51 protein-coding genes (1 of these 51 running past the window's edge) are annotated in these 56,376 nt (G+C 65.2%); 28 read left to right on the forward strand and 23 right to left on the reverse strand.

What is annotated here, in order from left to right; genetic code table 11:
• Nucleotides 1-1,069: 1,069 nt before the first annotated feature.
• Both AC4D2E_RS06230 and AC4D2E_RS06235 read left to right on the forward strand, forming a co-directional pair.
• Nucleotides 1,070-1,513 carry a GreA/GreB family elongation factor gene (locus tag AC4D2E_RS06230; RefSeq protein WP_490951976.1) on the forward strand — a complete coding sequence of 148 codons (444 nt, stop codon included), beginning with the start codon at nt 1,070-1,072 and terminating at the stop codon, nt 1,511-1,513.
• A 57-nt stretch (nt 1,514-1,570) separates the two neighbouring features.
• The gene (locus tag AC4D2E_RS06235; RefSeq protein WP_490951977.1) at nt 1,571-2,029 is read left to right on the forward strand and encodes a DUF488 family protein; all 459 of its coding nucleotides are present in this window, start codon (nt 1,571-1,573) and stop codon (nt 2,027-2,029) included.
• A gap of 138 nt (nt 2,030-2,167) precedes the next feature.
• On the opposite strand, the gene AC4D2E_RS06240 is transcribed toward AC4D2E_RS06235, so the two are convergent.
• Nucleotides 2,168-2,680 (reverse strand): MarR family winged helix-turn-helix transcriptional regulator, encoded by a 513-nt coding sequence (locus AC4D2E_RS06240; protein WP_490951978.1) that lies wholly within the window; start codon nt 2,678-2,680, stop codon nt 2,168-2,170.
• An 89-nt stretch (nt 2,681-2,769) separates the two neighbouring features.
• Here AC4D2E_RS06240 and AC4D2E_RS06245 point away from each other — a divergent pair, with 89 nt between their 5' ends.
• The 3 genes from AC4D2E_RS06245 to AC4D2E_RS06255 all read left to right on the forward strand — a co-directional run bounded on the left by AC4D2E_RS06245 (nt 2,770) and on the right by AC4D2E_RS06255 (nt 5,940).
• Nucleotides 2,770-3,345, forward strand: a complete 576-nt coding sequence (locus AC4D2E_RS06245) for an NADPH-dependent F420 reductase (protein ID WP_490951979.1) — start codon at nt 2,770-2,772, stop codon at nt 3,343-3,345.
• 2 nt (nt 3,346-3,347) lie between these two features.
• A complete protein-coding gene (locus tag AC4D2E_RS06250) occupies nt 3,348-4,238 on the forward strand; it encodes a VOC family protein (protein ID WP_490951980.1) in 891 nt (296 codons plus the stop codon).
• A gap of 448 nt (nt 4,239-4,686) precedes the next feature.
• Nucleotides 4,687-5,940, forward strand: coding sequence for a phospholipase D-like domain-containing protein (locus AC4D2E_RS06255; RefSeq protein ID WP_490951981.1), 1,254 nt, complete (start codon nt 4,687-4,689; stop codon nt 5,938-5,940).
• A 323-nt stretch (nt 5,941-6,263) separates the two neighbouring features.
• On the opposite strand, the gene AC4D2E_RS06260 is transcribed toward AC4D2E_RS06255, so the two are convergent.
• Nucleotides 6,264-8,048 carry a SulP family inorganic anion transporter gene (locus AC4D2E_RS06260; RefSeq protein ID WP_490951982.1) on the reverse strand — a complete coding sequence of 595 codons (1,785 nt, stop codon included), beginning with the start codon at nt 8,046-8,048 and terminating at the stop codon, nt 6,264-6,266.
• A 109-nt stretch (nt 8,049-8,157) separates the two neighbouring features.
• On the opposite strand from AC4D2E_RS06260, the gene AC4D2E_RS06265 reads away from it, so the two are divergent.
• The 5 genes from AC4D2E_RS06265 (at nt 8,158) to AC4D2E_RS06285 (ending at nt 14,238) form a co-directional block, all read left to right on the forward strand.
• The gene (locus AC4D2E_RS06265; RefSeq protein WP_490951983.1) at nt 8,158-9,054 is read left to right on the forward strand and encodes a bile acid:sodium symporter family protein; all 897 of its coding nucleotides are present in this window, start codon (nt 8,158-8,160) and stop codon (nt 9,052-9,054) included.
• A 13-nt stretch (nt 9,055-9,067) separates the two neighbouring features.
• Nucleotides 9,068-10,789: a sulfatase-like hydrolase/transferase gene (locus AC4D2E_RS06270; protein ID WP_490951984.1), complete on the forward strand. Its 1,722-nt coding sequence runs from the start codon at nt 9,068-9,070 to the stop codon at nt 10,787-10,789.
• A gap of 35 nt (nt 10,790-10,824) precedes the next feature.
• A complete protein-coding gene (locus tag AC4D2E_RS06275) occupies nt 10,825-11,730 on the forward strand; it encodes a formylglycine-generating enzyme family protein (protein WP_490951985.1) in 906 nt (301 codons plus the stop codon).
• Between the two features lie 373 nt (nt 11,731-12,103).
• Nucleotides 12,104-13,300: an AI-2E family transporter gene (locus tag AC4D2E_RS06280; RefSeq protein WP_490951986.1), complete on the forward strand. Its 1,197-nt coding sequence runs from the start codon at nt 12,104-12,106 to the stop codon at nt 13,298-13,300.
• 284 nt (nt 13,301-13,584) lie between these two features.
• Entirely contained in the window at nt 13,585-14,238 is a 654-nt protein-coding gene (locus AC4D2E_RS06285) for a trimeric intracellular cation channel family protein (RefSeq protein ID WP_490951987.1), read from the forward strand.
• Between the two features lie 42 nt (nt 14,239-14,280).
• Here the strand turns inward: AC4D2E_RS06285 and AC4D2E_RS06290 are convergent, their stop codons facing one another.
• From AC4D2E_RS06290 to AC4D2E_RS06300, 3 genes are all read right to left on the reverse strand, one after another.
• The gene (locus tag AC4D2E_RS06290; protein ID WP_490951988.1) at nt 14,281-15,531 is read right to left on the reverse strand and encodes an amidohydrolase; all 1,251 of its coding nucleotides are present in this window, start codon (nt 15,529-15,531) and stop codon (nt 14,281-14,283) included.
• 425 nt (nt 15,532-15,956) lie between these two features.
• Nucleotides 15,957-16,934: an alpha/beta fold hydrolase gene (locus tag AC4D2E_RS06295; protein WP_490951989.1), complete on the reverse strand. Its 978-nt coding sequence runs from the start codon at nt 16,932-16,934 to the stop codon at nt 15,957-15,959.
• Between the two features lie 547 nt (nt 16,935-17,481).
• Nucleotides 17,482-18,084 carry an NADPH-dependent FMN reductase gene (locus tag AC4D2E_RS06300; RefSeq protein WP_490951990.1) on the reverse strand — a complete coding sequence of 201 codons (603 nt, stop codon included), beginning with the start codon at nt 18,082-18,084 and terminating at the stop codon, nt 17,482-17,484.
• Nucleotides 18,085-18,480: 396 nt separating this feature from the next.
• Here AC4D2E_RS06300 and AC4D2E_RS06305 point away from each other — a divergent pair, with 396 nt between their 5' ends.
• The 3 genes from AC4D2E_RS06305 to AC4D2E_RS06315 all read left to right on the forward strand — a co-directional run bounded on the left by AC4D2E_RS06305 (nt 18,481) and on the right by AC4D2E_RS06315 (nt 21,939).
• Entirely contained in the window at nt 18,481-18,930 is a 450-nt protein-coding gene (locus tag AC4D2E_RS06305; RefSeq protein WP_490951991.1) for a hypothetical protein, read from the forward strand.
• A 1,009-nt stretch (nt 18,931-19,939) separates the two neighbouring features.
• The gene (locus AC4D2E_RS06310; protein WP_490951992.1) at nt 19,940-20,407 is read left to right on the forward strand and encodes a PH domain-containing protein; all 468 of its coding nucleotides are present in this window, start codon (nt 19,940-19,942) and stop codon (nt 20,405-20,407) included.
• Nucleotides 20,408-20,421: 14 nt separating this feature from the next.
• Nucleotides 20,422-21,939, forward strand: a complete 1,518-nt coding sequence (locus AC4D2E_RS06315) for a PH domain-containing protein (RefSeq protein WP_490951993.1) — start codon at nt 20,422-20,424, stop codon at nt 21,937-21,939.
• Between the two features lie 110 nt (nt 21,940-22,049).
• Here the strand turns inward: AC4D2E_RS06315 and AC4D2E_RS06320 are convergent, their stop codons facing one another.
• Genes AC4D2E_RS06320 through AC4D2E_RS06330 form a run of 3 tightly spaced genes read right to left on the reverse strand, consistent with a single transcriptional unit; the run spans nt 22,050 to nt 22,785 of the window.
• Nucleotides 22,050-22,292 (reverse strand): hypothetical protein, encoded by a 243-nt coding sequence (locus tag AC4D2E_RS06320; RefSeq protein WP_490951994.1) that lies wholly within the window; start codon nt 22,290-22,292, stop codon nt 22,050-22,052.
• 23 nt (nt 22,293-22,315) lie between these two features.
• Nucleotides 22,316-22,582: an isocitrate lyase/phosphoenolpyruvate mutase family protein gene (locus AC4D2E_RS06325; protein ID WP_490951995.1), complete on the reverse strand. Its 267-nt coding sequence runs from the start codon at nt 22,580-22,582 to the stop codon at nt 22,316-22,318.
• Nucleotides 22,549-22,785 carry an isocitrate lyase/phosphoenolpyruvate mutase family protein gene (locus AC4D2E_RS06330; protein ID WP_490952332.1) on the reverse strand — a complete coding sequence of 79 codons (237 nt, stop codon included), beginning with the start codon at nt 22,783-22,785 and terminating at the stop codon, nt 22,549-22,551. Before AC4D2E_RS06330 ends, AC4D2E_RS06325 begins: the two co-directional genes overlap by 34 nt.
• A 171-nt stretch (nt 22,786-22,956) precedes the next feature.
• Here AC4D2E_RS06330 and AC4D2E_RS06335 point away from each other — a divergent pair, with 171 nt between their 5' ends.
• The 4 genes from AC4D2E_RS06335 to AC4D2E_RS06350 all read left to right on the forward strand — a co-directional run bounded on the left by AC4D2E_RS06335 (nt 22,957) and on the right by AC4D2E_RS06350 (nt 26,095).
• Entirely contained in the window at nt 22,957-23,772 is an 816-nt protein-coding gene (locus tag AC4D2E_RS06335) for a GAF domain-containing protein (protein ID WP_490951996.1), read from the forward strand.
• Nucleotides 23,773-24,165: 393 nt separating this feature from the next.
• Entirely contained in the window at nt 24,166-24,534 is a 369-nt protein-coding gene (locus AC4D2E_RS06340) for a hypothetical protein (protein WP_490951997.1), read from the forward strand.
• A 198-nt stretch (nt 24,535-24,732) separates the two neighbouring features.
• Nucleotides 24,733-25,086 carry an iron chaperone gene (locus tag AC4D2E_RS06345; RefSeq protein ID WP_490951998.1) on the forward strand — a complete coding sequence of 118 codons (354 nt, stop codon included), beginning with the start codon at nt 24,733-24,735 and terminating at the stop codon, nt 25,084-25,086.
• Between the two features lie 175 nt (nt 25,087-25,261).
• Nucleotides 25,262-26,095, forward strand: a complete 834-nt coding sequence (locus tag AC4D2E_RS06350) for an SDR family NAD(P)-dependent oxidoreductase (protein WP_490951999.1) — start codon at nt 25,262-25,264, stop codon at nt 26,093-26,095.
• A 26-nt stretch (nt 26,096-26,121) separates the two neighbouring features.
• On the opposite strand, the gene AC4D2E_RS06355 is transcribed toward AC4D2E_RS06350, so the two are convergent.
• Nucleotides 26,122-26,583, reverse strand: a complete 462-nt coding sequence (locus tag AC4D2E_RS06355; RefSeq protein WP_490952000.1) for a recombinase family protein — start codon at nt 26,581-26,583, stop codon at nt 26,122-26,124.
• Between the two features lie 834 nt (nt 26,584-27,417).
• Between AC4D2E_RS06355 and AC4D2E_RS06360 the strand changes: the two genes are divergently transcribed.
• Nucleotides 27,418-27,687 (forward strand): helix-turn-helix domain-containing protein, encoded by a 270-nt coding sequence (locus AC4D2E_RS06360; protein WP_490952001.1) that lies wholly within the window; start codon nt 27,418-27,420, stop codon nt 27,685-27,687.
• A 524-nt stretch (nt 27,688-28,211) separates the two neighbouring features.
• On the opposite strand, the gene AC4D2E_RS06365 is transcribed toward AC4D2E_RS06360, so the two are convergent.
• The 4 genes from AC4D2E_RS06365 to AC4D2E_RS06380 all read right to left on the reverse strand — a co-directional run bounded on the left by AC4D2E_RS06365 (nt 28,212) and on the right by AC4D2E_RS06380 (nt 32,827).
• On the reverse strand, nt 28,212-28,673 hold the full coding sequence (locus AC4D2E_RS06365; protein ID WP_490952002.1) for a hypothetical protein: 462 nt from the start codon (nt 28,671-28,673) through the stop codon (nt 28,212-28,214).
• A 406-nt stretch (nt 28,674-29,079) separates the two neighbouring features.
• The gene (locus AC4D2E_RS06370; protein WP_490952003.1) at nt 29,080-30,033 is read right to left on the reverse strand and encodes a TniB family NTP-binding protein; all 954 of its coding nucleotides are present in this window, start codon (nt 30,031-30,033) and stop codon (nt 29,080-29,082) included.
• A 41-nt stretch (nt 30,034-30,074) separates the two neighbouring features.
• Nucleotides 30,075-32,084 (reverse strand): TnsB C-terminal domain-containing protein, encoded by a 2,010-nt coding sequence (locus tag AC4D2E_RS06375; protein ID WP_490952004.1) that lies wholly within the window; start codon nt 32,082-32,084, stop codon nt 30,075-30,077.
• Complete coding sequence (locus AC4D2E_RS06380; RefSeq protein WP_490952005.1) at nt 32,081-32,827, reverse strand: TnsA-like heteromeric transposase endonuclease subunit; 747 nt, start codon at nt 32,825-32,827, stop codon at nt 32,081-32,083. The genes AC4D2E_RS06375 and AC4D2E_RS06380 overlap by 4 nt, the downstream gene beginning before the upstream one ends.
• A gap of 651 nt (nt 32,828-33,478) precedes the next feature.
• On the opposite strand from AC4D2E_RS06380, the gene AC4D2E_RS06385 reads away from it, so the two are divergent.
• Nucleotides 33,479-33,694 carry a transcriptional regulator gene (locus AC4D2E_RS06385; RefSeq protein ID WP_104165028.1) on the forward strand — a complete coding sequence of 72 codons (216 nt, stop codon included), beginning with the start codon at nt 33,479-33,481 and terminating at the stop codon, nt 33,692-33,694.
• Between the two features lie 49 nt (nt 33,695-33,743).
• Here AC4D2E_RS06385 and AC4D2E_RS06390 read toward each other — a convergent pair whose 3' ends face one another.
• Entirely contained in the window at nt 33,744-34,655 is a 912-nt protein-coding gene (locus tag AC4D2E_RS06390) for an alpha/beta fold hydrolase (RefSeq protein ID WP_104165026.1), read from the reverse strand.
• A gap of 272 nt (nt 34,656-34,927) precedes the next feature.
• On the opposite strand from AC4D2E_RS06390, the gene cls reads away from it, so the two are divergent.
• From cls to AC4D2E_RS06410, 4 genes are all read left to right on the forward strand, one after another.
• Entirely contained in the window at nt 34,928-36,412 is a 1,485-nt protein-coding gene (cls, locus tag AC4D2E_RS06395) for a cardiolipin synthase (protein ID WP_490952006.1), read from the forward strand.
• Between the two features lie 111 nt (nt 36,413-36,523).
• Nucleotides 36,524-36,742, forward strand: a complete 219-nt coding sequence (locus tag AC4D2E_RS06400) for a hypothetical protein (protein WP_104165022.1) — start codon at nt 36,524-36,526, stop codon at nt 36,740-36,742.
• A gap of 11 nt (nt 36,743-36,753) precedes the next feature.
• Nucleotides 36,754-37,218: a hypothetical protein gene (locus tag AC4D2E_RS06405; protein ID WP_490952007.1), complete on the forward strand. Its 465-nt coding sequence runs from the start codon at nt 36,754-36,756 to the stop codon at nt 37,216-37,218.
• Nucleotides 37,219-37,299: 81 nt separating this feature from the next.
• The gene (locus tag AC4D2E_RS06410; RefSeq protein ID WP_490952008.1) at nt 37,300-38,601 is read left to right on the forward strand and encodes an alpha/beta fold hydrolase; all 1,302 of its coding nucleotides are present in this window, start codon (nt 37,300-37,302) and stop codon (nt 38,599-38,601) included.
• Here the strand turns inward: AC4D2E_RS06410 and AC4D2E_RS06415 are convergent.
• The gene (locus AC4D2E_RS06415; RefSeq protein ID WP_490952009.1) at nt 38,591-40,978 is read right to left on the reverse strand and encodes an ATP-binding cassette domain-containing protein; all 2,388 of its coding nucleotides are present in this window, start codon (nt 40,976-40,978) and stop codon (nt 38,591-38,593) included. The two genes, AC4D2E_RS06410 and AC4D2E_RS06415, sit on opposite strands and share 11 nt — an antisense overlap.
• A 156-nt stretch (nt 40,979-41,134) precedes the next feature.
• On the opposite strand from AC4D2E_RS06415, the gene AC4D2E_RS06420 reads away from it, so the two are divergent.
• Entirely contained in the window at nt 41,135-41,791 is a 657-nt protein-coding gene (locus tag AC4D2E_RS06420; protein WP_104165015.1) for a peptide deformylase, read from the forward strand.
• Between the two features lie 18 nt (nt 41,792-41,809).
• On the opposite strand, the gene AC4D2E_RS06425 is transcribed toward AC4D2E_RS06420, so the two are convergent.
• Nucleotides 41,810-43,855 (reverse strand): S9 family peptidase, encoded by a 2,046-nt coding sequence (locus AC4D2E_RS06425; protein ID WP_490952010.1) that lies wholly within the window; start codon nt 43,853-43,855, stop codon nt 41,810-41,812.
• 71 nt (nt 43,856-43,926) lie between these two features.
• Between AC4D2E_RS06425 and AC4D2E_RS06430 the strand changes: the two genes are divergently transcribed.
• From AC4D2E_RS06430 to AC4D2E_RS06445, 4 genes are all read left to right on the forward strand, one after another.
• Nucleotides 43,927-44,817: a putative RNA methyltransferase gene (locus AC4D2E_RS06430; protein ID WP_490952011.1), complete on the forward strand. Its 891-nt coding sequence runs from the start codon at nt 43,927-43,929 to the stop codon at nt 44,815-44,817.
• Between the two features lie 102 nt (nt 44,818-44,919).
• Nucleotides 44,920-45,396, forward strand: coding sequence for an NfeD family protein (locus tag AC4D2E_RS06435; RefSeq protein WP_104165010.1), 477 nt, complete (start codon nt 44,920-44,922; stop codon nt 45,394-45,396).
• Nucleotides 45,397-45,470: 74 nt separating this feature from the next.
• Nucleotides 45,471-46,403, forward strand: a complete 933-nt coding sequence (locus tag AC4D2E_RS06440; RefSeq protein ID WP_104165008.1) for an SPFH domain-containing protein — start codon at nt 45,471-45,473, stop codon at nt 46,401-46,403.
• 206 nt (nt 46,404-46,609) lie between these two features.
• Nucleotides 46,610-46,957, forward strand: coding sequence for an RNA polymerase-binding protein RbpA (locus tag AC4D2E_RS06445; protein ID WP_043445375.1), 348 nt, complete (start codon nt 46,610-46,612; stop codon nt 46,955-46,957).
• Nucleotides 46,958-47,025: 68 nt separating this feature from the next.
• Here AC4D2E_RS06445 and AC4D2E_RS06450 read toward each other — a convergent pair whose 3' ends face one another.
• The 7 genes from AC4D2E_RS06450 to AC4D2E_RS06480 form a co-directional block, all read right to left on the reverse strand.
• The gene (locus AC4D2E_RS06450) at nt 47,026-47,751 is read right to left on the reverse strand and encodes a polyprenol monophosphomannose synthase (protein WP_490952012.1); all 726 of its coding nucleotides are present in this window, start codon (nt 47,749-47,751) and stop codon (nt 47,026-47,028) included.
• 417 nt (nt 47,752-48,168) lie between these two features.
• Nucleotides 48,169-49,809, reverse strand: coding sequence for an amidohydrolase (locus tag AC4D2E_RS06455; RefSeq protein WP_490952013.1), 1,641 nt, complete (start codon nt 49,807-49,809; stop codon nt 48,169-48,171).
• A 48-nt stretch (nt 49,810-49,857) separates the two neighbouring features.
• Nucleotides 49,858-52,680, reverse strand: a complete 2,823-nt coding sequence (locus AC4D2E_RS06460; RefSeq protein WP_490909351.1) for a DEAD/DEAH box helicase — start codon at nt 52,678-52,680, stop codon at nt 49,858-49,860.
• Nucleotides 52,681-52,781: 101 nt separating this feature from the next.
• Complete coding sequence (tatC, locus tag AC4D2E_RS06465) at nt 52,782-53,567, reverse strand: twin-arginine translocase subunit TatC (RefSeq protein ID WP_104165002.1); 786 nt, start codon at nt 53,565-53,567, stop codon at nt 52,782-52,784.
• Nucleotides 53,568-53,636: 69 nt separating this feature from the next.
• On the reverse strand, nt 53,637-54,029 hold the full coding sequence (gene tatA / locus AC4D2E_RS06470; RefSeq protein WP_490952014.1) for a Sec-independent protein translocase subunit TatA: 393 nt from the start codon (nt 54,027-54,029) through the stop codon (nt 53,637-53,639).
• A gap of 37 nt (nt 54,030-54,066) precedes the next feature.
• Nucleotides 54,067-54,453, reverse strand: coding sequence for a hypothetical protein (locus tag AC4D2E_RS06475; protein WP_490952015.1), 387 nt, complete (start codon nt 54,451-54,453; stop codon nt 54,067-54,069).
• Nucleotides 54,454-54,462: 9 nt separating this feature from the next.
• Nucleotides 54,463-56,376, reverse strand: the 3' portion of a protein-coding gene (locus AC4D2E_RS06480) for a helix-turn-helix transcriptional regulator (protein WP_490952016.1). It continues 75 nt past the right edge of the window; only the last 1,914 of its 1,989 coding nucleotides appear in the window; its start codon lies off the right edge, out of view; its stop codon occupies nt 54,463-54,465.

The raw sequence follows: 56,376 nt of genomic DNA on the forward strand, positions 1-56,376 counted from the left end.
TGCGCCGAACGATCTAGGGACGGCCCAACTGCTGCACGAGCACGCCTCCCTGCGGCTGGGAGTTACGCAGGAACAAGGAGGCCTTGGCGCATGAAGACCGCTTCGAAGGTCTTGCTGGATAGCGCGGTCCCTCGATTTTTCTCTTCAGCAGAAGAATTGAGCGACACGCTTCGCGGGGCCGAACCGCTAGCCCTGAAGCAACGGGCAGATCTACGGAACCGTCGAACAGTAGTCAATGCCAAGTTGCTGGCAGTACCACTTTACTTATCGGTTGATTTCCTTCCGACGCCGCCATCGTGACACCAAAATTCAGGTGATAAAAGGATCCCCTGAAGATAAACTCAGCGCGCAGGAACATGTAGCCCATCCACAACGCGGTGATTATCCAAGAGACCATAAATCGCACGAAGGCCCGATTCTTTTGCTCCGAATTCGTACAATCAGTCGCGCGATTATCCCGTCGGCTTTCCTGGGGGCTTATTACTGATCGCATATCAACCTCCTGACGGACGCGCCAGTCTGGATTTTCCACCTTTATCAGCGAACGAATGCCAACTCTGCGAAGTGAGCATCCGCCCATGGGCGGATGCTGCCATGCGAGTGGCACGCAACATCCGACCACGGGTACCAGGCCTCCTTAGGCCACGGCGGCAACAATCACGGACGGCCCGTTGAGGGCCCTTAGGCCTGTCGCTTTGGGGCAACGACCAGTGTGACGACGCTACCTCTGGTTCTTGCGGGGCTTCACGAACAACATTTCGCTGGACTCGGCCTTCGTCTTCTTGTCGGCACGCTTTTGCAGGATTGACTTTCCCTGCTTTTTCGCGCCGGCGCTCCTGGGAGACTTCCCTGACAATGGGATCACCACCTTTCCACTCCGATACCCAACACCATACCCAATTAAAATATTTAAGCCAGTCCAGCGCCATGCGACAGAGCCGCCCAGCACGACCGCCCTCGGAATTGCTTTAAAAGCGATACGGGCTAGGCTTGGAACTCATACCTTTTTTATGAAATTTTCCCGATCGCTTCTTTTCTGAAGCGGTGATCTCTAGTTGAGGAGTAGAAAATGCTGGATCCAATGACGCCTGTTACGTGGCTCACGCCCGAAGCCCATTCCCGCCTGGAGAAGGAACTGGGCGAGCTACTGGAGACCCACGGCACCCAGCAGGAGATCGCTGATCGGCTGGCCGTCGAAACCCGTATCCGGCAGCTGATGGCGACACTGAAGGACGTGCACCTGCAATCACCGGCCGATGACGGGGTCGTGGAGCCGGGGATGCTCATTGACGCGCGCATCGACGGTCGCGTGGAGACTTTCCTGATGGGTAGCAGGGAGATCTTCGGTGATGGGGACCTGAACGTTTTCAGCGAACGAAGCCCTCTGGGGATAGCTATCCGGGGCCTGGGGCCCGGCGACGAGGCCTCGTACACCGCCCCCGGCGGCAACACCATCCGAGTGGTTATTACCTCGGCCAGGCCCTACCGAGGGCCGGGCACCTCCACGCCATAGGGCGGCCGGAGGAGTTGATGGAACAAGCATCATCTAGGCAGGAGGAGGGAGGGCAGGGTGGGTCAGGTTGTCGGAGTCGGCCATGGTCGTCAGAGTCCGGACAGTTTCCTCCGCCTACTGACATCGATGGACGTCTCTGTCGTGGTCGATGTCCGCACGTTCATCGAATTACCAGATCGACCGCATTTCGCCCCGCAGGCATTGGCCGTCCGGCTTGCTGGTCGCGGCATCCGCTACCGCCGGATTGAAACCCTTAGCGGATCCCGGGAACGCGAAGGGCTGGGCAGCAACCCCCTTTCCAGCTCCGGGCGTTTGCACGGCTATGAGGCTCACATGCGGTCCAGTTCCTTCCACGCCGGCCTGACCGGCGTGATCAGGGAATCCCTATCAGCTCCGGTCGCGATTATGTGCGCAGAGCAGAGCTGCCGCTGCCATCGGCTCCTGATCGAGCAGGAGTTGGTGAGACGCGGCGTTGCAGTGACTGCTTCCCCCGTGGGCGGCACAACTATCGGCTGAGGCCGCATGAAGAGCATTGGTTTCGTGGACGTTTTGCGCTCTTAGTGATTCGGTGACCTAGCTGGACGAGGAAGCAGCCGGCGTTCATGTCATCAGGTGCGCTCAACTAGCTTTCGTTGAAGGGCGGCGAACGCCGCACTAGGCCATCAGACGGCCATCACCGGCCGGTTCAAGGTTGGACGCCATGGTGCGCGCCTCGGGATCGAGCCGTTGAAGCAGCGCGCGGCAGATCCCGTCCAGCGCTTCGACTTGATCCGCCGAAAGCCCATCCAGGACGAACGCGCGTACCGTCTCGACATGAGCTGGAGAGGCAGCTACAACTTTCTTCCAGCCGACCTCGGTAAGCGTCGCGTTCGTAGCTCGTCCATCCTCGGGACAAGGAGTACGCCGAATGAAACCGGCTCTCTCAAGCCGTGCGACGACGTGGGAGAGTCGTGCAAGTTTCGCGTTGGTGCGCTGTGCCAGCGCAGACATCCGCTGCGTTCGGTCCGGCGCCTCCGAGAGCATCGCCAATGTGAAGTAGTCAAAGTGAGTCAGCTGTTCATCTGATGCAAGCTGCGCGTCAAGCACTGCAGGTAATAGCTCCAGTACGGAGGCAAATCGGATCCATGTTGCCCGCTCACCGGGAGTCAACCACCGCGTTTCGGTCATACCTTCACCATAACAGTTGTATCTACAAGTAAAACAGCGTACATTAGTTGAAGGTACAACCAACACGGCAAGCACGGAGGAGCAGAACGATGGCAAGCGTGACGATTTTCGGTTCGGGAACCATGGGTACAGCAATCGCTGACCTGCTTACAGCGGGTGGTGCCTCGATTCAGCACATCGGCCGAGCCTCCAACGGCTCGGTCATCTCGGGGAACATCGTCATTCTCGCCGTTCCCCATACTGCGATAGCCGAGATCGTGGGCGCCTACGCCGATCAGCTCGAGGGCCGCATCGTCGTGGACATCTCGAATCCATTGAACTTCGAGACGTTCGATTCACTGGTTGTTCCCGCCGACAGCTCGGCGACAGTGGAACTGGCCAGGGCACTGCCTTCCTCTATGGTGCTCAAAGCATTCAACACCACGTTCGCAGGGACCCTCGGCACGAAAAAGGTTGGACCCAACGACACAACTGTCCTCATCGCCGGCGACGATTCGGCGGCGAAGAACGCGCTGTCGGATCTCATTACTGCGGGAGGCATCCGCGCCATGGATGTAGGGCCCTCCGCCCGGGCCCATGAACTGGAAGCCATCGGTTTCCTCCAACTCACCCTTGCCGCCTCGGAAAAGATCAGCTGGACCGGCGGATTCGGGATGGTTCACTGATCATGAGGAACAACAACGCATCGGCACCCCGTGGCACTGATCTCCTTGCCGCCGACACAACCATGGGGGCGGTCACTCTGCGGGTGGCCGACCTCGATCGAATGACCGCCTACTACCGGGACGCCGTCACATTATCGGTCCTGAAGCACGACGCGGGGCACAGTGTTCTGGGGCGGGGTGCGACACCGCTTGTCATCCTGGAGCACGCGCCCGAGCTCAGACACGCAGGGAGCCGGGAAGCGGGACTGTTCCACACGGCAATCCTCTTCGACACAGAACAGGACCTGGCTGCAGCCGTGTACTCGGTCGCGAGCCGCCACCCGACTACGTTCACCGGCAGCTCAGACCACCTCGTCAGCAAAGCCTTCTACTTTTCGGATCCCGAGGGTAACGGGATCGAGCTGTACTGGGACCGCGACCGGACCCAGTGGAGCTGGACACACGACCGCGTCGAGATGGCGACACTATTTCTGGATCCCAACGACTTCCTTCGGGATCACCTTGTCGAAGATGCCGTGGCAACCGCGTTCACGAGACCGGCCTCGATCGGCCACGTACACCTCAGCGTTGGTGACGTCACCAGTGCACGGCAGTTTTATGTCAACCGCCTCGGCTTCGAAACCACCGCCGAGTTCGGCTCCCAGGCCTTGTTCGTCAGCGCCGGCAAATATCACCACCACATGGCCATGAATACCTGGAACAGCGCCGGGGCTGGCCGCCGTCAACTAGCGCTCGGCCTCGGGCTGGTGCGGATCCAACTTCCGTCCGCTGACGACCTCGGATCACTCGGTGAGCGGCTACGGCATTACCGTGTTGCCACCGAGGACGACGGACAGACGCTCAGCTTTGATGATCCGTGGCTAAACCGCCTTGAAGTCACCGTCCACCACTGATGCAGCCCAGGAGATGCTCCGCGTCACCGGCTCCAACCCGGTCGCTGCGAGAAGTGAGCAGCAACCAAGAATCTCATCAGCACCTTCGACCAGAACGGTTCGACGCGCAACCAATGAGGCCATGGCCGCCGTCGGTCGTCCGGCAGGCACCGACCCAGGATCTCTGCTCCTTTCATACGAGGCCTCCGAACTGTTAGGTCACAAGCTCGCTACTACGCGGTGGCTAGGGGAGTGGGGCCCTTGATGCCCACAAAATCAGGTTGCTGCGCATCGCTGAGGGCGAGGATCGACGGTCATTCACCGGCTTGGATCGTGTGTACCCGGTACACAAGATTTATGGCGAGGTCACACTGATGCTGATGTGGAAAGCGTCGCGGCGCGGAGCTCGTTCAAGTCGTGACGGGTATTGGGCAGGCGTGTAAGGGGTGAGCGAGGCTACGCTCGAGCAATGACCCGTCTCGGCAGCCGCTTCAGTGTTCCCTCCCTCCGGCGCCTGATAGTGAACTCCATAGGGGGGGTGCTTGCCGCTCAGGGGGCTGTCATTGCGGTGCTCATCACGGCCGACGCACTCAAGAAGAAGAGTCGCTCGCAGCGCTCAGGTTTTCCCCGTCCTGGGACGTTCCGGTCGAACGTCGACGAGACGGCCACGACGACCTACACCTATGGTGAGGACCTTTTCAAAGACATGCTCGATGCCATCCGAAACGCTCAGAATCGGATTTTCCTCGAGACCTACCTATGGAAAGACGACGAGGTCGGCCGTGAGTTCCGCGACGCCCTCAACCATGCGGCCGCGCGCGGAGTGGACGTCTACGTCATCTACGATCACTTCGGGAATCTCGTCATACCCTCTTCCTTCTACACGTTCCATCCCGATGTCCACGTGTTCCGGTTCCCGGCCCTAGGGCCCTCCCTGCAGTTCGGTCCTATCGCCGCGACCGGGCTGACACACCGGAAGATCCTTCTCGTTGACAATGAAATCGGTTTCATCGGCGGCTACAACATCGGCTCGCTGTACGCGACGCAGTGGCGGGATACACACGTACGCCTCGTGGGACCGGCCGCCTTCGAGCTAGGGCACGCCTTCGCGCAGGTTTGGAACCACCTCGCCGTACGGCGGCCCGAGCTGTCGCCGGAGAACCCGGTGCACTGGAACTCTCGGTTGCTGGCCATCAACAACATCCCGGCCGACTTGGTGTACCCGATCCGCGCCGTTTACCTAGATGCAATCAGTCGCGCCCAGCGTCACATCTACCTCACCACCGCGTACTTCATCCCGGATCAGAGGATCCTCGCCGCATTGATCGAGGCCGCGCGGCGCGGGGTAGACGTGCAGATTATCGTCCCGGAGAACTCGAACCATATCCTCGCAGACTGGCTCTCACGAGGCTTCTACTCCTCCCTCCTTCGCGAGAACATCACTGTCTTGCGCTACCGCAACGCCATGATCCATGCAAAGACGGCGACCATTGATGGCCAATGGTCCATTATAGGAACCGCAAACATCGACCGACTGAGCCTGAGATTCAACTACGAGACCAACCTCGAGATTCAGGACGAGGGCTTCGCATCTAACATGGAGAAAATTTTCGCCATCGACAGGGACAACTCTTTGGAAGTGGACGAGCGGGAGTGGAGCGAACGCCACCCTGCGGCACGCTTCGCCGAAACCGTCCTGATACCACTCCGGCCACTCCTCTAGCCCTCGCAGATCACCGGGGAAGCAGTAGCAAGGACTGAGATTACGTTCTTACAGAGATGACCTTGCGCCCATCTGGGTCGAGCGTCTCAATGATCTAGCTGGTGATGCCTAGGCGCGCTAACATCTGTTTAGTCGTCAGGTGATTGAAACCCATCGTATGAACCTACTCCACGTGGCCGGGCGTCCTCCATGAACTGGGACTGCTGCATGATGAGGTGATTACCTACCGCACGAATCCGCCACGCAACCCGGCCAGCCATTGCCTCGCCGACGTCGCGGGCCCATCTCCCGATATTACAAAGGTCTTGAAGCATTGCATGCAGCTAGGCTGGAGGGTCCTCGTCTCCGGAACGGCTCTGGGCCCACGCACGGGCCTGACGTATTGCCTCCCGCAGGGAGGAACCAAGGATCTCCTCGCCGGGGATAAGGACGACGTGGTCATCAAGCGGGAGTCGGTCAGCGCGCTGGATCTTCTCGGCGAGGTCGGGCGTCATGCCGCACAGGTAGAGCCGCCCATCGTGGCGGCCGAGCTCACGGGCGTAGTCATCGATCTCTTCGATGAAGGTGGCGCCGATCTGGGTGTTCCCGCGAATGCGCAGTACGACCGCGGCACCCTCGGCGGAGTCCGGTTTTGGGAGCCGTTCCCGCAGGGTGCGGGCCGCAGCGAAGTAAAGCGGTCCATAGACGTCAAGGACCATCACCTCACCGGAGCGCAGCGCCGCCGGGCCATCCTTGACGTGGATTTCCCCATCGTCTTCTCGAACCAGCTCATGCACCTCGGTCAGCTGCCCCGCCTGGTAGATAAACAGAACCAGGGTCAGCAGCACGCCCAGGCCCACAGCCACCGGAATTGAGGTCAGAAGCGTCGCGAGGAAGGTGATGACCATGGCCCAGCGAGCGCTTCCTCCCACCCGCCAGATCGAGAGCAGGGCGCCGAACCTAATGACCTGGAAACCGGCGACCATTGCGATCGCGGCTAGGACGGTCATCGGGACCTGGCCCACCAGCTGCGAGGCGACCAGGATGATGGCCAGCATGATCAGCCCGTGGAACACCATGGCGAAGCGGCTGCGCGCCCCGACCTGAACGTTTAGTGCGCTCTGGCTTACCGATGCGCCCGTGGGCATGCCGTTGAAGAAGCTGGCGGCTACGTTCCCCAGGCCCTGAGCAAGCATGTCCCGGGAGGTGCTGGCGCGCGAGCCGTCCGGATTTTGAATGTTCTGGCTCACACCGGCACCTTGAAGGGCGATCACGGCGGCGACGGCGAAGGCCGAGGCAACGATGCCCGGCGTGATCAGGGTGAGGTCGGGGAGTGCGAAAGGTGGAAGGCCCGACGGGATGTCACTGACGTCCTCGACCACGTCCACGCCGGCAGGCTGCCACCAGAAGACAACGAGGCTGGGTACGACAAGGGCGAACAGAGAGGCCGTGTTCACGAAACGCGTGCGGCCCAGGATGATCATGATCGCTAAGGCGATGCCCCCGATCAGCACCGCGGTCCAGCTGAACTGTCCGATGTGCAGGACCAAATCGACGAAGGCACCCAGACTGGTGTTCGCCTCGGAGCTGTATCCGGCGAACTGGGCCGCCTGATCCATTACCAGAACCGCTCCGACACCCGAGAGGAACGCGGTCATCACCGGATAGGAGATGTACCGGACCAGCTTGCCGGCGCCGAGCAGTCCGAAGGCCACCAAAAACGCGCCCGAAATTGCTACTAACACGAACAGGGCCGACCCGCGCTGTTCTTCGGGAACGGCGGCAACGGCCTGCCCGGCGGCGAGGGCGGAAGCGCTCGTGGTGGCGATCTGCATCAGCTGGGAGCTGGCGAACAGTCCACCTACGGTGGGGGAGACAACTGTGGCGTAGAGGCCGTAGACGGGGTTAACGCCGGCCAGGGCCGCCGTGGCCATTCCGGAAGGCACGCTCATCACTGCGTTGACTGTCCCGGCCAGCGCATCCCCGGGGAGGTCTTTCAGCCGGGGCAGGAACCGCCGTGACTTCTTGTCATCCGACACGTATCCCTCCCGATCACTGCAAATTTTCTTGCGAAATATTGAGTGGTTCTGCGTCCGGCACGCCGCCCCGAGCGGCAGCGGGTGCGGCATTCCGCGGGCGAATCCTACCTGACGGCGGGATATGGCCGCCTGTAGTATAAGCCGAGCGACACCGGTTCCGGGTGGAGGCGGTGATCTTCCCGACGACCATGGACGCGCGGTGTACGACTTCTTTCAAGCCCTGGGATCGTGGGGCGTAACCGTCTTTGTGATCACCTCCATGCTCAACGTGGGTCTGACCCAGAAACCAGCGCGGCTGCTTGCGCACCTGACCAACCGGGCGTTCCTGCTACGCATGCTTCTGCTCAACCTCGTCGTAGTACCGGCCCTGATGATCGCCGCCGTGGAGCTGGTGGACCTGGAACCGGTCTACGCGGCCGGTCTGGTGCTGTTCTCCCTGGCAGCAGGCGCCCCGTTCCTCATCAAGCTCACCAACATCTCCGAGTCGGACGTCGCATTGGGCGCCACAGTGCTGCTGGTCCTGATGGTCGCCACGGTGATCGTCCTGCCGATCGTGCTGCCCCTCGCACTGGAGGGACTTGCGGTGGACACCTGGGCGGTCGTGAGGGGACTGCTGACCCAGATGTTCCTGCCGTTGGTGGTCGGAATGCTCGCGGTGCAGTTCGTGGAAGGACTCGTCGCCGTTGTACAGCCCTGGGTTGCGAGGATCTCCAGCATCGCCCTGTACGTCATGATCATCGCAATCATCATCGGATACCTGCCCAGCATGACCGACCCCGGGCTGTGGAAGGCCCTCGGCGTGGGCATGGTTGTGCTGGTGCTGGCCCTGTTCCTCGGGTGGACCATGGGTGACGGCCACGACCATCTTCAGGACGTCGGCGGACTGGCCACGGCCCAGCGCGGCACCGCCGCGGCGCTGATCGTCGCCCAGGACAGCTTCGACGACCCCCGCGTCCTAGTGGTCATCACCTTGCTCAATACCTTCTGCGTGGTGATGCTGATCATTGCGGCAAAGCTGCTGAGTAGAGACAACAGCTTCAATTTCCTGATTCCCGTGGCCGCCGACAGCCCGCGCAAGCCCCGGGACAACCCATAAGGAGAATACAACCATGAGCACTGGCCGCGACAAACAACCGAACATCCTGGTGCTGTGTATGGACCAATGGGACGTGCACATGGACTTGCCGCCGGGCGTGGAACTGCCGGCCATCCAGCGGCTCGTTGGGGCCGGGGTGAGCCTGGGCAGCCAATACTGCACCGTGCCCCAGTGCACCCCATCCCGGGCCACCATGTGGACGGGCCAGCACGCCAAGAACGTCGGTTTGTGGGACAACACGAACTTCGCGTGGACCGACCTGTTGAACCCGGAAATCCCCACCGTAGGCACAATGATGCGGGAGCAGGGCTACTACACCGCATTCAAAGGCAAATGGCACCTGTCCCACCCGGAGCGTTCCGCGGACGCACTGGAGAACTACGGTTTTTCGGATTACCAATCCTGGGGAGATAACTGGGGCGCCCCGCTCCACGGCGAGACGCTGGACGGCGCGGTGGCCTTCGAAACCGTGGACTGGCTGCGCCACAAGCGCCCGCAGGACCGGCCCTGGTTCCTGATCTCTTCAATGGTGAACCCGCACGACATCATGTTCCTACGTGCGGGCCCCGACGAACACGCCCACACCAACGGCACGATCGCTCCACTGACCCACGCCCCGCAGGATCTGGGCTTCATGCGCGAGTACGACGTGCAGCTTCCCACCAACTTCCACGATGACCTCGACGCCCAGCCTTTCGGGGTGCGCTCCTACAAGCGCAACACCGAGTGGAACTACGGCCAGGTACCCCAGGACCGGGAAGACCTGTGGAAGGTCAGGCGGAACTACCTCATCAACTGCCTGCGCATGGTCGACCATGAATTCCAAAAGATCCTGGCGGAGCTCGACCGCCAAAACCTGTGGCGGGACACCGTGGTGGTGCTCACCTCCGACCACGGAGAAATGAATGGTGCGCACGGCATGGCGCAAAAGGGTGCCATCCCATTCCAGGAAGCCTCCATCGTCAACATGACGGTGGTCTCCCCGCGCGGACCCAGCGGCGCCCACTCCGACGCCGTCGGATCCCATCTGGACCTTGCCACCACCTTCCTGTCATGGGCCGGACTGGAGGAAACCGAAATCCGGGAACAGTATCCGACGCTGAAGGGCCGGAACCTTCGGCACCTGTTCGAGGCCCCCGAGCGGGCCCAGCCGCCCCGCGGTTCCGCATCAGAGCCCGGTGTCGGGGCGCTGACCAGCTGGGACGGACTCAACATGCTGGACCCGGAATGGGCCATCCAGGGCGCCCTGCGCGATTTGTCCCAATTAGGAGAAGGCCCGGCGAAGACACTTGAGGACTGCCAGGTGGCGGGCGGGAAGTACGGTGCCCCGGACATGGATAAACGCACTTTCTTCAGATCAATCTCCGACGGGCGGCATAAGCTCGTGCGGTGGTTTTCCCCCACCGGCTACAGCACCCCGCGCACGGTTGAACGGCTGCTCGCCACCTCCGACGTGGCCCTCTACGACCTCCTCAACGACCCCGGCGAGATGCAGAACATCGGGGACCCCTCCCACCCCGACTACGACGAGCAACTGGTCGGATCGATGCTTGAGAAGCTCGTCCACCTCATCGACACCGAGCTGGGCGATGACGAGCGGCCCTTCGACCTTGACCTGTTCGGTACCCGGGAAGTCCGCTACCGGCTGCAGGACATCGAATCCGGCGCGCCGGAAGGAGGCCAGCCGGCCGAAGCCGGCCCGGCAACTGCACCACGCCAAGGAGACACGCCCTGAACCGGCCACCGTCCACGGACCCCATCCCGCCGGAAATGGTCCTGATACTCGGCGGGACCTTTTCGATGGGCTCAAAGGATTTCTATCCGGAGGAACGACCCGTCCACCAGGTACGCGTACCCACCTTCCTGCTGGACCGGGCGCCCGTCACCGTGGCGCAGTTCGCGCGCTTCGTCGAAGAGACCGGTTATCTCACCGTTGCCGAGCGGGCCCCCAACCCACAGGCGTACCCCGGGGTGGACCCGCGGATGCTTGTTCCCGGCGCGCTCGTGTTCACCGGGACAGGGGGACCGGTGAGCCTGCGTGATCCTTCGAGGTGGTGGTCCTGGGTGCCCGGGACCTCCTGGCGGTGTCCGCAGGGCCCAGCATCGGACGTGTTGGAGGACCGGGCCGACCACCCGGTCACCCAGGTGTCCTTAGATGACGCCGCCGCCTATGCGGCCTGGGCGGGGAAGCGCCTGCCAACCGAAGCCGAGCACGAGTTCGCCTCCCGCGGGGGCACCGGAAACACCCCGTACGCCTGGGGTAGCCAACGGTACCCGGACGGAAGACACCTGGCCAACACCTGGCAGGGTCCGTTTCCCTACGGAAACACCGGCGAGGACGGCTGGACCACCACCTCCCCGGTGGGCACCTACCCGCCCAATCCCTATGGGGCCGTGGATCTGATCGGTAATGCCTGGGAGTGGACAGCCGACCGGTGGACCACCCGCCACCAGGCGGCCTCGCCCTGCTGCGTGCCGTCCCGTCCTCGCACCCCACACACCGGCCCCGAACATCCCCGCGACAGCTTCGTGGTCAAGGGCGGATCCCACCTCTGCGCCCCTGAATACTGCCTGCGCTACCGCCCGGCGGCCCGCCAGCCGCAGGACCGCGACACCGCCACGACGCACATCGGCTTCCGGTGCGCCCAGGACAGCCCGGACGAGGACCCCCGGTGAGACGCACCGGCCTGCGCGCTGCACGATAGAGGAGCGCTGCTTTCGCCCCCTCGCTGAAAAATTTCCTGTGAGTCCAGCCAGTGCGCGGCAGAAGGTGCGCACGCTCGGATTGCCTCAGCAAAGCCGGCATGGGCCCTGCCCGAGAACGGGCACCAGCCAGCAGCGGTAACGCGTCCGCGTGGCAGGCATCAGCCTGAAGAAGCCCGCGGCTACCCGGCTGCCCGGCTGCCCGTGGTCCGCAGCAGGCGGAGATGGTGGCCGGCGGCCGTGCCAAAATAAGGTTATGCCTTCGACATTCCACGGCGGGGATCCTTCCTCCGGTCCGGGGGTAGACCGAAAACCCGTCCCCCGGCCCGAGGGTCCCTCAGGGAGCGTGACGTTGCCCGTGCGGGTCGCCGCCGCATGGTCATGGCGGCTGATCATCATCCTGAGCGCCGCAGGGCTGCTGGGTTACCTCCTCTCGACGCTCACCGTAGTCATCATTCCGGTGCTCATCGCGGGCCTGATCGCAGGCCTGCTCTTCCCCCTGGTCAGGTGGCTGCGCAGCAAACACCTGCCCAACGGCTTCGCTGCAGCGGCTGTCCTGCTGGGCCTGATCGGCTTCGTGGTGGGTCTGCTGGTGGTGGCGGGACGGCAGATCGTGATCGGCTTTGCGCAGCTTTCCGACAGCGTCTTGGCCGGCACCCAGCAGCTGATCGGCTGGCTCGAAGACGGGCCCCTGAATCTCACCGCCGACAGCATCGATGACTGGATCAACGACTTCGGTGCCACGATCAGGGATAACAGCGAGGCCATCCTGTCCGGAGCTGTTTCTTTTGGCTCCACGGCCGGCACTGTCGTCACGGGCATCGTGATCCTGGTCTTTACGCTCTTGTTCTTCCTGCTGGACGGGGAGCGGATCTGGCTCTTCCTGGTCCAGCTGTTCCCGCAGAACGTCCAACCAGCAGTCAACGGAGCAGGTCGGCACGGCTGGACCGCACTGGTGCAGTATGCCCGCGCACAGAGCCTGGTGGCAGTAATTGACGCCGTCGGGATCGGGGTCGGGGCGGCCCTGCTGGGGGTGCCGCTGGCCCTGCCGATCGGCATCCTCGTGTTCCTGGGGTCCTTCATTCCCATCGTCGGGGCGGTCGCCACCGGAGCTGTGGCGGTGCTGGTGGCACTGGTGGCCAACGGTCCGACGAATGCGCTGTTGATGCTCGCGGTGGTGCTAGTGGTCCAGCAACTCGAGAGCAACGTCCTGCAGCCGATCCTGCTGGGCAAGGCGGTCTCTTTGCATCCGCTGGCGGTGTTCCTGTCGGTAGCCTGCGGCTCCATCCTCTTCGGCATAGCCGGGGCGCTATTCGCGGTGCCGATCGTGGCGTTCTTCAACAGCCTCGTGCGCTATCTCGGGGGCCGGCAGTGGGAGGACGACGACGAGATCGCCTGGCGGCCGTACTACTACCCGTGGGAAATCAAGAAGTACGCCCGCCGCAAGGAGCTGACCCGGGAGCAGGTCATCGCCCGGTTCCAGCGCTTCCGCCGGACCCGTGCCGCAGAACGACCGGGAGCCGGGACCAAAGGCGGCGAGTAGTGACAATAGCCTCCACGGCCCGCGCTGGACCGTCAGCGGCGAAGCCTCGCGAATCAAGGTTGCCGGTCAGGCGGGCTGCTGCCCCGTGATGGACGCAATCATGTCAACTGCTCATCCAATAGTTCACCAACCGGTGTATCTGGGCCTCATAGTTCCTCAGCCCAGACAGGCCCGCTGGCCGGTCCACCCCCGGACTTCCGGTGTGGAGCCGCTTCGCTGCCGGTACTGTCAACATCATGACGGACCGACGGCACCTCTCCCGTCACGACCGCTGAAGGACCGAGATGAGCGCTGAATCGTCCTTGCTACTCGTGCTGGATCTGACCGGGACGTTCGCCTTCGGCCTGAACGGGGCGTTGACCGCGGTCCATGCTGTCCGGCTGGACATCGTCGGGGTCATCACCCTGGGCATGATCACTGCCTTGGGCGGCGGAACCATTCGGGACATCCTTCTGAACGACCTCCCACCTGCGACCTTCCAGGACGGGCTATACCTGCTGGTGGCCGCTGGCGGGGCGCTCATCGCCTTCACCCTCAGCCGGTATCTTGGCCATTTTGCGGGACTGATCATGGTGCTCGACGCCGTCGGCTTGAGCGTCTTCGCTGTCACCGGGGCCACCAAGGCTCTGGATTTTGAGATGGGCGTTGCACAGGCGGTGATTCTGGGAACCATCACCGCCGTGGGCGGCGGGACGCTGCGCGATACCCTGATCGGCCAGATTCCCTCCGTGCTTAGCACGGGTCTCTACGCTGTTCCCGCCTCCACCGGGGCCGCCATCGCGGTCCTCGCCAGCGAGGTCGGAATCCCGAATCTGCCAGCCGCGCTGGTCGCGGCCGGTGCATGCCTGCTCCTCCGGCTGTTCGGTGTCCGCTTCAACCTCAACGCACCCCGCCCACCCGGGACCCGCCGACAGTCAGAGTCTCCGGAACAGTCCTGACGCGCCTGCCGGCACTTCCGGTACGGTCGCTCAGCAACTCACTCAGTCAGCAAGCCAAGCCAGGGCGGCGACCACCAGTGCCTGGGTTCCGGTGTCAAGGGTCGGCTGGATCACCGGAGCGAAGTCCCCCGAGTGGTTCACCGGAATGTCCTCGGCGATGCGTCCGGCGTCCGCGGCCCGGTGGTAGAGTTCCGGGTCGGTGCCGCCGATGCCCCAGTATGTGTAGGGCACGCCCAGGGCGTTGGGTATGTCGCTGAAGTCCTCGCTGGCGGTCTGCTGGTCCATCGGGGCGGCCCGGTCGCCGAAGAAACCGGCGAAGGCTTCGGCCACGCGCTCGGTGGCTGCCGCATCATTGTCTGTGAGCGGGAAGCGGTCAAAAAGTTCGATCTCGGGGCTGCGCGGTGAACCCGATGCGTCACATTCAGCGCGCACAATGCGCCGTATCGATTCCAGCATGGCTTGGCGGGTGTGATCGCTGTAGGTGCGGAGATTGAGCTGAAGCACGGCTCGGTCGGGGATGACGTTACTCTTCGTACCGGCCTGAACGCTGCCGACGGTGAGCACCGCGGTTTCTCCCGGAGGCGTCTCGCGGGACACGATGGTCTGCAAACGGACCACGATCATCGCCGCGAGCACCACCGGATCGACAGTGGCCTGCGGCATGGACCCGTGTCCGCCGCGCCCGTAGACGGTGATCCGCAGGCTGTCCGCAGCCGAGAGCACCGGTCCGGCATGGGTACCGATCGTCCCTGCCGGTGCCGGCAGGACGTGCTGTGCCAGTGCCACATCGGGGGCGGGAATGATTGAGACGAGCTGGTCTTCGACCATGCCGCGGGCCCCGTCGCCGGTCTCCTCCGCAGGCTGGAACAGCGCCACCACGGTTCCCGTCCAGTGGCCGGCAACCTCCGCCAGCAGGTGCGCGGCGCCCAGCAGACAGGCCACGTGCACGTCATGACCACACGCATGGGCGACCGGGGTCTCGCTGTCGCCGTCGGTGGCCGTAACGGTGCTGGCGTAGGGAAGGGCGGTCGTCTCCTTCACCGGTAGCGCGTCCATATCGGCCCGCAGCAGCACCGTGGGGCCGTCTCCGCTGCGCAGTACCCCCACCACGCCGGTGCCACCCACCTCCGTGTACACCTCGAAGCCGGACTGCTCGAGCCGCTCGGCGACCTTCCGCGCCGTGGCGTGCTCCTGATGGGAGAGCTCCGGATGCTGGTGCAGGTCCCGGTAGAGGTCCTCCTGCCAGGACCGGACCTCCTCCAGCCCGGCCAGCACGGACGATGCAGCAGTCATGACGCCTCCTCATGGAGTCCACACTCGTTCCGGAAAGCCTACTTCCGCGAAGTGGCGGCACGGAACATCACCTCAGGAAAGCGATCACCTCGACCGGTACCGGTGGTCGGTTCACGACAGCACTTCGGTCCCGGGAGCAGATCAGGGGAAAATTGCCGGCACCCTGACAGATGCACCCATGGGCCGAACCGCACACAACGCAATGTGAGCTATCCCGCCGTCCATGAAGCGGCTTGCGGGAGCGGGCGCACTGCACCGTTTGACCCGTATCGCCTTCCTCCAGATCCGACCCGACGGGTTACCTCGAACTGGCCGGGTGCCGCGGCCTCACGCGCCGGTTCGACGATCCTTGCCGCCGGCCGCCGGCCGCCGGATGAGTGGATTGCAGACTGTAGCGGAGTTTTGCTCGTTGCTCGATGCGGCCGCTATGTAGGCGGGGCCGGTTTTGGCTGCAGTCTCGCACGGGCGGTTGCTTGGGCGGTGCGTCCCATCGCGACTTTCGTGTCGTCGTCCTGGACGTTTCCGGCGATTTCGAGGACCACCCCCTTGATTTCCTGGAGGACGGCGGATGCTTTTTCTGGGGCGGAGACGCCCTGCTCCCGGTCGTTCCCGGAGCGCTGTGAGTCCATCTCCGGCGGGTGGTCAGTGTGCAGGTTGGCGTGCCGGACGCTGAGCTGCCCTACTTCCCGGGCATAGGCGTGCATGACCGAGTGGGCTGCTCCGCTGATCTCCTGTGAACGGGCCGAGGGCATGAGGTCGGTGAGCCGATCGATCCAGTCCCGGGGACAGACGGCGTCGTGTTCACCGTGAATGATCAGCGTGTCGGCGCGGACCTTCCGGGCGCTCTGGTCGATGCGGTAATTCATCATCTTGGGGAGGACGCGGAAGAACCAGGAGAAGCCGCAGGAGAGGTACGCGGTGACGGCCAAGAACTTCACCCTCGCCGATTCGTGCCAGCTGGCGCGGGCGAACCGTATCGCCTGAGTGATGGTCCTGTTCGCCTCAGGGTCGACGACAGGACTGATCAACACCAAAGTGCTCAGGTCCGGGCGGCGGGCGGCGAGATCCACGACAATCTGCGTGCCCATCGAATGCCCGAGGACCACAGGATCCCGGAGGTCTTTCTCGATGAGGACTCGTTCGACAAGGTCTGCGTAGTTCCGAATGGATAGGGCTTTCCTGCCGTGGGGGACACCGCCGAATCCCGGGAGATCCAAGGCGTACACGGGTCCATGCGCCTTCAGGTGCGGGGCGAGCTGCTCAAAGTAATGGGATGACACTCCGATGCCCCCGATCAGAAGGAACGCACGCGCTCCGGGGGTGCGCACGAAAGTCACCCTCGTCCACACCGGGCCCATATACACCCGGTCAACGTGGATTGTGTCGTGCTCGTAAGAGTCCATCACATGTTCCCCCGTCGCATCAGCAGGGCCGTGGTCGAGTTGAAGAAGGATTTCTCATTCTAAAGGGCCCGGTCGGAGGCCCGGCCGTGGATCTGGTCGAAGCAAGGGACGCACGAGCGCCAGGAGCTATCCGCTGCTGCGGCGGGGACGCACCGACTGTCCCAAGGGAAGGGGTCCCGGAATTGCTGATTCCTGCTCCGGATCTCGCCCGGACAGGCGTGTACGTCTTCCCCCGGCTGTCCTCTCGGCGGAACAAGGGCCATCATCGGATGAGACTCTCGACTCCCGCCGGCGGCAATCTGTGGATCGGGAGGTGACCGTCCCGCCGCCAACAAATGGCAACCTGCTAGCTCTCGCTGCAAGCGCCGGGTCCGGCCCCACCGCCCCCGAAACATGAAACTGCAGACGAAATGGCCCGCTATCCCGTTGCCCAACCCTCCCTTACGACAGAGTCGACGAGGGAAACGGGTAGGAGGAACACTGCGGCCAGTGAAACACCGCCAAATTCATGCCGGTACAGGTCGCTCCGGGGTCCGGCCACACGGTGCTATTTCCTTGAGTCGGGATGATCGTCGCCGATGTGACCAGGGGAGGCCGCGTCCAGAACACGGGCGACGAAGGCGGCGTATTCATCCATGTAATGGCGCAGGAACTCTCTTGTCCCCTCGTTTGTGACCTCACCGTCGGCGCCGTAGGCCTCTGGGTCGAAACTGATATAGGCCTCGGGGGAGTTCAGTTGGGGGGCATCGAGGAAGCTCAGGATACTGCGCATGGAGGACTGCATCACAGCCGTGCCGATGCCGCCCGGGGAGGCGCCGATGATGCCGGTCGGTTTACGGGCGAAGGAGTTGGTGCCCCAGGGCCGGGAGCCCCAGTCGATGGCGTTCTTCAAGGCACCGGGGACGGACCGGTTGTACTCCGGGGAAACGAACAGGATCCCGTCGGAAGCCTCGATAGCCTGCTTCAAAGCCCGTCCCTCGGGCGGATAGTCCGCATCGTAATCCTGGCTGTACAAGGGGAGGTCCCGGATGGAGATCTCGGTGAATTCCAGCTCCTCAGGTGCGAGCCCGACCAGCGCCTGAGACAAAGTGCGGTTGATGGAGCTGCTTGAAAGGCTGCCAACAAAGTAGCCGATTTTATAGGTAACCATGATTATGTGCCTTCCGCCGCCGGCGCAGGATCAGCTCGAGGGATCTGCGGTTCCCGCACTCTGTTTGGATGATTGGTCAAGCTTCATCCGGTTTAGCACGCCCGCCCGCCCACCGCCAGAGCCGGGATGTCCTGGCGGAGAATAAGCCGGTTCCACCGGCAAGTATTGCCCAAAGCTGCTTTTTCGGGGGACGCTAGCATCGGCGGCGAGAATCCCTTCCGGATCCACTGTCGGCGCTTCAGGAAACGGGTGACACCATCCTTGGACCTTCGCAGCGGCAGCAAGCGTGCACTTACGGCATGGCCATCGTTATCGCGGCAGAGCTGGTCACCAAGAGCATTCCAATGAAATGATGAGTGACATGGTGTTGGCGGGCACGGTTCTGACAGACTGCTCATGAAAAGCAGGCATGCCCTTGCCAGCGTCGCAGCCCTAACGAGTGGCATGATGCTTTGCGGATGTGCCTTCACCAACCCAGTCGGCACCGCGATGAACGACTCGGTGACCGACGGGACGAACGCATCGAGTCAAAATATCGTGCTACGAAACATGGTGATCGTCGCCGGTTCCGGGCAAGAGCGAGGTCGGGTCCTCGGCACCCTCATCAACGAAAGCCCAGAAGATGTGATGCTCGATGTCGACGTTGCAGGAGCGGGCGCCAGCATCCTCGTTCCTGGGCAGGGTTCAGTTGAGCTTGAGGATGCAAAGCCACTGGTACTTGAGCGCGCGGGAACCGACCCAGGATCAATGGCACCCATGATGCTGAGCTTCCCAGGTCACTCCATGACAATCCTGGTGCCAGTCATGGACGACACACTGCCCTACTACGCGCCGTACGCGCCGTAACACATGTAGGCGTAGAGCTAAGTTTTCATCAGCCAACGTCGCATACTCGTTACCTCCGACCCCTAGTGAGTGCTGTCCGCGGATGAACGTCCAACCGCGACGGTGCCGCCTGCACATCATGAATGGGCTTGGATGAAGCCCGCCAGCCGCAATATCCGGAATCCATCCGTACGCCGTTGACGCGTGGGGAGGGCGTCCAAGTGCCAGACGCTGGCGTTGGAAGTAACGCAGGTTCTATGTGCGCTCATGTGCTCCCGGGTAAGGGCGTGCAATGTTTGCTCTGTGCAACCGGGTCGTCCTTCGCGCCAAATCACCAGTCCCGGTGCACCTCAGCACGCCCCCGGAAGACGACACCCCCGTAATCCGGTCCGTGGCTGGTACTTCCTCATCACGGACATGACCAACCTGCCCAGTCATCAGGGCCACGGTGTGGGCCGTGTTCTGCTCGACAGCCTGCTCGATGAGATATGGACGCACATCGCAGGGAGCGCATGTCACTCTGGCTGCCGATCCGCCAGGCCGCAGACTCTCTGAATTGCAAGGCTTTTTCGGACATCGCGCCCGGTCGCACCGGAATGGACTAGTCCTCTAGCCTCACCGGTCAAAGCACGACCCCGTCACTTTCCTTGGCGCTGACTACAGGGTTCAAGCAGATTTCCGCCGGCGTTCCGGCCCAGGGACGCGGCGGAGTTCTTGCCTGACCTGCGCACAGCAGATACCGGCCCATGGAATGTCGCGGTGATCAGTGGTGTCTTCATCCCTCGGAGGGAACTTCCCACCGCGATCACATCGAGGTCCGGTGGATCACATTCACTGGTTAGCGTCGGCAGGTCGCCGATAATGTTCTGGTGCCTGGTCCGGCCGAATACAGGCTGTTGCGGTGACGGTGCACCTGCTGCTGGGCCGGTTCTTGAGATGTGGAGGGGACGGTATGTCACCTGCGAGTGGATCTTTAGGCCTGCGGGTCCCGGAGCGCCGCGTCGACCCCCGGGCGCTCCTGTACTGGAGTTTGAGCGCCTTGTTGCGCTGGGGCGGGGCTTGGTTGGCAGTGCGCTGGGTCCAGGACGCAGTGCCCGGCTGGTTTGCCGGTATTCCCCGGCTTCTGCCTCGGGTTCCGGATGTCCTGGTGTGGTTGGACAGGCTGGGTCTGGTCCTGCTGGTGATCGGTGCGGTGATGGTGTTTCTGGCCCCACCTATCCGGTACCAGATCCACCGGTGGGAGATTGGGACGGAGGCGATGTATGTGCGCGACGGGTTACTGCGCATTTCCTGGCAGCTCGCGCCGACTGCCCGGATTCAGTCCGTTCACCTCCGCCGCAACCTGCTGGAGCTGATATTGGGCCTGTCCTCGGTCCTTGTATCCAGCGCCTCCTCCTACGGCCCGCTGGTGATCGTAGGCCTGGACCGGGAGCTTGCCGCCGGGGTCGCGGACGATCTGGAGCGCGCGGCGGAGCAGGCGCTGGGGGAGGCGACGTGACCGGAGCAGGACCCATGTGGCGGCGCATCGACCCACGGTCGATCGTGGCCGGGTCCGTGCCGCAGGTGGTGTGGACATGGTTGAGTGTGATGCTGCTTCGTTCCTCCGTGCCCTTCGAGGAGTGGTTCGTCGGCGAGTATCTTTACCCGGCGGGCGCTGTGATTAGCGTTGCCGTGGTGCTGCACCAGGTAATTCGGTGGGTCACCACTTTCTACGCCGTCGAGGAGCGGACACTGCGCTTGAGGACCGGCTGGTTGTTTCGGCGCCGCACTTCCGTTGACCGGCGGCGGGTCCGCAGCGTAATGCTGCATAGCGGGGTGCTGGCCCGCCCGCTGGGACTGACCCAGGTTCACCTCGGAACGGGGGAGACGGGCCGGGACACCTCGATGGTGTTCGCCTGGCTGCCCACGGCGGTGGCCCACGGGCTGCGCACCGAGCTGCTCGAGCACGTCCGGCCCGTGACGGCCAGGTCGGGAGTACTGGCCCGCGGACGTGCCCGCTGGGCATTATGGGCTCCCTTCACGGCATTGTCGTTGAGTATCTGGGCCGGGACCTACGCACTGCTCTATCAGTTGTTCGTGGGGTGGTTCGGGTGGGTGCGTACCCTGCGGTGGGCGCTCACCGAGCAGGTCGACCTGCTGGCAGCTGCGCGCGTTCTGGTGTTGGTGCCGGTTGTGGTGGCCGTCCTGGGTGCGGTGCTGGTGTACTTCGAGTATTGGTGGGGGTTCAGGTTGGAGCGCACCCCCCGCGGCAGCTTGGAGATCCGCCACGGGCTGATCGTGAGCCGGTCGCTGAGCCTGCAGGAGTCGCGGCTGCGGGGGGTCGAGTTCGTGCAGCCGCTAGTGCCACGGTTACTGCACCGGGCTCGGCTGCTAGCTGTCAGTACGGGCACCGGCGCACAGGAAACCCTTGCACGGCGCTTGCCGGCGGCACGCCGCCGAACCCTGCTGCCACTGGCCCCGGCGGATCACGCGGCCCGGGCGGCCTCCGCCGTTCTAGGCCGGAAGGTCGATCTCGCGGACCTGACCGGGCACCCCGTGCAGGCCCGGTATAAGCGCTACCGATGGGCGGGCTTCTACACAAGCCTGTTACTGCTCACCATCTGGGTTTTCTTTCCGGATACGGTGCAGGCGCAGTTGGGAGCGTTCGCGGTGGCGGGCCTGCTGGTCCTGGCCCTCACGCTGGTTTTCGCGGACGATAATTACCGCGCGCTCGGTCACCGGCTGGAGCCGAATCTGTTGCTGCTGCGTTACGGCACTGTACGGCGGGCCACCTCGGTGATCCAGCGGCGGACAGTTATTGGCTGGGTGTTCCGGCAGTCGTGGTTCCAGTACCGCCTGGGACTTGTCACTACGGTCGCCACGACCGGTGCAGGCACCGGAGCCTACTGGCTATACGATGCGGGGTGCACCGGTGCAGTTTCGCTGGCTCGGGACATCACACCGAAACTGATCGAAGCCCACCTCGCCGTGGAGAAGCACCCAGACCGTGCCGCGAAGCACGCTTCGGACCGGCCTGAGCACGGTAATTGAGCGCGGTTATCCCCTGATGAAGACAGCCGCGCCTGTAACGATGGCAACGCGACCACCGAAATTGAGCTGCTCAGCCATTAGTACTTCTCTGCTACGGGGGCGTTGTTGTCTTAGTCGCGCTGGGCCGTTTGCGGGGAGTACTTCTTCTCGGTCTCGCGCACGTGGTCCGTGGTCGGGCGGCCGAATGAGGCGCCCCAGCCGAGACTGTCGGGATCTGCGTTCATCTGGTTGATGTACTCCGCGAGGGGCGTCGCCTCGCCTGACGTCTTCACCCGCATGAGCAGACGCCACACCTCGTTGATATTTGGAAGCACAAATGGCACCAGTTGGATCGCTTGGCCGACGGCTGTCATCCCGGGCACTGTCCTGCGTCCGATTATCGGAACGTCGATAGCGTAGGCGGGGCATGGTCGTTCCTAAGCGCGAGTTCGGCTTGCCCCCAGGTGTCGAAGCCCTCATAAAAGATGACATCAGCACCGGTTTCCGCTTTGTAAAGCAGGGCGCGGCGAACTGCCTCGTCGACGCCACCGCCGGCGGCACTGTATCCGTCGGCGCGGGCCACGATCACGAAGTCCTTGTCGAGGCGGTCTCGCGCGTCGACTACGGCAGTCAACCGTCCAATAGCCTCCGTGTCGGAGACCAACTCAATCCGAGCCGCACCACCGGATTTTTTCGGTTCCCGCTGGTCTCGATATGGATGCCGCCGACGCCGTAATTGACGAATTCAGACACCGTGCCCTGCACATTGATCAGCGCGCCGAAGCCCGCGTCGGCGTCGCAGTAGATGGGAACGTCGACGGAGCGGGCCGTGCGCTCGGCATGATCGACGACTTCGGTCAGGGTCAGCCACCCTGTGTCCGAGACGCCCTACCACCATGCGGACCAACATGCAGCTGCCTAGGGGCGGAGGACACATGGGCGCGCCGGTTCGCTGCGGAGGTGAATCTAGCGGGGTCCCCTATACGGTTGGACTGTACCAACGAGGGTGCGGCTGAGGGGCTTGGGGTAAGAGTAATTATGAGCGACGGCGACGTGCAACAGGGCGTTACTGGGGATCTCGTATCACGGCACGGACTGAACCTGGAACGGATTTACCGAGCGTACTGGGACATGGGCGGCATGAATTCAATGCCGCAGGTGCGCAACTACCTTGCCGGGTCGGCCGTTCTTCCGCAACTGCAGCGCGACCTTCTTGCGCACGCCGTCAACGAGATACTGCACGACCCGTACTTTGGGCACCGGGGGCGGCGTGCGCCCTACAGCAGCTCCAGCATTGCGGCCGCGGCAGGATACGCATTCAGCGAATTGGACGGAGACGTGCTGACAAGCCACTGGAGAGGGCCACGTCCACCCAGCGCGTTCCGACGCGATTACGAGGAGGCAGAGCGCTTGGAATCCCTGGAAGCCTCCAGCCTTTTGCACAGGCCGGTTACGGAATGTGCTGCACGGGTGCCGGAAATCGCGCAGCACCATTTCGAGGCGCTAGGAGCCGCAATCACATTGATTAGCATGGAATACTTCCTCACCAAGGTAATTGTTGGTGCGCCCGCTCAGATAAGGCCTCGCCACCTCGCATTCTGCAACGAGACGATCAGACATGACCGAACTCTCGTCATACCCGACCTATTGGAAGACCCGCAATATCGAAACAACCCGTTCGTCGTTGGACCAATGGGTATCAGGTTCTACGCCGGGCACCCCATCATCGGACCTGGAGGGTCGAGAATAGGTGCGCTGTGCATCGTCGATGACAAGCCGCGGAACCTTAGTAGGGGGGACGAGCGGAAGTTAAAGACTCTCGCAGCACTCGTGCAGCAGGAGATTTGGACGTGACGGGCGTATGCACTACGACATCGCTGCGGTATGCAACCCTGTACGATGCCGCGTAATTATGGGATGTTTTTTCGTCAGCACGCGATGTTGATCTTGGAGTTATAAGAAACTTTGCTCTTCTGCTGGTACAGGTTTCTGGAAACGAGAAGAGTGAGCAGGTGTCGTCGCGGCGCCCACGATGCAATGTACAAAGAATCGCCGATAACCTTGCGTTCTGTCCGCCTCCGTTGACGAACTTCTAATCGGTTAGTGCACTGGCAAGTTATCGCGCGAGGGTGGGCTCAAGTCCGACTTCGAACGTGGTCTCCACTCAGAGTCCGATAGTCAGGCATTGACTCAGACTCGTCAGAGGACACCGACTGCGTCCTCACCGACAGTGGCAGGGTAGTGACCGTGTCCCCGGCGGACGGGTTTGAAGCGGTGGCAGACCGGCATGGTCTGGCCTTGGAGACGGGCGATGAGGAGCCGCAAAACCTGGATGGACTGGACCAGCTGCTCGAACTACCGGCCTCGGAGGCAGTCTGCGCGCAGATCCTCAACGCGTGGAACCTGTTCAACGACATAGCCCGTAGTGTCGGAGCGTCCCTGGACGACCGGGGGCCGGAAGCCTCTGCCTGCTATGACAAGCTTTTCTACGGCAACAACCTCGAAAGCATCACCCCGGCCGGGGAACACTACAGCCCAGAGTTCACCCACCGGGAACGGCTGACCATCACGAAAATCCTCCATCGCGGGCACACCATACTCACTGCCCACCTCTAAACCAACACACCACCGCCGCACGAGACCCGCCCACTGGAGGATCGACCTACGGGTGCGCGATAGCGGATCGGGATGCGCGAAAAGGCGGAGGCGAATCGACCGTCGACCCGTACCCGAGCGCGGCCATCACCGAACCGACAGTCACACGGCGAGGCCCCGCTGTTGAGAGACGAGGCCTCAGTGTCGAAAAATGGTGGGATGACAGTCTCCAACCACGACGCGTACATCGCTGCTGCTCCGGAACGGTTCCGCCCACTGCTGGCCACGTTGCGCGCACGGCTCGCGCGCACACTGCCGGACGCGGAGGAGGTCATCGAATACAACATGCCCGGATTCCGGATCGGACGATCAATCGTCGCCAGTTACGCTGCCTTCAGTAAGCAATGCGGCCTGTATCTCTCCCCAGGCGCCATCACCGCCCATGCCGAAGACATCGCTGCCGTCGGGCTGAAGGCGACCAAGACCGGCATCACATTTCCTGCGAACAATCCGATCCCTGATGACCTCGTCGAACGGCTCGCGCTCACTTCGCGGAAGGACGTCGGGCTGTAACCGAGGACAGCGTTGCCACAAACACTGCGCCGCTCGACATCGCCCCTTGGACGATGCCTTCGAGGGCGGATCGGTTCGCCGGGGATCGGGTCCATAAGGAGCGGCCGTCGGTGGTGATCGTCGACGTGCCAGCGGGCCGGCGCACGTCATCGTCGACCGTGGTTATTCTGCGACCATGACAACTTCGCAGACCTGGATGATCACGGGAGCCGGACGCGGGCTCGGGCGCGCCCTTGCGCTTGCCGCGTTGGAAGAAGGACACGCGGTGATTGCCACCGTCAGGGGCGAGCACTCCCTGCCCGCGCACGACCGACTGCGCGTCCACCGGCTCGACGTCCGCGACCGCTCCGCCGCGGCGGCCTCCGTCGACGTCGCTGTTGCGGAGTTCGGGCGCCTGGACGTTCTGGTGAACAACGCCGGCTACGGTCTTGTCGGAGCGATTGAGGAAGCGTCCGAAGAGGAGGTTCGGGAGCTCCTCGACACGGATCTCCTCGGTCCCCTGTGGCTCTGCCAGGCTGCGCTTCCCGTGATGCGGAAGCAGGGGGTAGGCCATATCGTCCAGATCTCGACGGTCGGCGCCGTGGGGACGATGCCGACTCTCGGTCTTTACAACGCGGCGAAGTGGGGCCTCGAGGGATGGACCGAGGCGATGGCCGCCGAGATCGCCGCCTTCGGGGTCCGGGTGACCATCGTCCAGCCCGGCTCGATCGACACCGACTGGGCCGGCGGCAGTATGCGGTTCGCGAAACCGATGCGCCCCTACGACGACCTCCGCCAGACTCTCTTCGGGGCACCCGAGGTCCCGTGGCCAGTCGACGGTACCGCCGGGGGAACAGCACCTGCAGACATCGCCGCGGCGGTCCTCGCCTACGTTGCCAATAACGACGCCGGCAGGCTCCGACTCCTTGCCGGTGACGACGCGCCCGGTCAGGTGCAGGCAGCGTTGGAGAAGCGCCGACAGGACTACGCGCTCGACCCGCGCTGGGAACCGATCGAGCAGGGCGATTAACCGTCTCCTCGGCCCGTCAGTCTTGATCACAGGCGTGATGGCAAGGACACCTCGCGCCGCATGGCGCGCCCGCCAGCTCGGCCTCGGGCCCGGGCCGCGGCAAGACCGGCGTTGGTGCGCTCCTTGATAAGGTCGCGTTCGAACTCGGCCAAAGCTGCAAAGACGTGGAAGACCAGTCGACCGCCGGGTGAGGTCGTGTCGATGGTCTCCTGCAGGGACTTGAACCCGATGCCCTTGTCCTGAAGGGCAGTGAGCTGGTCGATGAGGTGTCGGATGGAACGCCCAAGCCGGTCAAGCCGCCAGACGACGAGCGTGTCACCCGGACGCAACTGATCCAGCAACTTGGTGAGTTCGGGACGCTGATCGAGGGATCCGGAGATGGCGTCCACGAACACCCGATAGCAGCCGGCGGCTTTGAGCGCGTCTACCTGCAGCGCGGCGTCCTGATCGGTCGTCGACACTCGTACGTAGCCCAAAAGGTGCCCCATGCAACCCAACGTAGCGGAACTCGTCTCTGACGAGTAGAAGTGGAGCATAGATTGTGGCACGGGGTATCGCTACAGAAAACCGGCCTTCCAGAGCCGCCGATGAGCATCGACCGCACGTGTAGCGCATACGTTTCGTTTTCGGTCCGGGGGAGTACCGGGGGAACACCAGGATGCGCACTCGCTCAATGGAGCGCATGCTGCTGCCCATACAGCCACTCGTTCGGTGAGCCCGATTAGTGCTAAGCCCGCGGGAGCGGAGCTGTTGGGCCTTGACGATTCCAGTTGGGTGGCCGGATCCACTTGCTGCAATCCATCAACCTGCTACGGTATCCGCACTTTCCGATCAGAAATGTTTTGCAGCAAGATAGGTCCTGCGCAGAAAGCCCAAGTCGGCACTGGACAAGGCAGGTCGCGAGGGGGACGATGAATTTACCCCGTCTGGTGTTGTCGAGATCGGCGGCGGGGTCACAGGAAAACCCACGCAGGAGGCGTCAACGGTGGCCGCCACCGTTCGTTAGGAGCTCGCATGACCCATGCGCGAAAGCGGAGCGAATCCCACGGGATCACCAATGGGGAAGCGCAAACCACCAGATCCCACTTTATTTCTGGCGGCACGACTGCGAACTCATTCATATCAGAATAAGATTCGCTCCCGCAGCCGTTGGGTGCCCACGATTCACGCTTCCCAGGGGTTATCGCTGGCGCCCCAATCGAAGAGAGTTTCATCGCTTCGGCAACGGAGGACCGGCAGCAAGACCATGCGGTGCGATCTCGTGGCCACTACGTACGGTGCTACTAGGCGAAGTACTGTTCGCTATCTGGAATGTTGGGCCAATGACAGACCACCACTTGGGCGATAAGCAGCTAAAGCTGCCGCGATTCCTCACCGTGCAGCAGGTAGCTGACGAGCTAAACACCAAGCGCAGCACGATTCGGGCACTTATCGCCTCAGGAGACCTGCCGGCGATGCAGATCGGCGGCCGCGGCTATTGGCGTATTGAACGCGCCAAGCTCGAGGAGTACATCGCCCGTGCTTATGTGCGAACTCGAACGAACCCTTTACGCGGGGATGTCAAAGCAGCATCTGAGGAGACAGAGGATTGATAGTGGTCGCAAAGCGCCATTTCACGGAGTCGCCTCACTACCTGAGGAGATACCTTCTTCGACAGATTCCTCGGCCCAGGCGTCCTACCGGCGGGTGAAAGCGGGCGTGTTAGTAAAGGCGTCGGGGCGACAAAAAAGGTGCGAGTACAGCCGGGCCTAGGACATTGCCTCTGCGTCCGACAAATTCAGCGTAATCCGAACGGTGAACGCGATGGTCGTTAGGGAGGGCCCGAACGCCTGTGCCTGGGATGCAGGAGCGCTTAAGTCTCGGCCGCGGTCGACGGCCTGAGTGAGGTCCGGAGCGTGCTGCCCGCCTCGCCCTCAAGTAGGGAAGTGGATCCGGGGTTTCGTTCTCGGAACAGGATGCCTCGAGGAAGACGCTCCGACTAATTTGTTTCGTGCTGCGACCTCGTTCCGTGAACCGTGTCACTTAAAATGCTCTCTGTACCCAGTCAAGCTAGTCAGGGATAGTCCGCTGAAGAGTTTAGTTGGGTGTAAGGCGCCTCGTCCAGCCTGGTCTGCAGTCAATAGTTGCGGAGACTGATAATTGGCGGATCTGCAACCTCTTCATATCTTCGTTGATCGAACACGCGGACGGAATGCACCTCAGTCAGTATCAATTGACTGGCGCGGGAGACCGCCCGCAACGGTTCCGACGCATTTGGAAGTAATATGGGCGCTAGCTCTCGTTCGATCACTTGACGGCGACGATTGTCCTCTAGGTCGGGGCGAAACATTTCGTTGAGGAATTTCCGTTGCGAGAAGAGTTGTGCAATTGCGACCTGTTCTGGATAAATGCACATGGCGCCTGGCGCGGTGCTCGAGGTGCCGCGCCTGACGTCGATTTCGGCGCGGCCAAAAGCAACTGTCGCACATTCCGCGCCGAACCTCATTTCAGGGGAGTCGTAGAAGATGAGCTTCCCCGGGAGCTGTGCCCGAAAGTAGTTCTCAGCACGTACAACTTGAGGGAAGTCGTTGATAGGCACTTGAGGGTATCCGAGCCATCGGTGGTGACGGGCGCACACCAGCCCAATCTTAGGGAGTCGTCCGAATGCTGTATTGCCCTGCGTGCATCGGCTACAAAGCTCCCTGTCAGTAATGAAACTCCTACCGATTCGATCGGGGATCGTGAAAGTACTCGGGTGCAGATCTCCAAGTTCACGCCATGCTTGGACCCTCCTCGGGTGGTCCCGAGCTCGGGACGGAACAAGTCCCCACTCTCGTAATCGAAGGTCGATCGAGTCTGGAGTAGTGTAATTTGCTGCCGCTAGTCGATGGGAATAGCTCGCTAAAGTTTCACCGTCGTAGATACGCACCTGGATGGGAAGGGGGTGGATGCGCATTATCGAATCTTATGGAAGACGAGCATCGCAGATGGACCTTCGGCCGTTGTTAAGGTGCAAATTCTTCTGCTTGAAGGTCAGTCTTTATACTCTCGAGGAGCTTCCGCGTCACCCGTTCTGAACCGTCCAAGATGGCGGCGATAGCCGCATCCGATAGGAGGGCACGCAGGGATCCGATGCTCCCGCCCGACCGGTCAAAGATGTAGGTTGCCAGCGGTTCAAGAGATCCCTCTGGATGGTTAGCCAGCGGCAGTAGGCTTTCGCACCCGAGGACCAGGTCGGTCCATGCCATTCGTTGCTCGTGGTTGCCGAAGCCGTACGGGCTCATCTCATGTAGCACCATCCGGCCCTTCAACTGCCTCCCCATGTCACCTCGAAATAGGTCACTTCGCGGAAGGTCAATGCCTGCATAAATGAAGGTCGCATCGAGTGTCTCGGAGAAGGTTTTTAGGGCAGAGGCGGCCTCAGCTCCGGCACTTCGCTGGGTCTGTAGGTTATGCACCTCGTCAACGATAACAAGTGAGGTCCGCAGCTCACGCAACACGGCAGCCGCTTGGTTCGCAACCTCCTGAGCTGTCGCTCGGTGGGGCACCGGCAAGCTAAGAAAATGGGAGAAGGAAAGCATCATTCCTTTCGGCGTCGCGCCAGGCGGTACGACCACATACGCGACCGGGGCAAAGTTGTTCTCAGGGTCACCGACTTTTTTGCGCATTGCTCTCTCATGCAACTTGCCGATTACCAGCGACGCTGTTGACTTACCAAGACCGGAGTCGCCAGAGATCGCGATGCCACGCCGCGCGGTGGCCGTCGGTGCGTAGTTTCGCGCCAGGTTTATGGCTGCCAGGCGGTCTAGCTTCTTCGTGTCCTTCGTCTCAAGGACCGTATCGGCGGCGAGCCAAGCGAACCGCTTATTGTCATAATCTGCCTTGACCTCTGGCGATAGCGAAGCCGCTTCGTCGAGACGCAGAGTAACAGGCTTGACGAGTGTGCGTGCAGCGAACACGCGCCAGCTGGATAGCGAAGTTGGGACGGCCATTGGACGACTCAGCCTTCATCGATTCGCCGGGCGGGCCTTGCGGGACGCCTAGGCGTTTGTGGTTTCTCGTCGGGTTCAGTGTGCATGTCACGAGGAAGAGCATTTTGGGCGGGCGGCACAATTGGAAGATTTAGCCGATTTTTGTTGGCAGCGGTCGCTTCTTTCGATGTTTTTAGGGCACCATATTGAATTCTTAAGATTTGTTCGAGAACGTCGTTGCCGGTTGGCGTGGAGGTGCGAGTTTTCAAAGCAGCGACTGCGGCGCGGAGTATCTCGAGAGAGAAGGGAGCCGCAGTGTGGGCCGCCAGCGTCCATTGGGCCTCGAGCCACACCTTCCGGATGTGGTCGCGCACGAATATGGAGTTCATTCTGTACGGGTCGTACCGCACTTGCCAGCGATCGCGCGCCGGCTCGCCGTGAATGCCAGATCGTCTACCCCTGTATGGTCTAAGCTCGTCACTGTCGTAAATTAGGCAGTGAAAGTTTATGCCGTAGTAGTTGAGAGACCGCCATTCGAGTGGCAGCAGAGAGATGTAATCATCGCGGGTGAAAACTCTGCTGATCGTCGGTGCCGCAGAACTGAGTGCTCGAAACATCTCATTCGGAGACAGATTAGCTAGAGGCATCGCAGGATGGCGCAAACCCGGGTGCGGTTTATTCTGCCACACTGACATGAGCCACTGGTCCAGAAGGTCCTGAACCTGCGGAACCGACCAAAGTGCTTCCTTTTCGGGGTTCTTACCGCGGAGGGCAACCGATCCACCAAGGTACCCCCGAAGGTATTGGGTGAAACCGGTATTTATTGACTCCAAGGACCTCTCGACATGAGGCTTGTGGGTCGGCGTATTTGTCGCGGCTATGGTGAGGTTGACTTGAAGGGTTTCGCAAGCCAGCAAGAAAGTTCTGCCCACATAAACTTTGCCTCGATCCACGGTAATTGACTCAGGGATGATTATTGGTCGAGCAGCGATATGAAGGTTGAGTTCCGTTTCTTGCATGAGCATCTCCGGTGGCAGGATCGATCGTGAGAAAGAGATCGATTCGTGCCAACCAGGCTGCATGTGTAGGGGAGTAATCGACCGTGCGAGTAATACTGCCGCATCAATGCTCTTCGTTGCCTTGGCTCGGAGTATCGCAGCGCACACCGTGCGGGTCGCCACGTCCAAAGCGATGGTGAGGTCGGCCCGTCCAGTCGTTCCGTCGGGAAAGATGACCATTACGTCCAACGGAGAGCTGTCTACCTCGACCAGTTCACCCGGTCGCGTAGGGGCTTGTCGTCGGTACGTTCCCGATGGTCGGTTCGCTTGGCTCCTCCGGGTCGGAGCCAATCCAAAGGAGTGGCGATTCCGAGAAAGGTTCAACACGAGCCGGTACAAGGTAGCGCGAGATGGAACGGGCAGGCCTTCCGCCTTGGCTTGATACCTGAGCTCGTTCAGTACCCGGGATCGGGTCCCGGTGGAAACAAATGTCTGGCCGACGACGAGATCTTCAAGAAGGCTGACGACTCGTGGATCAACGCGACCTGTGGTCGAGGAAAGTTTGGCAGTCCTCCTGTCCACCAAACCGGCAATTCCAGTCTCGCGATACCGGTGCATGTACCTCTGGAGGCTCCGAATTGACAGTGGCCGAGAAGTGGAGCTCAGTTCAGACACTTTGCTTTGCAGCCGTTGCTCAAGCGGGAGCGCGGAATCGTATTCGGCGCGGATCACCGGTTCGTCTCCGCAGTCTAGAAGGGGAGGTTTGCCTGTAGCGACTTCGACAACGTGCTTATGTAGAAACGCAACCCGCTCTCGCTCCTCCTGGTGAAGGGTTTCAAGAACAGCACTTCCACTTAAGTCCGGAAGTTGGTCGGGATACTCAGGTATGAATGATTCTGCGTTGAGTAGTTCGATGACCGGCAGCCTCCGCGCTTTGTCGCCGCTGAGGGACCGCAACACGACGTTTGTTCCGTCGATGATAGCGACTCTCCATTGTCGGCCCTCAAACTCGAGATTTTGCTCACGCCGCAGACTCTTCATGACCAGACCACCGAGCTCAAAGACAGGGGAGTGGTGAGGTTGGTCTGCAGTCCTCCTGTCCAGAGGAGATGGTAGATGCTCGTCCTGAGCCGGGCACGGTCATGGGACGAATCTGCCTCGAGTAATTCCAAGCCCGCATCCAGTTGTAGTGGATGTCTAAACGCAGTGATGATCGCTGCACGCAAATCTTCGTCCGGAATGAATTGATCCCGCCGGTAGGCTGCAAGCCACTGGAGCGAACGAATTGAGGAAGATGCTAGTCCAATGAAGACTTTGTACTCCCAGCCGATGCTGAGGCAGAGTTGCCGAGTAAGTTCGAACTGAGTCAATGTCTCTGGGGTTAAGAGAGTGGGGCTTCGAACATCTACAACGAGCCCGCTCCGATTTGACAAGCGTGCAAAAAAGTCCGGAACGTGATCGCGGTGTCCCAGTGTTCCGCGCGGCCATACGAGCAAAAACGGCTGTGATGCAATGGCAACTACCGACGTTTCAGAGTCGAGCCATATCAGGGCATCGCGCTCAAGGTAGGACTCGAAGCGAAGGTGAGTTCGCGTAGTAGAAGACCACCAGTAACCCTCGTGATTGCGCTTATGCGGCCAAGAGTAGAATTTCCGGGCAGGTTCCGAGTTCTCAAGTTTGTAACCAGCAAGGTCATCAGTGGCGGGTTCGCATCTGACGCGCGATTCACCAGCCAGCCGGAAGTGAACCTGAGTTACATGGGAAGGGGCTTTGGACGAGCACATATTTGCTCCCTGCACTAACCTGCGACGACGCACCAAGTGATGATGGCGCGGTGCCGGCAAGCCCCTATAGAGGAGGCTACAACCAACCTGGCAGACGATCAATGCCGGAGAGGGGGTGGTTCTCGGACGCCCCGTTCACTCTGCTCCTTGCCGGTGGGCGTATCCCGGAAGCGAAAATCGAGGTGCCAGTCGTGTTGCCCTGGATATGAGAAGCACGATCATCCCGCGGTCCGCCATGTCTTCTGCGACAAACATGCTCGAGTCGGATTCCGCCACTTATAGTGAGATTTTCGCCACCTAGATCGAGACAGGACACGAGGATCGCGATGCGCATGTTGTCGGGACTCCGCCGGGGTAGAGGTGTCGCTCGCTATTAGTTGACATAATGTAGATTATCGGCGATTCAGGAAAAGCCTCGAGAGGGGTTCCCGCCGGCTTCTCCACTGCCGGATATTTCCACACGGGTGACCACCCGACCGACCTGTGTGGAGTCACATGCTGCATCGGAGGGCCGGCTCCATGCGCGCCCCAAAGCGTGCGTCCATGGCCGGTTCGCAGCGGATCGGCAGGGTCCTCGCGCAGGATCGATTCCCGGCGGCCTGATGAGCCGCTCGATTGCCTCCACCTCCATTCGTCAACTATCATTGACGAATGGAGGTGGACAGGATGAAGACGCTTGTCGGATCGATGGATGGTAAGGGGCCGGCGGAGGCTTTGCGGATCGTCGCCGAGCTCCAGCGGGAGGTGGCGCGCAGTGAGGCCGGGCTGGTCCGTAGTGCTCGCCAGTCCGGGCTCTCGTGGGAAGCCATCGCGCAGAGCCTCGGGGTGTCCAAGCAGGCCGTCCACAAGAGGTACGGCCGGCGGTAGTTCTGCCGACCCCCGTCGCAGCGCCGGGCCGACAACTCTCCACCTGTCGCTAGGTCTGTGATCCATGGTGCGGGTGAAGGGTCCCACGGTGGATCTCATAGGACTCGGAGTACCCCGGCTCCTCAGGATCGTCGACGATCGGTTGATCTGCCATGAACTGGCGGATGACGTGAGCGAGTTCGCCCGGGTTGCTGAAATTGATCGCGTGCGCAGCCCCTTTCATGATCACCACGAGGACGTGGTTGTCCGTGCGGCTCGCGACCTCGCGGACCCGGTCGGGGCTCGGCATCAGCGGATCCCGGTCGCCGATGACCACCAGGGTCGGGACCTTCAAGGCCAGCAACCGATCGAGGGACGGGTATCGGGTGAGGGCGCGGAACATCCTGACGGTGCTGGGAACGCCGAACCTGAGATAGTCCGGAGCTGCCACGCGCAACATCCCGACCGGCTCGCGTACGCCGTCGCGAGCGAGCTGCCGCACGGCGCGTCGTAGCGGCTGGTTGTACGCTCCCCCGGCCGGCGCGACGAGGACCGCCCGGTCCAGGCGCTCGGGATAGCGGTAGGCAAACTCGCAGATGACCGGACAGCCCATCGAATTGCCGACGAGCGTGGCCGACGTGACGTGACGGTCATCGAGGAACCTGGCGGCCGCGTGGGCGAGATCCGGCACGTCGAGGGGGTCCACCGCCCTCCCGCTGCGTCCGAACCCCGGAAGATCGGGGACCAGGGTATGGAACTCGTCGCGGAGACGTTCCGCCGTCGGCAGTAGGTACCGGCCGGACAGGCCGAAGCCGTGCACGTGCATCATGGCGGGCGCGTCGGGCCGGGCCGGTGATTCCCGGTAGAAGACGTCGACCCCGTCGATCCTCGTCCAGCGTTCCGCCAACGCCGAGGCCGCCCGCCTGGGCGGCCTTCGTCCCCTGCGTCGGGATCCGGGTAGGCCTGGCACGTCGGTCGTCATGTCGACTCCGGGGGTGAGAAGGAAGCGGAAGGGTCGCGAGGGTCGGCGCGGACCTCACCTCGGCAGCTACGGCAGCGGCGAGCACCCGGCCCAGCGCAGCCCGCATGAGTGCTCCCTCGTGGATCACCGACCACCATGCGTCGACGGTAGCGCTCGGGCCCGCGTCCCACGTCATTCCCCGGGGGTGATGTGAGAGGCGGCGCATCACCCTAGCGTGGACCGATGATCCCTCGACGGCGGTACCTCATCACCGACCACGGAGAGGCGGACTGATGGATCCGGTACTCAGCACGAACCTCGTGTGGATCATCGGGGTGCTCACACACCTTGCCGTCTGTATCGTTGCGCTCATCGTCATTCCGAAGCGGCGCAAGCCCACGGCGGCAATGGCATGGCTTCTGGCCATCGTGTTGCTCCCGGTCGTCGGCGTAGTGGTCTACCTCGTCATCGGCTCGCCCAAACTGCCCAAGCGACGCCGCGCGGAACAGAAGCGGATCACCGCTCTGATCGCTGCGGCTGCTGAAGGACTCGACCTGACCCCGCAACGCGACAGCTGGCCGGAGTGGTTCGCCAATGTCACCCGACAGAACCAGTTGCTGGGCGGCATCCCGGTCGTCGGCGGCAATACCGGCACTCTCCTGGGCGACTATCGACAGTCCATCGAGTCCATGGCCGCAGAGATCGACACTGCAGTGCGGTTCGTGCACGTGGAGTTCTTCATCGTGTCCTTCGACGACACCACCAGACGTTTCTTCGCAGCGATGGAAGCCGCCGTCGGCCGTGGCGTCACGGTGCGCCTGCTCGCCGACCACGTCTCCTCCGCGAGAACAGTGCACAGCAAGGAGACCTTCGCTGAACTCGACCGCATCGGCGTGCAATGGAGCTACATGTTGCCGGTCATGCCACTGAAGGGCAAGTATCAACGGCCCGACCTCCGCAACCACCGGAAGCTGGTGGTGGTCGACGGGCGGGTGGGCTTCATGGGCTCGCAGAACCTGATCGACCGCAGCTACAACGCTCCGAAGAACATCAGACGCGGTCTGCAGTGGCAGGAGCTGGTGACTCGGCTCGAGGGACCGGTGGTGGCCGGTCTGAACGCCGTGTTCCACTCGGACTGGCTGACCGAGACCGGGGAACAGCTCGATCCGGCATCGCCGACTGCGAATCTGCCTGTTCGCAGTGCCGTCTTCGATCGGTCCCCGGATGCGATCGAGTGCCAGGTGGTGCCGAGCGGACCGTCCTACGAGACCGAGAACAACCTGCGCCTGTTCCTGTCCCTGATGTACGGGGCGTCGAGACGAGTGATCATCACGAGCCCGTACTTCGTCCCCGATGAGGCGATGATGTACGCCATCACGTCCGCCTGCCAGCGCGGCCTCGATGTCCAGCTCTTCGTCTCGGAGATCGGTGATCAAGGTCCGGTCTTCCACGCCCAGCGTTCCTACTACGGGGAGCTCCTCGATGCCGGGGTGCGGATCTTCCGCTACCCGGCGCCGTACATCCTGCACGCGAAGCACCTGTCGATCGACGACGACATCGCGGTCATCGGGTCCAGCAACATGGACATTCGTTCCTTCAACCTCGATCTCGAAGTGTCGCTCCTGGTGCGTGGCCGCGTCTTCGTGCAACGGATGCGCGAGGTCGAGGAGCACTACCGGTCCGTGTCGAGTGAGTTGACCCGCGACGAGTGGGCACGGGAACCGCTCTCGTCCACCAGCCTCGACGGTGTCGCGCGGCTCACCTCGGCCCTGGAGTAACCGGCAACCACTCCAGGGGTACTCCCCCGCCGTGCTGCGGACTTCCTCCCACGGGAACCCCGGTCATCAACAAATGTTGACACCCCGATCTCATCAACATAAGTTGATGTCATGGACCTCACCTCGCCGCCTCCTCCCGAAACACCGGCGGACGCTCTCGCTGCTGTCGTCGCCCTCCGCCGGCTCGCCGCATCCCTCGAGCGCTCCGCGGTCGACGAGGCCCTGGCCCAGGGATGGACCTGGGCCCAGATCGGTGCTGCGCTGAACCTCAGCGCACAGGCTGCACACAAGAGGCTCTCCCCCGGCCATCGCCGACCCTCCTACGACTGAACAGGATCATCATGGGCATCAGAACCGCAGTCTCCGACGTCTCCTTCATGAAGTCGCTCTTCACCGCCGCAGAACGCATCGCGCACGACCTGGGAGACCCGGAGATGGGCGCCGAACACCTGGTCATCGCCGCGCTGGATCGCGGAGACCTCGACCGCTCCGAGCTCGCCCCCCTCCCGCTCGACGGGCCGCGGTTCCGCGCCGCCGTGATCGCCGTGCATGCGGATGCCCTGGGATCCCTCGGTGTCGCCGGAACCAGCACTCCCATCGACGAGGAACCGCGGGGTGCCCTGCACAGCACCTCTGCCGCCCAGGCCGTGTTCCAGGACGCGCGCAGGAGTGCCCGGGCACGGCGAGCGCCCCTGCGCGCCGTCGACATCATCGCGTCGGCCGCACGGCTCGACTACGGGACCACCGCCCGCGCCATCGACCGCCTCGGCATCAGCCGCGCCGATCTGCAGGCCCTCGCCCGGTAGGACGCGCGGGAGCCGCGGACGCCTCGGAGAGGACGTCTTCGGGAGGATGCACGTCGAGGGGACCGTACGTACACTCGGGCGATGGACCGAGATGCCCTGACTGCCTCGCACCGCCCCGATCCCCTCCGGAAGGCGCGCCTCGGGTGGCTGGTGGCCGGCGCGTCGGGGGCGGGGCTCCTCCTTGCCCTGGTGCTGGCGGCCGCTCCCTTCATCTCGGCGACGGAAAGCGGCGTGACGGGGGCCCTGCTCCTCGGGTTCGCCTTCGGGTGGGCCCTGGTGGCGGTGCTGTCGGTGAGATTCTCCGACCAGCCGCAGGGGTGGGCCAGGGTTCCCGCGGTGTTCATGGGCCTGGGCGGTCTGCTCCTGATCGTGTTCGGTGCCCCGATGCGGGAAGCGCTCGCCTGGATCTGGCCTCCCGCCCTCCTGGTGCTGATGATCTGGACGGCGTCGAGGATCCACCGGCAGCTCCGGAGCAGGGGCGCCCGCATGCTGCTCTACCCCGTGATCGCGCTGCTGGTCCTCGCGTCACTGACCGGCGGGTACGAGACCGTGCGGGGCGCCGTCCGTGCCGGAAGCATCCCGGAGCAGGGCCGGCTGATCGACGTCGGCGGGCACCGCCTGTACCTGCACTGCACCGGGTCCGGCGGGCCCACCGTGGTGATCGAACCGGGCGCGGGCCTGGCGTCGTCGGACCTGGCCCTGGTCTCCCCCGCCGTGGCCCGCGAGACCCGGGTCTGTGTCTACGACCGCGCGGGGCGAGGGTGGAGCGACCCGTCGGACGTCCCGCAGGACGGCGCGCGGGTCGCCGCCGACCTGCACACGCTGCTGCAGCTCGCGGACGAGCCCGGCCCCTACGTGCTGGCAGGCCATTCCTTCGGCGGTCTGTATGCCCTCACCTTCGCCGCCCGCTACCCCGAGGAGGTGGCCGGTCTAGTGTTGGTCGATTCGACCGCGCCGGCATCGGACCCGCCTCCCGACCCGGCGCGAGCGGCGGACCCCGATGACACGACGCAGCGGATCTCCGCGCTCGTCGCCGCCGGTGGTCGGCTCGGAGTCGGCCGCCTCCTCGGTGTGGAGTCGGCCGACCACCTGCGGAGCACGGTCGACGAGTACCTCCTCGCCGGGTCCTCAGTGGACCAGGCCGCGGAGCTGCGGACCTTCGACGGCAAGCCCCTGGTCGTGCTGTCGGCGGGCCGTGGGACCAGGCCGGGGTGGGCCGCTTCGCAGGACGCCCTCGCCGCGCTGTCGGGCGACTCCCTGCACCGCGTCATCGAGGGGGCGACGCACGGCTCGCTGCTCGGCACCGAACAGGACGCAGCGCAGACCGCCCAGGGGATCCTCGACGCCGTCTCCGCGGCCCGCGAGCGCGACGCTAGTCCTTGACGTACTCCGCCAGGTGGCGCCCGGTGAGGGTCGAGCGTGCGGCGACGAGGTCGGCCGGCGTGCCCTGGAAGATGATGGCGCCGCCGTCGTGGCCGGCCCCCGGGCCCATGTCGATGATCCAATCCGCATGCGCCATGACGGCCTGATGATGCTCGATGACGATGACCGACTTCCCGGCGTCCACCAGGCGGTCCAGCAGGCCCAGCAGGTTCTCGACGTCGGCCAGGTGGAGCCCTGCGGTGGGCTCGTCCAGGACCAGGATGCCGCCCTTCTCCCCCATGTGGGTGGCGAGCTTCAGGCGCTGGCGCTCGCCGCCGGACAGCGTCGTCAGCGGCTGCCCGAGGCTCAGGTACCCCAGCCCGACGTCGGACAGCCTGTTGAGGACCGCCGCGGCCGCGGGCACCTTCGACTCGCCGGTCCCGAAGAACGCCGCGGCGTCCGAGACGGGCATCGCGAGGACCTCGCTGATGTCCTTGCCGCCCAGGGCGTAGTCCAGCACCTCGGCCATGAACCGCTTGCCGTCGCACACCTCGCAGGTCGTCGCGACGCCCGCCATCATGGCCAGGTCCGTGAAGATGACCCCTGCGCCGTTGCAGGTGGGACATGCGCCCGCGGAGTTGGCACTGAACAGGGCCGGCTTCACGCCGTTGGCCTTCGCGAACGCCTTGCGGATGGGCTCGAGCATCCCGGTGTAGGTGGCCGGGTTGCTGCGGCGCGAGCCCTTGATGGCCCCCTGGTCCACCGCGACCACGCCGTCCCGCCCGGAGACCGACCCGTGGATGAGCGAGCTCTTGCCGGATCCGGCCACACCCGTGACGACGCACAGGACGCCCAGCGGGATGTCGACGTCGACGTCGCGCACGTTGTGCGCCGACGCCCCCCGGATCTCCAGCGCGCCGTGGCGCGGCCTCACCGACGCTTTCAGGGCGGCGCGGTCGTCGAGGTGGCGGCCCGTGAGCGTGCCGCTGCGGCGCAGGCCCTCCACGGACCCCTCGAAGCAGACGCTCCCTCCGGCCGTGCCGGCACCCGGGCCGAGGTCGACGACGTGATCGGCGATCGCGATCATCTCGGGCTTGTGCTCGACCACCAGCACCGTGTTGCCCTTGTCCCGCAGGCGCAGCAGCAGGTCGTTCATGCGCTGGATGTCGTGCGGATGCAGGCCGATCGTCGGCTCGTCGAACACGTACGTGACATCCGTGAGCGAGGACCCGAGGTGGCGGATCATCTTGGTCCGCTGGGACTCACCCCCGGAGAGCGTGCCGGACGGACGGTCGAGGCTGAGGTAGCCGAGCCCGATCTCGACGAAGGAGTCGAGGGTCTCCCCCAGCGCCGACAGCAGCGGCGCGACCGACGGCTCGTCGAGCCCCCGCACCCAGGCGGCGAGGTCGCTGATCTGCAGGGCGCACGCATCGGCGATGCTGATGCCGCCGATCTTCGAGGAACGAGCGGCCTCGCTCAGCCGGGTGCCGTGGCATGCGGGGCACCGGGTGAAGGTGATGGCGCGGTCCACGAACGCGCGGATGTGCGGCTGCATCGACTCGCGGTCCTTCGACAGCATCGACTTCTGGATCTTCGGGACCAGACCCTCATAGGTGATGTTGATGCCGTCGACCTTGATCTTGGTCGGTTCCTTGTAGAGCAGGTCCTTCAGCTCGTGCTCCGTGAACTCGCGGATGGGCTTGTCCGCGTCGAAGAATCTGCAGCCGCCGTAGATCCTCCCGTACCAGCCCTCCATGCTGTACCCGGGGATGGTCAGCGCTCCCCCGGCAAGGGATCTGGTGTCGTCGTAGAGCTGGGTGAGGTCCACGTCCGTCACGGATCCCATCCCCTCGCAGCGCGGGCACATCCCCCCGGTGACGGTGAAGCTGCGACGCTCCTTCATGGTGGTGCCGCCGCGTTCCATCGTGACGGCGCCGGCCCCACTGATGGAGGCGACGTTGAAGGAGAAGGCCTGCGGCGAGCCGATCTGCGGCTGTCCCAGCCTGGAGAACACGATGCGCAGCATGGCGTTGACGTCCGTGGCGGTGCCCACGGTGGACCGGGGATTCGCTCCCATGCGCTCCTGGTCCACGATGATCGCCGTGGTCAGGCCGTCGAGCACGTCGACGTCGGGCCGGGCGAGCGTGGGCATGAAGCCCTGCACGAACGCGCTGTACGTCTCGTTGATCATCCGCTGCGACTCGGCCGCGATGGTCCCGAAGACCAGGGAGCTCTTGCCCGACCCCGAGACGCCGGTGAAGACGGAGAGCCGGCGTTTCGGGATCTCGATCGTGACGTCCTTCAGGTTGTTCTCCCGTGCACCCCGGACCCGGATGAGGTCGTGGCTGTCCGCCGCATGCGCCGCTGTCGGGTCGACGTCGGTGGTGATGGTGCTCATGGGGCCTCCAATGACCGTGTGAGAGCCCGTTCCGGTATCCCGCCGGGCACCGCGGCGTCGGGCTCGGCGCGGCATCTCCGATTCTCGGTCCTCCCGCCGTCCCCGGGCAATGGGCCGGGCGCCCGTTCGTGTCCGCGTCTGTGCTTTGCTGGAGGGATGACCGCCGATGCTCCACGGACCCCTGTCGTCGCCCCGCTGCCGCGGGAGGCGATCGCAGCCCACGTCGAGTCCGTCCTCGCCGCGGACCTCCCGCCGATCGTCGCCGCCGGCCACCCGGTCCTGCGCCGTCCCGCGCAGGACTACGAGGGAGAACTCGACGACGGCACCCTCGTCCGGCTGATCGCCACCATGCGCCGTGTCATGCACGCTGCACCGGGCGTGGGCCTCGCCGCACCGCAGATCGGCATCCCCCTGCGGATCGCCGTCCTCGAGGACCAGGGGACCGCCGATCCGGTGGTCGCCGCGGCGCGGACCCGCGCCCCCCTGCCCTTCACCGTCCTCATCAACCCGCGCTACGCGGCCGTCGAGGACAAGCGTGATGCGTTCTACGAAGGCTGCCTCTCCGTGCCCGGCTACCAGGCGGTCGTCGAGCGACACCACCGCATCGAGGCCACCTACACGCAGCCGGACGGCCGCACCGTCACCACGGGGTTCCAGGGCTGGCCGGCGCGGATCGTCCAGCACGAGACGGATCACCTCGACGGGATGCTCTACCTCGACCGGGCGATCCTGCGCTCGCTCACCGCCAACCAGGAGCACCATCGGTGGGCCCAGCCGACGGTCGACGAGGCGCGGCGGGGCCTCGGCTTCTGACCCCGCCGGCCCGCGCTCCTACCGGTCCGCGACGACCGGAGGGTTCGCCGTCGTGGGCAGGTACTTCGCCCACCAGCGGAGGATGTGCTCGAAGCGCTGCCTACGGTGCCACGGCGACCCCGACCGGGACAGCTCGTGCGTCTCCCCCGGGAACACGAGCAGCTCCGTCTCCACGCCCTGCTTCTTCAGGGCCGTGTAGTACCGCTGGGCCTGCTCGATCGGGCACCGCAGGTCCTCCTCGGAGTGGATCACGAACGCCGGCGTCCGCACGTCGGCGATCTTCGCGAACGGGTTCTGCCCCACGACGTGCGCCGGATCGGTGCCGGTGTACTCCTCGGAGAAGAACCAGCCGATGTCGGACGAGCCGACGAAGGACGGCGGATCGAGGTAGCCCCGCTCCACGATGGCCGCCCGGAAGCGGTGGTCGTTGGCAATGGTCCATGCCGTCAGGTAGCCGCCGTAGGAGCCCCCCATGACGCCGAGCCGTTCCCTGTCCAGGGCTTCGAAGTCGGCGAGCGCGCCGTCGACGTAGGCGAGGACGTCGTCGAGGTCCACGGTGCCCATGGCCTCCTTGATCACGCGTGCGTGGGCCTGGCCGTAGCCGGACGCCCCGCGCGGGTTGCACAGCAGGACGGCGTAGCCGGCTGCCGCGTACACCTGGGCCTCGTCGAAGTACCCCCAGCCGTACTGGGCGAACGGTCCGCCGTGGATGACGAGGAGCACCGGATGCGGTCCCTCGCCCTCGGGCAGGACGACCCACCCGTGCACAGGGGTGCCGTCGGGCCCGGTGTAGGTGCGTTCCTGCAGCTCGCCGACGCGCGTGTCGGCGCGCAGGGCGGCCGAGAAGTCGGACACGGTACGCAGGGAGCCGCCCTCGACGACGGCGACGTCCCCGGACGTCCCCGGGTCGGTGTAGGAGACGACGACGGTGCTGCCGGTCGATGCGGCCCCGTCGACGACGGTGGGCCCCGTGACGAGGGTGTCCGACACCCCGCCGGCGGAGACGCGCAGGAGCTCCCCCATCCCACGGGAGCGGTTGAACACGAGCACGGAGTCGGGGCCGTCCGGCATGATCTCCTGGACGTCCCCGAAGTCGATCGTCTCCGGATCGGTCAGGCGCCGGACGTCCTGCGGGTCCCCCAGCGGCAGGACGTAGAGGGCCGTGTTGCGGGCGACGAAGTCGAGGCCCGACGGCGACAGGTCCGTGGCCAGGAAGAACAGCGAGGCCCCGTCGGCGCTCGGACGCGGTGCGCCGCAGCCGAGGCGCGTGTCCCCGCCCTGGTTCGTGAGCTGCCGGGAATCCCCGCCGTCGAGGTCGATCGAGTGGACGTCGGTCACGAGCGTCGAGTCCGCGTCCGGCTGGAGTGCAGCGGTGAAGAAGATCCTGCGGCCGTCCGCGGAGAAGACGGGCTCCACGTGGTCGGCGTCGGCCGTGGTGAGCCGGGTCGCCTTCGGGACGGCGCCCTCGTCCTCGAGGGCGCCCGGGCCTTCCTTGTGCTGCTCCTTCAGGCGGCCCACCGCTGCGACGAAGGGTTCCGCATCCGGATGGGGTATCGCCACCGAGAACAGCTGCGAGCGCTTGTCCGTGACGTAGCCGAGGCCGTTCATCCGGTACTTGTACTGCGTGACCAGGCGCGGATCCTCCAGCCCGGCACCGACGCCGTCGATCGTCCCGTAACGCCCGTGCTCGGGCACCCGCGCGGCGAAGACCACCGTCCGCGAGTCGGGGGAGATGTCGAACCGGCCCACCCCGAGGGGCTGGTCCGTCACCTGGACGGGCTCCCCGCCCGAGGCACGAACGGCGAACAGCTGGGGCTTGCCCTCCGGCACCGCCCGGAGGAACAGGAGGAGCTCGCCGTCGGGCGAGTAGCGCGGTGCGGTGTCGCGGAAACCGCGGGTCAGACGACGACGGGGGCCGCCGTCGAGCGGGATCTCCCACAGCTGGCCGACGTAGGAGTCGGCGCGGAGGTCCGGGCGGGTCGCGGCGACGACGAGCCGTGTGCCGTCCGGGTGGAGGGTCGGGGCGCCGGTGGTGGTCAGGAGTTCTATCTGGTCAGGTTTCACCCTCCCGATCAGACCCGAAACAGTGGCCTGAGTCAACGGGTAAGCCGCGGTCCCCTGCCTAGGATGGGACGATGCCCGCACTCCCCCTGCACCTCCTGACCTGCCCGGTCTGCACGCGCGCGCTGCAGGGCGTCGGCCGCACCCTGGCCTGCGAGCACGGACACCGCTTCGATGCGGCACGCCAGGGCTACGTCAACCTGCTGACCGGCAAGGGCTCCCCGTTCGAGGGTGACACGGCCGAGATGGTCGAGGCCCGGGAGGCGTTCCTGGGCTCGGGCCACTATGCGCCGCTGCGCGAATCGGTGGTCGCGGCCGCCGTGCAGGGCGCAGGGGCCCCGGCGGTGGCGCTCGACGCCGGGGCGGGGACGGGCTACTACCTGGAGGGCCTCGCCGCGGCGGTGCCCGGTCTGTTCCCCGTCGCGCTCGACATCTCGAAGATCGCCCTCCGCCGCGCGGCGCGGCGCCTTCCGGGCGGCGTCAGCATCGTGTGGGACGTCTGGCGACCGCTCCCCCTGGCCGACTCGTCGGTGGACGTGCTCCTCAACGTCTTCGCGCCGCGGAACGTCGGAGAGTTCGTGCGGGTACTGGCACCCGGCGGCCGCCTCGTGGTCGTCACCCCGCGGCCGGGTCACCTCGCCGGCCTCGAGGAGGTGGGGCCGCTCCTGTCCGTGCCGGCCCAGAAGGCCGACGACGTGCGGGCGGCCTTCCACGGCGCCCTCGTGGAGACGCGACGCGAGGACCTCGACTACACCATGACCCTGCCGCGGGACCTCGCCCGCTCGGCGCTCGTGATGGGCCCCGCCGCGCACCACCCGGGCGCGGCGGGCACGACGACGCCCGACGGGCAGCGCGCCCCGGTGGAGGTGGCTGCGCGCTTCACCGTGCAGGTCCTCGCCCTCGCCGGACGGGCCGGGGGCGTCGAGGGGTGCGGTACCCTTCCCGCCGACGGCACGGATGGGTAACAACTCCGCGATCGGGGCCACCGATCCCTAGGTTATGGCGGACCCGTTTGCCATGATGGGAACAGCGCTCCCATCAGGTGCGCCAAGGGGAGGGATTGCTCGATGGACTGGATGATCGCCAACGGCTGGATCTTCTGGCTGGTCCTGTTCCTGGGACTGGCCGTGGTGGAGACCCTCACCCTCGACCTGCTCTTCATCATGCTCGCCGTCGGAGCGATGGCTGCCCTGGTGGCCTACTTCATGGGCGCGGGCCTCGTCCTCCAGATCGTCGTCTTCGCGGTCGTGTCCCTCCTGATGATCCTGCTCGTCCGGCCCGTGGCGGTCCGCCATCTCAAGAGGGGCCCGGAGGACCAGCTGAACAACATCGACCGCCTCGTGGGTGCCGCGGCCGTCGCCCTCGAGCCCGTGACCGCGCACTCCGGCACCGTGAAGATCGGCGGGGACACCTGGACGGCGCGGTCGGCCGACGGCGCCTCCCTCCCGGTCGGGGCCCGCCTGGCCGTCGCGAGGATCGACGGCGCCACGGCCGTCGTCGAGCCCGCATCCGAGCGCCCCGCCCCTCCGGTCGCCGAGCCGTGATCGCGCGCCGCTAGCTGTCACGCTCTCCGGCCGGACGGCCGGGCGGAGCGCACCCACCACAACAAAGGGGATACATGAACGCCTCCGCAGGAACGATCGGGGTCACCCTCCTACTGATCGTCCTCATCATCTTCGTCCTGGTCATCCTCGTGAAGTCCGTGCGGATCATCCCGCAGGCGCGCGCGGGAGTGGTCGAGCGCCTCGGCAAGTACCAGCGGACGCTGAATCCCGGACTCACGATCCTCATCCCGTTCGTGGACCGGCTCCTGCCGTTGCTCGACCTCCGCGAGCAGGTCGTCTCCTTCCCGCCCCAGCCGGTGATCACCGAGGACAACCTGGTGGTGTCCATCGACACCGTGGTGTACTTCCAGGTCACCGACCCCCGCGCGGCCACCTACGAGATCGCCAACTACATCCAGGCCGTCGAACAGCTGACGACGACGACCCTCCGGAACGTGGTCGGCGGCCTGAACCTCGAAGAGGCCCTGACCTCGCGCGACCAGATCAACGGCCAGCTCCGCGGCGTCCTCGACGAGGCGACGGGCCGGTGGGGGATCCGGGTGGGACGCGTGGAACTCAAGGCCATCGACCCGCCCCACTCCATCCAGGACTCCATGGAGAAGCAGATGCGCGCCGAGCGTGACCGCCGCGCGGCCATCCTCACCGCTGAGGGCACCAAGCAGTCGCAGATCCTCACGGCGGAAGGCCAGCGCCAGGCCGCGATCCTCGCGGCCGAAGGCGACGCGAAGGCGGCGATCCTCCGGGCGGACGGCGAGGCCCAGGCCATCCACAAGGTGTTCGACGCCATCCACAAGGGGAATCCGACGCAGAAGCTCCTCGCCTACCAGTACCTGCAGACCCTCCCGAAACTCGCCGACGGCTCCGCGAACAAGCTCTGGATCATCCCGAGCGAGGTCGGCGAGGCGCTGAAGGGCATCGGCAACGTCCTGGGCACCACCACACCCGACTCGCCATCCGACGGACCGGAGCTCGCGACCCGCACGTGAGCAGCTCCCCTGTATAGTTAGATGTTTACCCGTGCGCCCGCAGGAACAACACCGAGGCGCGCGGTGTTATGCAGACAGCTTCCGCGTCGCCTTCCGGCGGCGACGGTCCCGGCCTGTGCCGGCGGCACGGACCGGTCGATACGTCCGGTGAAACAACAGCGGCAACGGTCCCCGGCGACGGGGGCAAGGGTGACTAGGAGAACAACATGAGCGATCGCAGCCTGCGCGGCATGCGCCTCGGTGCGCAGTCGATGGAAACGGAGTCCGGCGTCGAGCCCGCTCCCCGACAGCGCGTGGAGTACCGGTGCGAGGACGGCGAACGGGTGTTCGTCACGTTCTCCTCCGAGGCCGACATCCCGGCGACCTGGGTCTCGAAGACCGGCAAGGAAGCCCTCCTCGTCGACGGCGAGAAGCCCGACACCTCGAACGACAAGCCTGTGCGTACCCACTGGGACATGCTCCTCGAGCGCCGTTCGGTCGAGGAACTCGAGCAGATCCTGCAGGATCGCCTGACGATCCTCCGCGAGCGTCGCGGTGAGCGCCGGTCCGCCTAGGCCGCACACGCTCCGAAGGGAAAGGCACCCGCCGCGGCGGGTGCCTTTCTTGTGCTGTCGTCCCGGTCTCAGGCCCGGCCGCTGAGCTTCGCCCAGCGTGCCCGGAGGCCCCACCGGGTCACGTTGGCGATCGCCTCGACGACGATGTTCCCGCTCATCTTCGAGTCCCCGAGCTCCCGCTCCACGAAGGTGATCGGTACCTCGACGATGGTCAGGCCCAGGCGCGCGACCCTGAAGGTCATGTCGACCTGGAAGCCGTAGCCCACCGAGTCCACCGCCGCGAGGTCGAGCGCCTCGAGCGTGGAGCGCCGGAACGCGCGGAACCCGGCGGTGATGTCGCGCACCGGCAGGCCCAGCATGAGACGCGAATAGGTGCTTCCACCGCGCGAGAGGAGTTTCCGGTGCAGGGGCCAGTTGACGACGCTGCCGCCGCGGACCCAGCGGCTGCCGATCACGAGGTCGGCCCGGTGCACCGCGTCGAGGAGGCCCTGCAACTGCTCGGGCCGGTGGGAGCCGTCGGCATCCATCTCGACGAGGACGTCGTAGTCCCGCTCCAGGCCCCAGCGGAACCCGGCGATGTAGGCCGCGCCCAGGCCCTCCTTGCCCTTGCGGTGCAGCACGTGCACCTGGTCGTCGGCGGTGGCCGCCCGGTCGGCGAGGTCACCCGTGCCGTCCGGGCTGTTGTCATCCACGATGAGCACGTCCGAGGCCGGCACGGCGGCGCGCAGGCGCGCCAGGGTCACCGGCAGCGACTCGATCTCGTTGTACGTGGGGATGATCGTGACGACTCGCACGCAGGTGGGCCTTTCCATCGGGATGCGCATCGCGCAGGACTGCTCCGGACCCGGAGCCAGTCTGCAGTATAGGCGACGGCGGCCGCACAGTCTTCGGGCGGCACGGTCGGGCAGGCCCGCACACCTTCGTACCGGTGCCCGCAGTGTGCGGCCATCGTTTTCTACTGGCGTGTGGACCTGCCCTTCGAATGCCGGCTCCGGTGAGATGGGCAACGCGCGCCACAAGAGAAGGCCGATGCATTGCGCTTTGCGGAGACCAGCCAGGTTCCCTCCCGCAGGAGTTCCTCTAACCCGTTCTCAAGAGCTTACGTGCTGTGGAGGGCGTGTCAACAACCCCCTGACCTGCGGAAACGTGTTCCGGTGCAGGTCAGGGGGCTGTTCGGTTCCTCCACCGGATGTGAGGTGGCGGGCGCGGCGTCAGGCGTCCGCGAAGCCCCTGGCGATGTACAGGCGGAGCCCGTCGTGGACGGTTTCCAGGCACTCCGGTGCGTTCTCGGTATCGAGCGCCGGCAGCAGCGGCGTGCCCGCCCGGGGGTCGGTGCTCCAGGACTGTACCCGGTTGTCCGGGGTCTGCACCATCAACTCGTCGACCTTCCAGACCGCGAAGGAAGCGGGGGTCCCCGGCGCGAGCTGTCCCATCAGGGGGCTGCGTCCGGCGAGCCGCCAGCTCGCGCGCGTGTGGGCGATGAACGCGGCACGCGCCGAGATGGTCTCCGAGGCGTTGCTGTGGCGGAGGCAGGCCCGCACCGAGGCCCAGGGGTCGAGCGGCGTGACCGGGCTGTCGGAACCCAGTGCCACGAGCACGCCCGCGGACAGGAGCGAGGCGAAACGGTTCATGCCCGTGCGCCGCTCCCCCAACCGCTGGGCGTACAGGCCGTCCTCGGCGCCCCAGAGAGCGTCGAAGGCCGGCTGACCGCTGACGGCCACGCCGTAGTGCACGAGGGAGGCGATCGCGGCGTCGTCGGCGAGTTCCACGTGTTCCAGGCGGTGGCGGGCGCGGCGGACCTCGTCCACACCCAGTTCCCGTGCTGTCCGCTCGAGACCCTGCAGGACGACGTCGAGCCCGGCGTCCCCGATGACGTGGAAGCCGGCCTGGACCGTCTCGGCCGTCGCGGCGAGCAGGTGACCGGCGACGTCGTCCGCGCCGAGGTAGAGGGTGCCCCGGCTCCCGGGCGCGTCGCCGTAGGGGTCGCGGAGGGCCGCGGTGCGGGAACCGATCGACCCGTCGACATTGAGGTCCCCGGCGAGACCCGCGAGGCGTCCGCCGAAGCCCAGCATGAGCTCGCGCACCTCCTGCCGCGAGGACGTCAGCTGCGCCCAGTAGGGGATGACCTCGGGCAACGGCAGCTCGCGTGCCGGGCCGTCGATGGAGAGCAGTGTCTCCAGGTCCTCGAGGGGCGCGATGTGCGGGGCGGCCATCTCCGTGAGTGCGACGTAGCCGCGGGAGGCGGCATGGAGCAGGGCCGCCTGCTGGTACGTGCGCCGCTGCTCCGCCGACAGGCTCCGGGTGGCCCGGCGGGCGGCTTCGTGGGCGTCCCGGACCACGAAGCCGTCGTCCCAGCCGTCCGTGCCCGCGAGGCCGAGGCCCGCCGCCAGCGCGCCCGAGACGGCGGCCGAGTGGATGTCGGCGCGCACGAGGTAGACGAGGGCGCCGTCGCCGGCGCGATCGAGCTCCGCGGCGGTCGGCACCCGGTTCTCCGGCCACCGGGACTCGTCCCAGCCGAACCCGAGGATCGTGGAGGCGCCGGAGGACGCCGCAGCCGACACGGCATCGAGCAGTTCCTGCAGTGAACGGCACCCCGTGAGGTCGATCGATCCGAGGGCGATGCCCGTTTCGGTGGTGTGCGTGTGTGCGTCCACGAACCCGGGGGCGATGAGGGCGCCGTCGAGGTCCACGGTCCGGACGCCCGGGCCGGTGAGGTTGGCGGCGGCGTGCTCGGTTCCGACCCACGCCACCGTCCCGCCGTCCACGAGCATGGCGGTGGCGAAGGGGTCGGCGGGGCTGTAGACGGACCCGTTGCGGTACAGGACGGGCGTGGGGCGCTCAGGAGTTGGCATGGGGGTGCTGGGTGGCTTTCTGTGGAGGGCGTGTCCGACGGCGGGGACTCACTCGCTGATGTTCGAGTATGCCACCACGCCCCGACGGACCAGGGCGATCGCGCGCTTGCAGGTCTGCTGCAGGTTCCCAGGGAGGTCGGGCACCTTCGCGAGCTGGTCGAGGAGGTCGATGACCTGCTTGGACCAGCGCACGAAGTCACCGGCCGCCAGTTCGGTCCCGCTCAGGGCGGCCTGGAGGGACCGGCCCTGCGCCCACTTGAACATCGGCCACACGAGCGAGAGCTCCGGTTCTCCGGTGACGGGGAGCCGGTGCTGCTCCTCGACGTCGTTGAGCTGCGACCACCGGCGGATGATCGTCTCGACGGACCCTTCCAGCGCCACGCTCGGCATGACCGGGCGCAGGCCCCGTTCCTCGCGCTTGGCCTGGTACACGAGCACGGTGATGACCGCGGCGAGCTCGGCGGCGTCGAGGTCGCTGAACGCGCCCTCCTCGATGCACAGGGCGATCAGGAGGTCCTTCTCCCCGTAGATCCGCCGGAGCTTCTGGCCGGAGGCGCTGACGACGACGCCGTCGTCGGTGTATTCGAGGTAGCCGTAGTGCCCGAGGACCTCGGAGACGCGGTCGAAGGTCTTGGCGATCGTGTTCGTGCGGCCCCGGATCTGGCCGGCGAGCCTGTCCGTCTCGCGGCGCAGCTTCCCCCAGCGCTCGGCCCAGCGCGCGTGCTGTTCGCGTTCGCTGCAGCCGTGGCAGGGATGGGCGCGGAGTCGGCGACGGAGGTCCGTGATCGCGCGTTCCTCCGCGGCTGCCGACGCCGAGTACCCGGCGGACACCCGGTCGGCACCCTGGCGGGGCGGCCGGTTCTCCTGCAGCGCATTCCGGAGGGACGAGGTGAGGTCGCGCCGGTCCTTCGGGCTGCGCGCGCTGAAGTGCTTGGGGATGCGGATACGCGAGAGCACCTCGACGGGCCCGTCGAGGTCCTGCACGCCGACGCGGCGGATCTGCGTCTCGAGCGTGAGGACCGTGGGGCGGGGTTCCCTCGACGTGTCGCCGTCCAGCACCACGGCGAACCCCTGGCTGCGCCCGCCGGGCACGTCGATCACGTCCCCGGGCCGCAGGGATTCGAGGGAGGACTCGGCCGCGGAGCGCAGCGTCCGGGACCTGTCCCGGGACGCCCTCGATTCGAGCTCGGACAGTTCGCGCCGCAGGTTCGCGTACTCGCGGAAGTCCCCGAGGTGGCACGTCATGGACTTCTCGTAGCCCTTGAGGGAATCCTCGCGGCTGCGCACCTGCTTCGCGAGCCCCACCACGGAGCGGTCCGCCTGGAACTGCGCGAAGGAGGTCTCGAGGATCTCCCGGGACCGTTCCTGACCGAACTGGGCCATGAGGTTGATGCTCATGTTGTAGGTGGGGCGGAAGCTCGAGTTCAGCGGATAGGTGCGCCGTGAGGCGAGGCCCGCCACGGCTCCCGGGTCCGTACCGGGCTGCCACAGGACGACGGCATGGCCCTCGACGTCGATGCCACGCCGCCCGGCCCGGCCCGTGAGCTGGGTGTACTCCCCCGCCGTCACGTTCACGTGGGCTTCACCGTTGAACTTGTCGAGCTTCTCCAGCACCACGGTGCGGGCGGGCATGTTCACGCCGAGGGCGAGGGTCTCGGTGGCGAACACGGCCTTGACGAGACCCGCGGCGAACAGCTTCTCGACGATTTCCTTGAAGGTCGGCAGCATCCCGGCGTGGTGGGCGGTGAAGCCGCGGATGAGGCCTTCGCGCCACGTCCAGAACCCGAGGATCTCGAGGTCGTCCCGGGGGATGTCCATCGTGGCGGCGTCGACGGTCTCGCTGATCTCGTCGCGCTCGTCCTCCGTGGTGAGCCACAGGCCGGCGTGCAGGCACTGGGTGACGGCGGCCTCGCACCCGGCCCTGGAGAAGATGAAGGTGATGGCCGGGAGCAGGTCCGAGCGGTCCAGGGCCGCGATCACCTGGGGCCTCGTGGCCCGGCGGACCATCGTCGTCGGGGGCGGCCCGCCCCGGCCGTTGCGCTGCCTGCCGCGCCGGCCGCCGGCACCCCACCCCGCGCGCTGGTTCATCCGGATCTCGCTGCTGGCCAGTTCGAGCAGCTCGGGGTTCACGTCGTACTGGTCGCGGGCGCCGGCTTCCGCCCCGGCGGGCGCCGCCTCGTCGAAGGCGACGTCGCCGGCGAACAGGTCCACCAGGTCGTGGCCCACCATGACGTGCTGCCAGAGGGGAACGGGCCGGTGCTCGGACACGACGACGTCGGTGTCCCCCCGCACGGTGTCGAGCCATGCGCCGAATTCCTCCGCGTTGGACACGGTGGCACTGAGGGACACCAGCTTCACCTCGGTGGGCAGGTGGATGATCACTTCCTCCCACACGGCGCCGCGGAAGCGATCGGCCAGGTAGTGCACCTCGTCCATCACCACGTACCCGAGGTTGTCCAGGGCGTCCGAATTGGCGTAGAGCATGTTGCGCAACACCTCGGTGGTCATCACGATCACGTCGGCATCACCGTTGATGCTCGTGTCCCCCGTGAGCAGTCCTACGCGGTCGCTGCCGTGTACGGCGGCCAGCTCCGAGTACTTCTGGTTGCTGAGCGCCTTGATGGGCGTGGTGTAGAAGGCCTTGAGGCCGTGCTGCAGCGCCATGAAGACCGCGAATTCGCCGACCACCGTCTTGCCGGCCCCGGTGGGTGCCGCGACGAGCACTCCCCTGTCGGCCTCGAGTGCGGTGCACGCTTCCCGCTGGAACGGATCGAGCTCGAAGTCGAGGGTCTGTTCGAAATGGAACAGCTGCGTCCGGGAGTGGTTCGTGCGGGCCCTTGCAGCTGCGTATCTCTCCGCGGGGGTGTTCATCATTCCAGCCTAGACGCTCCGCAGGTACCGGGCACGCGGTGCCCGGCGGCGGGCCCGGCCGGGGACCTCGCTTGCCGGAGGGCGTTCCCGCGTGCCTCGGCCTAGAGGGCGTCGAGGGGGGTGGCGGTGTCGGCGGTGGCGTCGACGGCGGCCTCGCGGGCCGCGGTGCGGCGGGCCCGCCGCTTGTCGTTGAGCAGGCACAGTCCGATCGCGAGGAAGAACAGCAGCAGCAGGGGCACCGCGAGGTAGAACATGCTCAGCGCGTCTCCGCCGGGCGCCGCCATCGCGGCGAACAGGCAGACCAGGAACACGGTGATGCGCCAGGCCTTCAGGACCTGCCGGCCGGAGATCAGGCCCACCATGTTCAGGCCCACCAACACCACGGGGAGCAGGAACGCGATCCCGAAGGCCAGCATCAGCCGCAGCACGAACGCGAAGTACACCGAGACGCTGATGTAGTTGGAGAAGTCCTCCGGCGTGAACTCGGTCAGCACCCGCACGGCGTTGGGAAGGATCAGCCACGCCAGGGCGATGCCGGCGAGGAACAGGGGGAAGGCGACGGCGATGAAGGCCAGCGCGATCCGGCGTTCCTTGGTCTTCAGCCCCGGCGTGATGAACGCCCACAGCTGGTACAGCCAGACCGGGCTGGAGAGCACCAGGCCCAGGAACACCGAGACCTGGATGAGGAGGTCGAACGGGGAGGCCGCGCTGTCGAAGTTCAGCGACGCCGTGCGGCCCTCCTGCTCGTTGATCGCGATGATCGGGGCGGCCAGGGCGCGCAGGACCGGCTCGTAGACGAAGAAGCCCAGCACGGTCGCGACGATCACCGCGACCGCGGACTTGAACAGCCGGTTACGGGCCTCGCGGAGGTGCTCCTTCAGGGCCATCCGCCCCTCGGGGTTGGCCTTCCTGCCGCGCTTGCGCGCCGATGCGGGTGACACGAAAGGAGATCCTGCCTACTGGCTGGTGTGCGAGCTACCGCTCTGCTGCGACGGACCCGCGGAACCCTGGGCGTCGGTGCCGGAGACCCGGGCATCGGTGGCCGGGGACGTGGTGTGGGGCTGCTGCGCAGCACCCTGCGGCGGGACGGGCTGCGGAGCAGGCGCCTGGTAGGTGGGCGTGTAGGTCTGCGCGGTGGTGTGCGGCGCGGGAGTGTTCACCACCCGGCCCTCCACGGGATCCGTGCCGGTCTCACCCGTGTTGTTCTCGTCCTTCATCTGCTTCACCTCGGACTTGAAGATCCGCAGGGACTGTCCCACGCTCCGTGCCAGTCCGGGCAGCTTCGGCGCGCCGAACAGGACGATCGCAAGAACGATGATGATGACGATGTGCCAGCCTTCGAGCCTCATGCCCATTTCCTCTCGTTGGTTCACCCTCGAGTTTAGTTCACAGGTGGGGCATGTCCTGCAGGAGCTGTGGTTGTTCGCGCTCGGCCCGCTTCGCGACGCGGCGCGCGCGGCGGTCGTCGATGCGGCGGGTCCTCGCCAGGTCCCGGGCCGCGCGGACCGTCGCCGGAGCCGTGAAGACGGCCGGGACGGGGATGCCCGGCGCTCCCGGGCGGGCCGCTGCCGCTCCGTCGTCGACGGCGGCGTCGGCGGCGTCGGCGTCGGCGTCGGCGGAGGGCGCGTCCACCTGCGGGCGGTCCATGGCTTCCCCGAATTCACGGAGTGTTCGCATTCCGCGGCGGAAGACGCGGAAGCCGACGACGACGAGGAAGATCACGCTGACGGCCACCAGCGCGACCCACAGCACGATCCACATCCACCAGAGCATGACCCCAGTCTAGGCCAGTGGCTGGTGTGCGCGGGCGGCCTCGAGCCAGCGGAGGGTCTCCTCGCGCAGTTCGGGCGGAGCGATGACCGCCGCCGACCCTCCGAGGCCGGCCACGAGGCCCGGGATCCAGGTGCTGGACGCGATCTTGAGGCGCGCCACCAGTCGGTCCTCGCCGAACTCCTGCACGGCGTCGGCGTTGTACTGCGCCGCGATCCAGCGGGCCCGGGGCTCGAGCAGCAGCGTGACGGTGAGATCGGCGTCGCCGGAGCGGTAGGGCGAGACGCTCCGGCGGTCCCGGGCGAGGAACTCCTCGTCCAGGGCCGCGGTGGCCGGCTGTTCCGTCAGGGTGGCCCGCTGGATGCGGTCCAGCCGGAAGTTCCTCAGCCCGTCGGAGTCCACGCTCCAGGCCTCGAGGTACCACGTGTCCTGGTGCAGGAAGATGCGGACCGGTTCGAGGAGGCGGTGCGTGATCTCGTCGCGTGTCGGCACGAAGTAGTCCACGTCCACGCGCACGTTCGAGTGCAGGGCGGCCTGCAGGACCTCGAGCGTCGGGTCGACGTCGTCCTCCGTGAGCTTGGTGGCCACGGCCGTCCCGATGCGCGCCGCGTCGCCGGTCGCGGCGGTCAGCTTGGTCTGGGCGCTGACGATCGCCTCGTTGTTCCTCATGCCGGGGAGTTCCCGGAGGGCCTGCAGTCCCACGATCAGGGAGCATGCCTCGTCCATGCTGAGCTTCACGGGCTCGGCGAGGTCGCGCGCGTTGGTGAGGTAGATCCTGTCGTCCTCGATGTTCACCTCCATCAGCCCGTCGGGGTAGTGGCGCGGTCCGCTGACGAACAGCAGGTCGAGGTCCTTGGTGAGTTGGCTCTCGGTCACGTCGAACCTGCGCGCGGTGTCCCCGACGTCCGCCCCCGGATGCGCCAGGAGGTACGGGACGAGGTCGAGCAGGCGCAGCAGGTGGTCCTGGGAGGAGGACTTGCGGCGGGGCGCCGGGCGGGCATGTCCGGTGATCTCGAGGTGTTCGGGCGCCCCGAGGGCCGCCTCGTGGGCCCCGTCGAGGAGCCGGAGGACCTCCGCCGCCAGTTCCGGGGGCTCCTCGACCCGGGCATTGGTGCCCAGCCCCGCGATGGTCGCGGCCATGGGACTCGATGCCGCGTACGGCACCCGGAGGACGTCCCACTCCTCCCCCGTCTGCACGATCTCGGTGTCCTTGCGGACGCGCAGCACCTGGCAGGAGCCGGGCCGCGCGGCGATCACGGCGGTGCGGTCGGGTTCGCTGCGCGACAGGGAGGACAGCGTCTGGTTCATGTCGAAGGACGGCGGGACCTCGAACGTCCCCTGCAGGATGACGGGCTCGCCGGTCATGCGTGAGAGGCGGAAGAAGCGCTCGGCCTTGCGGGTGGTGTCGAAGCCGACCACGTACCAGTGGCCGAAGCGCGCGCCCATGCCCCAGGGGTGCACCGTGCGTACCTCCTCACGACCCGTGCTCGCGGCGCGGTAGGGGAACCGGAGGGGGGCGCGGGAGGTGAGGGCCTGCCACACGGTGTCCCAGTAGGGAGCGTCCGTGGTGATGCGGGGCTGGATGAGCGGGGTGAGCTCGATGCCGCCGTCGATGCTGCGGGAGCTGAGCTTCCGGAGGGCGCGGGACGCCGCGGAGTCGAGCGAACCCTGGTCCCAGACGCCACCGGCGAGGTTGAGGACGGCGTACTCCTCGGGCAGGAAGGTCACGCCGCCGAGCCGGTAGTCCTCGGCGCTGATCCGGTACCGCTGCACGGTGTTGTCGTTGTCGAACAGGGCGTCCTCGCTGAAGGCCTCCAGCGGGATGCCCTGCTCGCGCAGGGCGGCCTTGTCGCGGTCGAAGAGCTTCTCGCGGGCCGCGACCGACGTCGCCTCCCGGTACAGGTCGATCTCCTCGAACAATTCCTC

This window comes from Arthrobacter sp. TJ-265 (assembly GCF_058269135.1).

Bases quoted from the DNA above. Each gene is read 5' to 3' on its own strand.
- AC4D2E_RS06440 (WP_104165008.1), top strand. From the start codon at position 45,471: ATGAACGCCTCCGCAGGAACGATCGGGGTCACCCTCCTACTGATCGTC.
- AC4D2E_RS06410 (WP_490952008.1), top strand. From the start codon at position 37,300: ATGGACCGAGATGCCCTGACTGCCTCGCACCGCCCCGATCCCCTCCGG.
- AC4D2E_RS06420 (WP_104165015.1), top strand. From the start codon at position 41,135: ATGACCGCCGATGCTCCACGGACCCCTGTCGTCGCCCCGCTGCCGCGG.
- AC4D2E_RS06430 (WP_490952011.1), top strand. From the start codon at position 43,927: ATGCCCGCACTCCCCCTGCACCTCCTGACCTGCCCGGTCTGCACGCGC.
- tatC (WP_104165002.1), bottom strand. From the start codon at position 53,567: ATGGCCCTGAAGGAGCACCTCCGCGAGGCCCGTAACCGGCTGTTCAAG.
- AC4D2E_RS06295 (WP_490951989.1), bottom strand. From the start codon at position 16,934: ATGGACTCTTACGAGCACGACACAATCCACGTTGACCGGGTGTATATG.
- AC4D2E_RS06390 (WP_104165026.1), bottom strand. From the start codon at position 34,655: ATGACGACCGACGTGCCAGGCCTACCCGGATCCCGACGCAGGGGACGA.
- AC4D2E_RS06435 (WP_104165010.1), top strand. From the start codon at position 44,920: ATGGACTGGATGATCGCCAACGGCTGGATCTTCTGGCTGGTCCTGTTC.
- AC4D2E_RS06355 (WP_490952000.1), bottom strand. From the start codon at position 26,583: ATGGGGCACCTTTTGGGCTACGTACGAGTGTCGACGACCGATCAGGAC.
- AC4D2E_RS06350 (WP_490951999.1), top strand. From the start codon at position 25,262: ATGACAACTTCGCAGACCTGGATGATCACGGGAGCCGGACGCGGGCTC.
- AC4D2E_RS06270 (WP_490951984.1), top strand. From the start codon at position 9,068: ATGAGCACTGGCCGCGACAAACAACCGAACATCCTGGTGCTGTGTATG.
- AC4D2E_RS06455 (WP_490952013.1), bottom strand. From the start codon at position 49,809: ATGCCAACTCCTGAGCGCCCCACGCCCGTCCTGTACCGCAACGGGTCC.
- AC4D2E_RS06385 (WP_104165028.1), top strand. From the start codon at position 33,479: ATGGAGGTGGACAGGATGAAGACGCTTGTCGGATCGATGGATGGTAAG.
- AC4D2E_RS06230 (WP_490951976.1), top strand. From the start codon at position 1,070: ATGCTGGATCCAATGACGCCTGTTACGTGGCTCACGCCCGAAGCCCAT.
- AC4D2E_RS06445 (WP_043445375.1), top strand. From the start codon at position 46,610: ATGAGCGATCGCAGCCTGCGCGGCATGCGCCTCGGTGCGCAGTCGATG.
- AC4D2E_RS06250 (WP_490951980.1), top strand. From the start codon at position 3,348: ATGAGGAACAACAACGCATCGGCACCCCGTGGCACTGATCTCCTTGCC.
- AC4D2E_RS06335 (WP_490951996.1), top strand. From the start codon at position 22,957: ATGAGCGACGGCGACGTGCAACAGGGCGTTACTGGGGATCTCGTATCA.
- AC4D2E_RS06315 (WP_490951993.1), top strand. From the start codon at position 20,422: ATGTGGCGGCGCATCGACCCACGGTCGATCGTGGCCGGGTCCGTGCCG.
- AC4D2E_RS06290 (WP_490951988.1), bottom strand. From the start codon at position 15,531: ATGACTGCTGCATCGTCCGTGCTGGCCGGGCTGGAGGAGGTCCGGTCC.
- AC4D2E_RS06305 (WP_490951991.1), top strand. From the start codon at position 18,481: ATGAAAAGCAGGCATGCCCTTGCCAGCGTCGCAGCCCTAACGAGTGGC.
- AC4D2E_RS06245 (WP_490951979.1), top strand. From the start codon at position 2,770: ATGGCAAGCGTGACGATTTTCGGTTCGGGAACCATGGGTACAGCAATC.
- AC4D2E_RS06460 (WP_490909351.1), bottom strand. From the start codon at position 52,680: ATGAACACCCCCGCGGAGAGATACGCAGCTGCAAGGGCCCGCACGAAC.
- AC4D2E_RS06240 (WP_490951978.1), bottom strand. From the start codon at position 2,680: ATGACCGAAACGCGGTGGTTGACTCCCGGTGAGCGGGCAACATGGATC.
- AC4D2E_RS06405 (WP_490952007.1), top strand. From the start codon at position 36,754: ATGGGCATCAGAACCGCAGTCTCCGACGTCTCCTTCATGAAGTCGCTC.
- AC4D2E_RS06260 (WP_490951982.1), bottom strand. From the start codon at position 8,048: ATGCCGCACCCGCTGCCGCTCGGGGCGGCGTGCCGGACGCAGAACCAC.
- AC4D2E_RS06400 (WP_104165022.1), top strand. From the start codon at position 36,524: ATGGACCTCACCTCGCCGCCTCCTCCCGAAACACCGGCGGACGCTCTC.
- AC4D2E_RS06375 (WP_490952004.1), bottom strand. From the start codon at position 32,084: ATGAAGAGTCTGCGGCGTGAGCAAAATCTCGAGTTTGAGGGCCGACAA.
- AC4D2E_RS06320 (WP_490951994.1), bottom strand. From the start codon at position 22,292: ATGACAGCCGTCGGCCAAGCGATCCAACTGGTGCCATTTGTGCTTCCA.
- cls (WP_490952006.1), top strand. From the start codon at position 34,928: ATGGATCCGGTACTCAGCACGAACCTCGTGTGGATCATCGGGGTGCTC.
- AC4D2E_RS06360 (WP_490952001.1), top strand. From the start codon at position 27,418: ATGACAGACCACCACTTGGGCGATAAGCAGCTAAAGCTGCCGCGATTC.
- AC4D2E_RS06285 (WP_490951987.1), top strand. From the start codon at position 13,585: ATGAGCGCTGAATCGTCCTTGCTACTCGTGCTGGATCTGACCGGGACG.
- tatA (WP_490952014.1), bottom strand. From the start codon at position 54,029: ATGAGGCTCGAAGGCTGGCACATCGTCATCATCATCGTTCTTGCGATC.
- AC4D2E_RS06300 (WP_490951990.1), bottom strand. From the start codon at position 18,084: ATGGTTACCTATAAAATCGGCTACTTTGTTGGCAGCCTTTCAAGCAGC.
- AC4D2E_RS06275 (WP_490951985.1), top strand. From the start codon at position 10,825: ATGGTCCTGATACTCGGCGGGACCTTTTCGATGGGCTCAAAGGATTTC.
- AC4D2E_RS06255 (WP_490951981.1), top strand. From the start codon at position 4,687: ATGACCCGTCTCGGCAGCCGCTTCAGTGTTCCCTCCCTCCGGCGCCTG.
- AC4D2E_RS06415 (WP_490952009.1), bottom strand. From the start codon at position 40,978: ATGAGCACCATCACCACCGACGTCGACCCGACAGCGGCGCATGCGGCG.
- AC4D2E_RS06345 (WP_490951998.1), top strand. From the start codon at position 24,733: ATGACAGTCTCCAACCACGACGCGTACATCGCTGCTGCTCCGGAACGG.
- AC4D2E_RS06380 (WP_490952005.1), bottom strand. From the start codon at position 32,827: ATGTGCTCGTCCAAAGCCCCTTCCCATGTAACTCAGGTTCACTTCCGG.
- AC4D2E_RS06475 (WP_490952015.1), bottom strand. From the start codon at position 54,453: ATGCTCTGGTGGATGTGGATCGTGCTGTGGGTCGCGCTGGTGGCCGTC.